Below are 53,007 nucleotides of genomic sequence, written 5' to 3'. Positions count from 1 at the left end.
TGGTATTTAGATAAAAATAGATATTTATACAGGTTAAGCGATGTAAGTTTTAACTTCGAAAAAAATAACTAGGAAACATACAATTAATTAAAACTTAGTGAATTTATTTCATATATTATTCTAATGAGATTAATTTTGATTTTTTTACACCGTTTATACTTGATAATTCACTTACTAGTTGATCGATTTGAGTTGTAATGTTTGAGATATCTACTAGTAATGAACATGAAGCGACATCATTCAGTGGAATAGATTGATTAATGGATAAAACACTACAAGAGTGAATACTAATCATTTTTAATACTTCTGATAAGACACCCGGCTGATGGTTTAAAAGTAAATGTAATTCAGCTTTTCTACCAAACATATTGTTACTTAAATTAAATATATGATCTTTATACTTATAATAAGTACTTCTTGATATACCTATTTTTTTACATGCTTCCCTTATTCCAAGAGAAGGATTAGCTTCTACCATCATTCTGATATCTAAGACTTTTTCAAAATAATCAGGTAATACTTTAGAACTTACAATTAAATATTTTTCCATTTTATTCCTCTATATATGTTCCTTTATGATTAGGAACTAATTCAACTGTTTTCCATTTGTTTTTGCATAAAGATAATTTTGCATTAATTTCGTTAAGTGGAATATCTGATGTGAATAAAGCAATACAAGAAGGACCAGCACCGCTTATGGTGAATCCTACTGCTCCTAAATCGAAAACAATATCACTAAGTATATCAAATTCTTCGATTAATGTCTTTCTATAAGGAACGTGAATATAATCAGTAATACCGACATGTAACATCGCTTCATTACCGGTTTTAAATCCTTCAAGTAATAATAAAGTATTTTGAATATTTTTTATTGCTTTATCACGATCTACTTCATTTTTAAGGATTTCTCTGGCTTTACGTGTTTCAAGTTCGAAATCAGGTATTAATAATAAGAAACGGATTTTCTCATTAATTTCATATGAGATTGTATATAGATGGTTGTCTTCAAATTTTGATGCGATAAGTCCACCAAATAGACAAGGGATAACATTATCAGGATGTCCTTCAATTGTTGTGGCGATCTTTGCGAGTTCGTTATTGCTGTAGGGATGATTCAATACTTCGTTGGCAATTACACAACCTGCAATAATACAAGATGAGCTTGAACCTAAGCCTCTTGCGATAGGTATTGTACAATCAGCAATTAACTTAATTGGTATTACTTCTTTATTTTGCAGTGCAAATAATATTTTGTAGCTTCTAATTACTAAGTTATTATCAAGATTATAAGTGTCTAAAAATCCCATACACTCAAATTCATCTTGAATTGAATATGAAAATTTATTAAACATATTGAAACAAATTCCAAGTACATCAAAGCCTGGTCCTAGATTAGCACTAGTGGCAGGTACATATACAGTAGGCATTATTTTTTCATCCTTTCAGTAATGATATTTCTTAAATCATCTTGCTTAATAATTTTAGGGAATATAGTTGGTAGTGATAATAACTCCTCTAATGGTTTAGGAAGTTTTTCACTTGAGTAATTTTGAATAAATTTAATAGCTTCTTCTTCGCTATGATGACTATCTTCTATTAGTGCATTTACAACGTCAGGTGCAAATTTGAAACATGAAGCAGTACTTAATATTACTGTGTGTGTTTGATCGTTGGTATCGCTTAAATATTGTTGATAACAATCAATCGCAACGGCTGTATGAGTATCTATTATGCGATTGCAATCTTTTAATATTTTTTTAATTGCTTTTTTAGTTGAGTCATCATTTGAAGAGTAGGCAATAAAATCTTTTCTAACTTTTTCTAACTCAGTTTTATTTAGTTCATAAATACCAGTTGTTTGTAAATCAAACATTAATTTATTAACACGATTGGAATCATGATCACTACATTCAAATAAGAAGCGTTCTACATTACTGCTTACAAGGATGTCCATAGAAGGAGAGATAGTTTTGTGGAATTCTCTATTGCGATTGTATATACCTTTATTAATAAAGTCAGTTAAAACATTATTCTGGTTAGATGCACATATTAATTTGTTAATTGGAAGTCCTAATAACTTTGCGTAATATCCTGCAAGAATATTACCAAAATTTCCAGTGGGAACTACAAAGTTAATGGTATCATTCATCTCAATAGTTTTATTTTTGACTAATTGAATGTAGCTATAAAAGTAGTAAACAATTTGAGGGCAAAGTCTTCCAATATTAATACTATTTGCACTTGATAACTGAATATGTGACTCTTTGCAAATGTTATTAAATTTAATGTCGTTAAATACTTCTTTTACCATGCGTTGACAATCATCAAAGTTACCTTTAACTGCATATGTATACGTATTATTTCCATTGGTAGATAACATTTGTTTTTCTTGCATTTGTGATACCAATTGATTTGGATATAAGCATATTACCTTAATGCCGATATGATTTTTGAATCCTTCTAATGCTGCTTTTCCAGTATCACCTGAGGTAGCTGTTAAAATAAAGAAATCGTTCGTATTATTTTGTATTTTTTTTGATGTTAACATAAATAATGGCAGTATTTGTAAAGCCACATCTTTAAATGCTGATGTAGGTCCATGGTATAGTTCAAGTAAGGATGCATTATTTAAAGGATTAACTTTGACTACTTCATCTGTATCAAAGGTTGAAGTATAAGCTAAATTGATACATTTTTTTAACTCTTCTTGACTAAAGTCATCTGCAAATATACTTAAAATAACCAATGCCATTTCTTGATAACTAAGGTTTAATAAGGCATTTAAGTCGATTTTAGACTCATTTAGGGTTTTGGGTACAAATAATCCCCCGTGTTCACTAATACCTTGTAAAACGGCATTAGAAAAGCTACTAACTAGGTTATTATTTCGTGTGCTTGTGTAAAAGTTTGTCATAATTGCTCCTTGTCTTGTTAATAAACCTATGATACAATGTCCACCATATAAATACAAGTGTATTTTAGTGGGAGACATAACGGCTATGAAAATTGGAATACTAGGATATGGCAATGTTGGTAAAGGTGTTTGTGAAATTATTGAAAAGAATTTTGATGATATTGAAATAGTACATATTTGTGATCAAAGTGTAGATATAAGTTTGGATAAACGGTTTACGCAAGATAATAATGTGTTGCTTAATGGTATAGATGTTTTACTTGAAATGATAGTTAATGAAGAACCTGCTCATACAATTATTATGAATGCACTTAATTCGGGAATACATGTTATTACTTCCAATAAAGCAACAGTTGCTAAATATCTTGATGAGTTTATTGAGACTGCTAATAAAAATAATGTCCAGTTTAAATTTGAGGCAAGTGTTGGCGGAGGAATTCCTTGGATACAATCATTAATTAAAGCAAAAAGAATCGATAAGATTACTTCATGTAAAGGAATTCTGAATGGTACTACAAATTATATATTAGATAAAATGAATAAAAATCATTTATCATTTAATGATTGTTTAGCGGATGCACAGAAATTAGGTTATGCAGAAGCAAATCCAACTGCTGATATTGATGGATATGATGTACAACGAAAAATTATGATTTCATCAGCCATTGCATTTAGCGGTATTGTTCCGTATAAAGAATTTGATCGGCTTAGTTTAGCTAATATTCAATTAGAAGATATAGAGTATTTTAATAATAAGGAATTTACTATTAAATATGTTGGTTCGTCATTTATTAAAAATAAGTCAGTTTATGGAAGTGTTGAACCGGTATTGTTTAATAACAATCATATATTTACCAAAGTAGATAAGAATAATAATATAGTTGAACTAGTAGGTGATACGATTGGTACATTATCATTTGTTGGTCAAGGAGCAGGTAGATATCCTACTGCCAATGCAATGATACAAGATTTATTAGATATCAAAAATGGTTGTAATGATAATTTAGCGTTTGAGAATAAAATAGAAATGAACAAAGATGATATCATGTTTGAATATATTATATGTTCATCTCAACTATCATTAAATCAAGATGTGTTTGTCAGTGTTGAAAACTATAAAGGTAGAAACATTGCTTTAACAAAACCTATGACACCACAAGCGAGAAATGAATTAATGAGTATGTTAAAGGAATTAGATCAATACATTTTCTGTATTAGAAAAGAGGATTAATTATGATAGTAACTAAATTTGGGGGATCATCAGTATCATCTGCAGAACAATTTCGCAAGGTAAAAGATATAGTCCTTAGCAATCCTGAAAGATGTGTTGTTGTTACAAGTGCTGCAGGTAAACGTGTAAGTACTGATAATAAAATTACTGATTTACTTTATTTAATACATGCCCATATTCAATATTCAGCATCTTTTAAAGATTTGTTTTCTAGTGTATCTAATCGTTTTTTAAAAATCCAAGAAGAATTAGGATTAAAAACAAACATCGCAGTTGACCTAGAAGCATTGGAATTAGAACTAACTAAAAGTTGTCCGATTGATTATTTAGTATCACGTGGGGAATATTTAACGGGTATCTTACTGGCAGATTATTTGGGATATAAGTTTATTGATGCTAAGGATGTAATACTTTTTAATTATGATGGGACAATTAATTTTGAAAAAACAGAGATGTTGGTTAAAGATGCGTTGGAAGTGCATAAAAGAATTGTAATCCCAGGATTTTACGGTGCGTATTTAGATGGAACAATACATGTAATGAAACGTGGTGGTTCAGATATTACTGGAAGTATTCTTGCTAGAGTAATAAATGCAAGCGCATATGAAAATTGGACAGATGTATCAGGTATATTAATGGCAGATCCACATATCATTAATAATCCAAAACAAATAGAAAAGATTACTTATAGCGAACTTAGAGAATTATCTTATATGGGAGCAAACGTATTGCACGAAGATGCTATTTATCCAGTAAAGGATTCCAATATTCCTATTTTAATTTTGAATACCAACGATACGAGTTTTAAAGGAACAATGATTTGTGAGACAATTGAAAAAGATAACTCTATAAATATGATTACAGGAATAGCTGGTAAAAAAGATTTCACAGTAATAACTTTATATCGTCATAATGCATCAAATGAAGTTGGGTTATTAAGAAAGGCTTTAGAAGTATTTGAAAAGTATAAAGTTAATGTTGAACATGTGCCTAGTGGGATTGATAATTTTTCAATTGTAGTCTCTACAAAAATAATAGAAAAAGTTTTGTATGATATCGTTAGTGAGCTTGGTCAAGTTGTTCAATCAGAGAATATCAAGGTAACTAATAATTTATCTTTAATTGCAATAGTTGGTAGAAACATGGCAAAACATGTTGGGGTTTCTGGAGAATTATTTAAAACGCTTGGGGATAATTCGATTAATATTCGAATGATTGCTCAAGGAAGTGATGAAATTAATATTATTGTAGGTGTTGAAAATGAAGATTTTGAAAAAGCTATTCAAGTTCTTTATAAGACATTTGCATAGGAGGAAAAGAAATGAAAATTGGAATTCTTGGATGCACAGGTGCAGTTGGTCAACAAATGTTGCAATGTTTAAGTGAAAGAAATATTGAAGTTGAAGAATTAAGATTATTTGCAAGTCAAAGAAGTGTGGGAAGAATCTTTGAATTTAAAGATAAAAAGATTGTTGTTGAAGATATGGCTACAAAGCGGTTTGATAATTTGGATTATGTGTTAGGAGCTTTGGAAGCAGATCTATCGAAAGAAATAGCAGATGATGTAGTTAAAGCTGGAGCGATTTATATTGATAATAGTAGTGCGTTTAGACTGGATGACAATGTACCATTGGTTGTTCCAGAAGTTAACGGTAATGATGTATGTAATCATTCTGGCATTATTGCAAACCCAAATTGTTCTACAATCATAACAATGGTAGCGTGTAATGCGATAAACAAATTATCACCAATTAATAAAATGATTGTGTCTACATATCAAGCAGTGTCTGGTGCCGGTGTTAAAGGGATGCAAGAGTTAAATGAACAAATAAGAAGCTTAGGACATGGGCAGCCATGCGTAAATGAAATATTTAGTAAGCAAATTGCGTTTAACTGTATACCACAAATTGGTGCAGAACTTGAAAATGGATTTACGACAGAAGAAATGAAATTACAAAATGAATCTAGAAAAATATTACATAATCCTGAGTTAATTGTTAATTGTACTTGCGTTAGAGTTCCGGTAATGCGTTCTCATTCCATCTCGATTACTTGTAATTTAGATCAAGCAAAAGATTTAGAAGAAATAAAAAAAGCATTGATGAATGCTTGTGGAATTTCGTTAATGGATGTTCCAACGCCTCTTGATAGTAGCAATCAAGATTTAGTTTATGTTGGAAGAATTAGAAAAGATCCAATATTTGAAAATGGATTAACATTATGGTGTGTTGGTGACCAAATAAGAAAAGGTGCCGCAACCAATGCAATACAGATATTAGAGGAATGCGAAAAATTAATTAGTTAATTGTTCAATATCATTTTGTACAAAGCTAAGTAAGTCTTCGTTATCGATAAGACCTTCAATTGTCAATGAATAATTAATGTTATCATAACTCCAAGTTACAGTTTTCTTGTCGGTATCAGTAGTATTTATAAGAACTTCAGTTCCATTGTTAATAAAGAATTGTTCAGATTTATTTACCGCATCATAAATTCCATGCAGTGTATCATTTACTAATTTAGAAGCACGGTAAGTATAATGAATATCATTTAGCTCATATCCAATTTGAGCTATTTTTTTATTTATAATGGAGTAAGTAAGATTAGTAGCATTTTCAGGAGGAATGATAATAATATCTAGTTCATTCTTAAAATCATCCACAGATGTGACTGTAACATATGGATTTGCGATAGATAATTGATCAAAATTCTTTTCTGTTTTCTTTTTACATCCAGTGATGGATGTAAATAAACACATTGTTATTAATAATATGACTATTTTTTTCATGTAATCACCTTAATACAACTATAACTTATTTTTAGATTAGTTCAAGAAATAAGCATATATAAAGGGTTTGGTTACTATTTTTGAAACAAAATTAAAAAGTTTTCATAAAAAATGAAAGAAATTACAAAAATGTGTTGAAAATGTGAAATATATTTCATATAATAAGCGTATCTCATTTATAAGGGAGAGAAAGATCGAGGGAAAAGTTATGAAATTCAAACAACTAGTTAAAAGCGGTCTTGTTCTTGGTTTAGCGGCAACTTTAGTGGCATGCTCATCGGAGCCAGGGAAAGACACAGGCAACACAAACGGTACTACAGCAGATACAGGAGACACAATTGTACTTGGAGCATTAGGTCCATATGATGGTGATTATTCTGTTTATGGAATTGCTGTAAAAAATGGTATTGATTTAGCAATATCTGAGTATAATGAAGCTGGAAAAACGCTGCTGGGAAAAACTATAAAACTAGTTACATATGATACAAAGGGTGACAACACTGAAGCAACAAATGCATACAATAAGTTAATTGATAATGACAAAGCTGTTGCAATTGTTGGTGGTGTATTAAGTGGAGAATCAACTGCTGTTGGTTCAGCATCACAAGGTATTGGAACTCCAATTTTATCGCCTTCAGCAACTGCATTAGCATTTACTGAAACAGGTGATAATGCATTTAGAGGATGTTTCACTGATCCAATTCAAGCGAAAATGATGGCTGAATTTGCTTATGACACTTTAGGACATAAGACAGCAGCTGTAATTTATAACACTGGTTCTGATTATTCTGATGGATTAACAGAAAACTTCAAAGCAGCATTTGAAGCAAAAGGTGGACAAGTATTAGGTGTTGAAGGATACGCTGATGGCGATAAAGATTTCAACAGCCAATTAACAAAGATTAAAGAATTAAATGCTGATGTAATTTATATTCCAAATTACTATCAAGATATCGCATTAATTGCAAAACAAGCTCGTGCATTAGGTATTGAATCACAATTTATCGGTGGCGATGGTTGGGATGGAGTATTATCTGTAACTGATGATGCTTCAGTGTTAGAAGGTGCTGTATTCTGTAATCACTATTCTCCTGATGATGCAAACATTATTGCTTGGGCAGAAAAATATGAAGCTAAATATGGTATTGAACCAGCATCATTCGCATTCTTAGGATATGATTGTGCAAACCTAATGATTCAAGCTATTGAAGAAGCAGGTTCAACTGATTCAGCAGCTATCGTAGAAGCTCTAAAAAATATTAGTTTTGATGGGGTATTAGGACACCTTGAATTTGATGAAAATGGGGATCCAATTAAGGATTTAGCTTATATTACAATTAAAGATGGTAAATACACTTCTTATCAAAAATAAACATTAAATAAGAATGGAGGACCAGTTGGTTCTCCTTTCTTTTCTAACTTAGGGGGTACATAATGAATATTTCTCAATTTATACTACAATTAATAAATGGATTAAATCTTGGTAGTATCTACGCCTTAGTGGCGCTTGGATATACGATGGTATATGGGATTGCTAAATTAATTAACTTTGCTCATGGTGAAATTATCATGGTTGGCTCGTATACTGTTTTTGTTTGTACTACAATGATGGGAATGCCGATTTGGCTTTCGATTCCTATCTCTATAATAGTTTGTGCTTGTTTAGGTATGTTGATTGAAAAGATAGCATATAAACCTTTACGTAGTGCTCAACGTATCTATTTATTGATCACTGCAATTGGTGTGTCTTTCTTTTTACAAAGTGCATTCCAATTGATTTTTACTTCAAATTCAAAATCATTTCCGAATTTAATCACACTTCCACCATTGGTATTTGGTGATTTTTCTATTTCTGCAAATTATTATTTAACATTCTTAATTTCAGTAGGATTAATGATTATTTTAGATCGCTTTGTAAAATTAACAAAAACAGGTCGCGCTATGCGTGCGTGTAGTGAAGATCAAGGTGCTGCCCAATTAATGGGTATCAACATTAATAAAACTATATCCATTACTTTTGCAATTGGCTCGGCTTTAGCGGCAGTTGCAGGGATTTTATATAGTTCATCTTATCCACTTATTAACCCATATATGGGTTCTACTTTAGGAATAAAAGCATTCATTGCTGCTGTAGTAGGCGGTATTGGTATTATTCCAGGAGCTGTTTTAGGTGGTTTTATTTTGGGTATTATTGAAAGTTTAACAAAAGCATATATATCATCACAACTAACTGATGCAATAGTTTTTCTTGTGTTAATCATAGTACTTGTATTTAAACCTGCGGGATTACTTGGTAAAAACCGCAAAGAGAAAGTGTAGGTGATTAACGTGATTAAGAAATTAAAAGAAAATAAAAAATTACTTATTCTTTCTACTATAGTAGCAATCTTTGCAGTGTTTGGAGTAATTACAATTTTAACTAAGCAAGGAATTATTAATCGTTATTATTCAGGTATTTTATTATCTACATGTATAAATGTAATTTTAGTTGTTAGTTTGAATCTTACTACTGGCTTTTTGGGGCAATTGACATTGGGACATGCTGGGTTTATGGCGGTAGGTGCTTATGCATCAGCATATTGCACTAAAGTAGTATTTGCGTCACTTCCTGCTATTGTGAGTTTTCCTTTGTCTTTATTAATTGGAGGATCACTTGCATTAGTATTTGGAATAATTATTGGGTTTCCGACATTAAGATTACGTGGTGACTACTTAGCTATTATTACATTAGCTTTTGGCGAGGTTATTCGTACAATATTATTAAATTTAAATTTTATAGGTGGTGCAAAAGGGTATTCAGGTATACAAAGATATTCAACATTTGCATGGGCTTATTTCTTAGCGGTTGCGACTGTAATTATCATTGTTATGTTAATTAAATCTAGACATGGTCGTGCGATTATCTCTGTTAGAGAAGATGAAATTGCTGCTGAGGCAAGTGGTATTAATACAGCGAATTATAAGATACTAGCGTTTGTATTTGCGGCTTTCTTTGCAGGGATTGCCGGAGGGTTATATGCTCATTACATGGGTATTCTTGAGCCAAAAGCATTTACATTTAACAAATCAATTGAAATATTAGTAATGGTTGTTTTAGGTGGTATGGGTAATATTAAAGGAGCTATTATATCAGCTATTGTATTAACAATTCTTCCAGAATTATTACGTAGTGTTTCTGAATATCGAACAATGATTTATGCACTAGTTTTAATCATCATGATGTTGGCTAAAAATAGTCCATCATTCAAAGCTTTTCTACTTAAAATTAAAAGTTCATTATCTAGAAAGGAGACATCACAATGAGTGCAATTCTTGAGGTCAAAGGTTTAGGCATAAACTTTGGTGGATTACGTGCCGTGGATGACTTTAATTTAACAATTGAAGAAAATCAATTGTACGGATTAATTGGGCCTAATGGTGCGGGGAAAACCACAATCTTTAATTTGTTAACAGGTGTATATATACCAACAGATGGTGTGATTCAACTTGAAGGTACAAAATTAAATCGTAAAGTTCCAAGTAGTATTGCAAAACTAGGTATTGCACGTACATTTCAAAACATTAGATTATTTAGTGATTTAACAGTTTTAGAAAATGTAAAAATTGGGATGCATAATCAAGTAAATTATTCAATTTTCCAAGGTATATTTAGAACTCCAGCTTTTAAACATGATGAAGAATTTATTGAAAAAGAGTCAATGAAATTATTAGAAGTATTTAAATTACATACGTATGCAAACTATAAAGCATCTAATCTTCCTTATGGAAAACAACGTGAGTTAGAAATTGCTAGAGCGCTAGCGACTAATCCAAAGTTATTGTTGTTGGATGAACCAGCTGCTGGTATGAATCCACAAGAAACAAAAGAATTAATGGATACAATTAGACGAGTTCGCGATCAATTTAAAATCTCTATTTTATTAATTGAACATGATATGAAGTTAGTAATGGGTATATGCGAGAAAATTACGGTGTTGAATTATGGTACGGTGTTAGCAACTGGAACACCAACAGAAATTCAAAATAACAAACAAGTAATTAAGGCATATTTAGGTGATTAATATGTTGAAAATTGAAAATTTAAATGTCAAATATGGCATGATTGAAGCAATTAAAAATGTTTCTTTTGAAATTAATCAAGGTGAAATTGTTGCGCTAATCGGTGCGAATGGCGCAGGTAAGACAACAATATTACATGCAATCTCTGGTTTATTAAAGCCTGCAGGTGGTAAGATATGGTTAGAAGATAAAGAAATTAGTAAAGTAGCAGCAGATAAAATAGTGATGTTAGGTTTAGCACAAGTACCTGAAAGACGACGTGTGTTTGCAGAACAAACGGTTGAAGAAAACCTTGAATTGGGTGCTTTTACACGTAAAGATAAAGATGGTGTTGCGAAAGACTTAGAAATGATTTATACACGCTTTCCTAGATTAAGAGAGCGTAAGAAACAACTAGCAGGTACTTTATCGGGTGGTGAACAACAAATGTTAGCGATGGGTAGAGCATTAATGGCGAAACCTAAAATTCTGTTATTGGATGAGCCAAGCATGGGACTTGCACCGTTGCTAGTAAGAGAAATATTTTCAATCATTGAAGATATAAAAAATCAAGGAACTACTGTTCTTTTGGTAGAACAAAATGCTAAAATGGCATTAGGGATTGCTGATCGTGCTTATGTTCTTGAAACTGGCGAAATAGTATTAACAGGTAGTGGTCAAGAATTAGTAAGTAGTGAAGAAATCAAAAAGGCATATCTAGGAGGATAAACGTATGTATGTAAAAGACAGGATGACACAAGATCCATATTGCATTACTCAAGATACGGCAATTAGTAAGGCGTTAGATATCATGTCACAAAATGATTTCCACCGAATACCTGTTGTTGCGGATGGAAAACTTGTTGGTTTAGTTACGGAAGGGACAATCACAGCAAATACTCCAAGCCAAGCTACAAGTCTTTCTATTTACGAATTAAATTATTTACTTTCAAAAACAACTGTAAAAGATGTAATGATTAAGGATGTACAAACAATAGATCCGGATGCATTGCTTGAAGAAGCAGCGGTTAAAATGAGAAAAAATGATATTGGTTGTTTACCAGTAGTAAAAAATGCAAGCGTTGTAGGCATCATTACGCAAAATGATATCTTTGATGCTTTCGTAGATTTATTGGGCTATTACAATGGTGGGGCACGATATGTATTAGAAATATCGGAAGATCATCCAGGTATATTATCAAATATCACAGAGTTATTCTTTAACAAAAACGCAAACATAACAAATTTAGCAGTGTATCGTAAACCTGAACACATTGATGTAGTAATTAGAGCGAATAATGTTGATCATCATGTGATGGGTAAAATATTAAATGATGCAGGTTATAAAGTTGTTTCAACAATTGAAACATCAGAAAATGAATAGAATATAAAGAGGGAATAGTAATTTCCCTCTTTACTTGATATAATTTAGCACGGAGGAACTTGTATGAATTGGTATTTATTTATTTTATTAGTATTATTGGGTTTAGGAAGTTATGTGGGTTATTTCTTATTATTCCGTAGACAAATCATGAAATTAACAGCACTATTGTATCAAGATAATAATCCTGATGGATTTTTAGCAGAATTAGATAGCATTATGAGTAAGTTATTCTTTCCTAAAAAAATGCACGCAATGATGAAAATTGATGCATATTTAATGAAGGGCGATAAAGAAAAACTTAAAGAATTATTTGCTGCTATTAAAAACTATAAAATTCGTCCAGGTGATGAATTCTATGTTGAGCAAAAAGAAGTTGCTTTCTATGTAGAATTACAAGATGTTGATAACGCTACTGCGGCATATAATCGTATGATAGAAATTTATGACACATTTAAAGATAAAACAAATTATGAAGGTGTTATGAAAGAAACAGAATACACTTATGAGATTAACTTAAGACATAGTGGTAAATATGCAAACGAAATGATAGATCTTGCTAAAGCAGCTACATCTGATTTTAGTTCTGGTATTTATTATTATCGTGCAGCAAAATGTTATTATTACAAAAAAGAAAATCGTTTAATGAAAGAAGCATTATTAAAAGCACAACAAAAATTAAAAGGAACTTTCTATGATCAGTTAATAACTGATATTTTAGAAAAAGATGTAACTTTAATCGAAACAAAATAAAAAAAGGTTATTACGTGATAAAGAGTATAAAACTCAATCAAACGTAATAACTTTTTTTCTTTATTAAAATGTATGTCTCATATGAATGTGAGGGCAATATTCATCAAAATAAATATCACCAAATTCTTCATATCCCAATTTTAAGTAAAATTCTTTTGCTTGACATTGGGCACCTAATATAGTGGATGTAGCACCACGTTCTTTAGCTTTTTTTTCTAACTCTTGAATAATTTTAATACCATAACCTTTACCACGATAGGCTTCTAATACACATACTCTTCCAATAATGATGTCACCATCTTCATTGAATATTCTACCAGTAGCAAACGGTTTATTATCATCTAAAAATAATATATGTGTACAGTGATTATCTATTTCATCTTTATCTGTAGAAAATCCTTGTTCGCGAATAAACACGTCTTCTCTAACATACATTACATCATCATAATGATCTTTATTTTCGTAAAATTTAACTTCTATCATAAATTACCTCTCATTATATTTGAATTATATCAAAGTAAACGGTAAAATGATACTAGGTGGTTAACTATGGAAAATTTATTATTATATGTATTTGATATATTGGTTATTGGAATTGTTGCAGGATTATTGAATAATTCAAGCAAAGTGAAAATGAGAACTGATATGGGTTCTGGTAAAATTATTGCTTTAATATTTTCTGTTGTATCGTTATTTATGATGATTAAGGAAAGGTCGAGTTTCTTTTTTTATCAAGGTGCTCTAATATTGCTTATTGGTGTTGCGTATCTATTTATCAAAAGTGGATTTGCTGATGAGGGTATTGTAATAATGGGTAAACTCTATAAAAGAAATTTTATAGAAGAGTTACGATTAGAAACAGAAAATGAAGTGCTTAAAGTAACATTTAAGTATAAACATAGTTACAAAGTATTACTTATTCAAGAGAAAGATAGAAATGACGTTGCAAGGGAAGTAGCAAAACTAAAATAAGTAAGGGAGATGGCGTAAATGTTTGATATGCATAATGAAGAGTGGTTGAAACAGAAATATGATTCTATTGCGGAGAAAGATAGGACTAAGTATGCTTTTATCAGTCTAAAAATCAAACAGTTTCGACGTCTTAATATGAATTATGGAAGACAGTTTGTAGATCAGCTTATATACAAGGTTTACGAAGCGTTAGAGGAACATATCAAAGATACTGGATATGTTGCTCATTTGTCTAAAGGAGCCTTTAATATCATTGCAATAATCCCTCCTGGGGGAAGAGAAGATTTAGATCTATTTCCTTGGATTGTTGATATGGTTCAAGATACTTATAAATTAAAAGATCCTACTTATGCAAAAATTGTTTATTGCGGAGCAGGGGTATATTTATTAGAAGAAGAGCCAATTGATTTTTATATTGCCCAATATTACGCTGATATATGCCGTAGTGAATCAAAAGAAAGAGACTATGTTGTCTCACATGTTGAATTCTATGGAACAAGTTATCATGATTATCGTTTAAATGCTCAGGAATATCGTCAAAGACTTTCAGGGGCTTTAAAAGAGGGTCATATAAAGATGTATCTACAACCTAAAGTGAATTTAGTTACAGGTGAGATAAATCACGCTGAAGCGCTTATGCGATGGTTTGATCCTAATTTGGGGTTATTACCCATAAAAGAATATTTACCAATTTTTGAAGAATGTGGGCAAACCAATTTAGTTGATAATTATATATTTGAAAAAGCTTGTAAAGTTATCGCAAAGTGGAAAAAAGAATATAATACAGATATATGTATATCAGTAAATATATCTCGAAGTACATTTGATTATCCATATTTCTTAGAAGAGTTTGATACTATTTATCAAAAGTATAATTGTGATAAAAACAATCTAGAATTAGAACTTATTGAAAGTATCATTATGAATCAAATGGATAGAATTCAAAGTGTAGTTGAAATGATTAGAGAAGATGGTTATCAAGTATCTCTTGATGATTTCGGTAGTGGTTATTCATCATATAGTGTGGTATGTAATACACCTTTAAATTATTTGAAGATTGATCGCTCTATGTTTAGGGATCAACATAACAAACGTGAACAAATAATGTTACAGAACATTATTAAAACAGCACATGACTTAGATATGAAAGTAATTGCAGAAGGTATAGAATCAAATGATTATGCAGAAGAATTAAGATTAAAAGGATGTGACTATATTCAAGGATTCATATATTGTGAGCCAATACCAGTAGAAGAATTTGAAAATAGGTTTTTAATAAACAAAGAAAAAGTAGAATTTAAAAAAAACTAGTTTAGCAATATCCTAGTTTTTTTCTTGATAAATCTCAATTGTTTTAACAATTCCTTTTTCACGATGGTATTCTTGATTAAGAAAACTTATATAACTTCCAGGGGTAACGATACCACTTATTTTTATTAAGTCTAACTCTGGTGTACGAATAAGATAGTCAGCTATAAGAACGCAATTAGTGCTAAATACAAAATATGTTTTATATTTTCCTTGCGTAAATTTATACATTGTTGAATTACATGATTTATATACTCTTGATGCATAGTCGATACATAATGATTGATCTTCATTGTTCTCTTTTGCTAATTGCGCTTTACATTTCCAAGGAACAGTACGTGTCATTAAGGAATTTAAACGATTCCTGATTATAGCTTTTTGATCATCAGTCAAGCAAATCTTATATCCAATAATTGTTTTTTTATCACCATCAATAGCATTTTGAATAAAACCATTTCGTTCAGCAACGATTAAAACACCATCACCTAATGTTCCAAACAATTCTCTATTCAATGGATCGTGACATCCATATGAATATATTTTATTTTCAAAACATATATCTACATGACCAAGTGACTCGGGACCACTTTCTTTTAAATAAATAAATACTTCTAAGTCAGAAACAGCATCATGAGACGAGTCGGAAGTGACTTGGATTTTATTTTGTTTAATCATTTCTTTAATACTAAAGAAGAATCGTTGGGGAATCATGGCAGCAAGCAAAACAGGTGCAGAAATTGTTAGATGTCTTCTTACTTTATTTTTAGTAGTATCTGGTAACATGTCTTTTATTGTTTCGCTGACGCCTACTAAACTAGTGAAAATAAAATAGCATCCAGCAAATATCGATAAAATCCAAAGTTTCTCTCTAGGGGAAAGAATTAAAGCTAATCCAAAAGCAGTATCAATGCAACTTCTAATAAATATCCATGAAGCACCAGAAAGTGAATCTCTTCGGTAAACAATAAAATTAATAAACCCAATAATTGCATTAATTAATATATACCAACCAATAACAAAGTGGACGAACTTAAAGAAATTCATTGGAAGTACAAAAATGAATATCGCGAATCCAAAGCTAGATAACATAGGGAAATAATCATTAATAGATTTTGTCTTGCGTCCTTTTATAAATGTCCATAATTGAGATAATCCTAATAAAGTTAAACTAATGACTGTTAAAACATATAGAGCAATCCATACTGATTCATATCTAATAAAGAATAAAATACCTATACTTAAAAAGATTAGGTTAGTTATAATAGCTTGAATATGTTGTAATAAATTGCTTTTATTTTTCATAATACCTCACACAAGAGACATTTTAACCTTTTTCTAGATGGAAATAAAGTGTACATGATGATAAAATATAGAAAAGAAATAGGAGAGGTAAAAAAATGGCAGAAGTAAAACCTATTGTAACAATTGATGATATTGAAAAATTAGATGTACGTGTTGGAACAATTATTAATGTTGAGGACGTGCCTCGTTCTACAAGAATGGTAAAATTAACTGTTGATTTTGGTGAATTCACAAGAAATATTTTATGTGGATTTAAAACAGAAAGAGAAGATCCAACAGAAGTAATCGGTAAACAAGCAGTATTTATTGTAAATCTTGGACCAAAGAAAATTAGTGGCGAAGTATCCGAAGGAATGATCTTCGATATTGGATATCAAGATGGTATTAAGCCAGTGCTTGCAGTTCCAGAATTTCCTGTACCAAACGGATCTCGATTAGGTTAATGAAAATGAATGAAGTCAATTTAATTGGCTTCATTCATTTTATTTATTGTTTTGACACAAGTATCAACTAAAGAGCTTGTATATAATCCACCACCCTGTGAAATTGCAGGGTTTCCACCGCCCTTTAATTCATGTAGAATAGAAATCTTTTTAAATTCTTCATTAGCCATAATTGGTAATACTTTATTTTTAGCGACTACAACATGACATTTATCATCAAGTTTTAGAATAAAAATAATGCCTTTTTCATAATGTGCTGTTATTGTTGAACAAAGTTGTTGAAATGATTTAGTATCAATGTTTTCAAATTCTTTAAATATATATGTTTGAGGGGTATTAACGATTTCTTTGGCAAGTAAGTCAAAATATTTTTGCTTGTAATCATTTAATAATGTAGTTAATTCCTTTTTTTCCTGAAATATTTTTTGGATACTATCATTTATTTCTAATTGGCCTACTGCTAAAGAAATGCTAGCGTCATGAAATACATCATAGTGGCGTTGCATATAATCAAATAATTGTGAGCCAGCAACAAATTGTATTTTATAACCACGAGTTGTTTTTTCAAATCCTAAAAATTTAATGCCATGAATATAACGCAAACTTGGTACATGGATACAAGCGCATAAATCATAGTCAATATTTGGAATGATAACTGAACGTAGTTGAATATCCCAATCAAAGTCATCTCCATAATCTTCGATGACGTTTGCTTTAGCTTCTTCTTTAGTTGGATAGTTGATGATAATGGGGATATCCTTGATAATTGCATCGTTACAACGCTTTTCTATTTCATTAAGGATTTCTCGATTTAGAGTTGAAAATCCCATTTCAATTTCACTCTCTAACTCACCTGTTTTAAACATAATTGTTTTAGCATCATAGTCAGTATTCATCATTGTACACATTAAGTGTTGTGCAGAGTGTATTTGCGATTTGAAAAGGCGATAGTCTAAATCAACTCTGATATGGACAGGGTTAATTACTTCATTTGTTGTTACATGCCACACTTCGCCATCTTCTATATAAATATTTAATAGTTCCTGTTCATTAATCCATCCTCTATCACTTTCCATACCGCCAGACTTAACATAAAATAATGTGTCATCAAGTACAGTGTGATAAACTCCGTCAATTATTTTGTTTTTAATCACTGTAGTATCTAATTCAACCTCAAATAAATTATCATAGTGCTTGTTTAACATAAAATCACCTCTATATTCATTATAAAGATTAAGTAGTAAAAAACCAATGTATAAACCCTTAAATATTGATATTTACAATGAATATGTAAGTTTAATGGCGCTAGTATAAAGGATTTTGAATTTTGAGTAACTTTATCTATAGTTTTACTATTAATAAAATATAATAAAAAAATCTACCGCAAATCAAAATTTGAAGAATTAGTAGTACATTGGATTATCATTAGTTTTACTAATTATTAGATCACTAAAACATTTAACAAAGTAGAATCTATTCAAACTGCAATAATATGCTATAATTTGCTTAATAGTAGACGATATTGCGCAAAAGGCGGATAAGTTCAAATGAAAAGTATAGCACAAATAAAAATAGACATGGATGAAATTCTTAAGGTACGTTATAGTGATCCTGAGCAAGAAAAATCATTGTGCCTAGATTTACTAGAATGGGAAAAGAAAAATAATGATAATTATACTAGAGCTTTTGCGTATACGTATTTAGGTGATTATTACCTAAGTTTAAATTCGAGTGATCGAGATGAGTGTGTTTCATATTTAATGAAAGCACGTGAAATATCAAGTGATAATGACTATTATGATCTTTTAGTCCGTATCTATAACTCATTGGGGTTGTATTATAATTCAATTGCAGATGATCAAAGTGCTATAGAATATTATATCGAAGGAATTGCAATCAGTAGAAAAATAGAAGACAAAATAGATGAAGCATTGCTATTAAATAATATTGGATATAATTTAGTGAGACGACATGGATATAAACAAGCGTTGTTTTTTTATCGAATGGCTTATGATCTTTTGTATCCATTTGAAAAACCAAGTAATTTAATTGTTGTTTTGTTGAATAATCTTGCTACAGCATTAATTCTATTAAATGAATTAGAAGAAGCAAAGACACATATTATAACAGCTGAAGAGATGGATTTAGATGGACAAGAGATTTATATGTATTGTTGTCAAAATTGGTGTCAGTACTATGCTGCGAAAAAAGATGAAAAACAAGCGCTCTATTGGGTAGATAAAATGTTTGAACACGAGCAAAAAACAAATAGTAATAATTCAATGTTTGATATATATTTATTTATGTTTGATAGTATTATGCAGTTGCAAAATAAAGAATATGCAAAAAAAATATTGTTGCTTATGGAAAAAAGCACTACAAATCAATCGTTTTTACAACATCAAGAATTAGAAATACGAAGAATGCAATTTAGTATAAATTTTGAAGATAAAGATAAACAAGATATTTCATATAAACATTATGCGAAACATATACAAGAACTAGATGATATCCGAAACACAACAATAACAAAAGGACTAACAGAAGCAATAGATTATTTAAAAGTTAAAAGTGAAAAAGAATATCTAAATAATGAAAATAAATATTTAGATACCCAAATGAATATAGATGAACTAACCAAGGTATTTACGCGACATTATTTGGATGTATTAATGGAAAAATATACCAAAATAAATTTTAACTCAGTAGGCTTTATTATGTTTGATTTAGATTGTTTAAAAGAATATAACGATACTTATGGTCATGTTGATGGGGACTATGTACTACATTATATTGGGTCATTACTTAATCTTTATAAAAGGGAAGGTATCCATCCTTGTCGCTTTGGTGGCGATGAATTTGTTTGTTTGTGTATAAATTGTACAGATGATCAAATCGAAAATTATGTAAAAGAAATACGAAAAGACTTACATGATAGACATCTTCCACATCTAACATCAAGCTGTGCAAAAGAAGTAACTCTTTCCATAGGGTATTGTAATACTCAAAATAACAAAAACATGAATAAAATATTTGAATTAGCAGACCAAGCTCTTTACCAAGCAAAGCAAAAAGGAAGAAATACTTACTGTAAATTATTGGGGTAGGATTATTCTATCTATTTGAAAGGATGAAGTTTGGTGAAAAATACAGAATCGATTAGACAGACATCTTCACTAATGAAGGCGATTTTAATTGAGCGGTTTAATGATATTGATCTTCTTGAACAACTTTGTAAAGAACTACTTAGTATATCTGAAGAAAATCATGATACATATGGTATATCTTTTGCAAATTTGTATCTTTTTGATGCATATTTTACTCGTGATGACCATGAGCAGGCTAAAATTTACTTATTAAAGACACAGTCACTTTGTGAGCAATATCAATACAATGATTTACTTATGGTATTTCATAATCTTGCTGGTTTATACTATCAAGATTTATTTGATGAGCACTCAGCATTACAACACTATTTAGTAGCTTTAGATTTAGCACAAAAACTGGGCAATCCAATTACAGAAAGTAAAATATATAATAATTTGGGAATTTGCTTTCGAAGACGATATGATAATCAGAGAGCTTTATACTATTTTAATGCTGCATATGAAACAATGAAATCTCATTTTTGTGAACAAGAACGAGGAACGATAATTAGCTTTTTATGTAATGCTGCTGAAATTTATCAAACAATGAATATGGTAAAAGAATCGAATGAGGCACTTGAAAAGGGACAGGAACTTTTTGTAGACAATCAATACAGTTATTTTCAATTAAAAAGTACTTGGAGTGGACATTATGCTATTGCAGGTGATAAAGAAAAAAGCATTGCTTATGCAAAGGAACTAATTGATGATGGATTAAGTAAATTTTCACATACTCAATTTGTATCTAGTGCATATTTTGAAGTGTTTGATCATATGCTTCTTATTGACTGTAAAGAAATGGCACATCGATATTTATTATTGTTGGAATCATACTGTACGTTCAAAAAAATAGGTGAATATTATAATTATATTGTTCGTAAAATGAAATATTATGAATGTTATGGAACAATTGAAGAATGCAATTTAGTCTATCGTGAATTTTATAAAACAAGTTTAAAATTAAATGAAGTTGATGATGCATTGCGGATTGAAAACATATTATCCAAAATAGATTTTACGATAGCTTTATTTGATTTGCGTGAAATGCGAAAGGAAAATGAGCAATTAGAAAATGCGAGCTATCTTGATGAATTGACCCAATTATATAATCGCCGATATATATTTAAAATCAAAAAAAAGGTATTAATTGAAAATGAACATGTGCAAATTGGCTATGCAATATTTGATGTTGATTATTTTAAAGAATATAACGATACATATGGTCATTTCAAAGGTGATGAGGCTTTACGATGTGTAGCAAATGTTTTAAAGCAAAATAATAAAGAAAATATTTATGCGTGTCGATATGGAGGAGATGAATTTTTAGTTTTATTTATTGGATATACTAAAGAAGATATTGAAAAATATATACAGAAAGTACAAGAGGAATTAGTTCAATGTAATGTTGAACATAAAACTTCAAAGTCCTCATCTTGTTTATCTTTATCCATTGGATTTAGTGAAGGATTTCCAACTAATGAAACAATGCATAAACAATTGTTAGAATCTGCAGATCAAGCACTTTATAAAGCAAAAGAAGCGGGTAGGAATTGTTATCGTTATACAGCTATTAATAAATAAAACTGATCTCATTAGGTTGCATGAAATCAGTTTTTTTGCTTATAAATATTAATTATCCCACAGGATTATTATACTTATGATTCTTTGATAAGTTCTTTTTTTTCTAGGATTGAAGCTACAGCATTACATGCTGGGCAATCACAGTATATTGCACCTTTTGATTTAATATCTTTAGCATGTTCTAGAACCTCTTTGGCTTTATCAGCACCAAATACTTTGATTCCAAGTTCTGAGTCTGCAAAAATTATCAAATCGTCGATATTTTTCATTGCAGTATTTTCAAGCAAAATCAGATAGCTAATATAATCAGATTTTTTGTTATAGATTCTGTAATCTACTTTGCAGTTCGATTTTTGAGGTTTTTCATCTGCAAAGGTGTAAATACCTAATTCAGAGTAGCTTTTAATACGTGTCCGTTATTTGTCTTTCAGCCAGCTAATTTTCTTCTGCTTGAAAATTGTAAAAAATTTAATTCGGTCTAGAATCGAATTAATACTGACATGACTTGCTTCGATAAGTTAAAAAAAGATGTAAATAGTACAACTTTAAAACTTAGAAGATACTCAAACTTTCAACAATGATAATAAATAAAAAAACGACTTAATTAAAGTCGTTTTATACACATATGGTGCGGGTGACAGGGGTCGAACCTGCATGCCTCGCGGCGTTAGATCCTAAGTCTAGTGCGTCTGCCAATTTCGCCACACCCGCAGTACTATAACAGTGCTTAATTATTATAGCAATCACCAAATGAAAAATCAAGTAATATTTCAGTGAAAATTGGGAGTTCAATTAGCTTGTTTCTTGCAAATATATTTAGTTATAATAGTCATGAGGTAATTAATATGAAAAAAATAAAATTATTATGGAAAATTTTAAGACTTACTGGTACTGATAAGATAGTTTCAGGGTTTATTGTGTTCTACTTTATTGCCACATTTTTGATATTAATCACTGAACCTACAATAACTAATTATGGTGATGCAATGTGGTTTACTTTTGTGTCGTTTACAACAATTGGGTATGGTGAATTATTAGCAACTACGCTATTATCTAGGATAGTTACAGTATTTGTTGCATTGTATGGAATTATAGTAGTAGCTCTTATTCCAGGAGTATTGGTTAGTTATTTTACAGAAATTAAATCTATGAAAGAAAATGATACAGTCATGGAGTTTCTAAATAAGTTAGAGAGATTACCTGAATTAACTAAAGATGAACTTAGTGAAATTGCAGAGAATGTTAAGAAGAAGAAATATAAAATATAGAGGAAATCAAATTGATTTCCTCTATTTAAATATTTTGATTGTTCCATCATCATTAAGATGTTTTAAAAGTGACAATGTGATTGGTAATCCAAATAAACCAAGAACACCAAATAATTTAGTTCCTACAAACATACTTAATAGTGTTACGACAGGGTGTAAGCCAATTTGTTGACCAACGATTTTAGGTTCAATAATGTTTCTGATAATAGTTATAACCATATAAACTGCTAGTAATCCAATAGCTAAAGTATAATTGCCTTGGAATGCGACTAAGATAATCCAAGGAATCATAATTCCTCCAGTACCAAGTACTGGTAAGATATCAAATATAGAAATCATTAACGCAATCACTAGTGAATTTTCAACTCGTATGACTGTTAAACCGATTGCTAATTCTATAAATGTTATAAACATAATAAATGCATAAGAACGGATACAAACAAATAATGTACCTACGATATAGTCTTTTATATGGGTAATAAGGTTAAATGTCTTAGGTGATATTTGACGTTCCATAAATGCGACGATTTGATCATAATCAATAGCAATAAAGAATGTAGAAATGATCGTAAATAATACTTTGATTAATAATTCAGGAACTGAAGATGCAAAGCTTGAAACAGATTGAATAACTGTAACTGATAAACCAGAAAGTAATTCACCAAATGATTTAATTACTTGATTAAACATATCGTTGATAGTTGCTACAAGTGCAGGATCTAATGTATTAAACATTTTTTCAATTGCCCTAAAGAAGTTTTCAAGTAAAGGACTAATCTCTGTAGCATATAAATTTGGTAATAGAGTAAAGGCATAAGCAATAGATGTACCTAAACGTATTGAAACAATGACAATGATGACACCTATTGTTGAAAAGAATAAAATGACCATTAGAATTGAAGCGAGTTTAGTTGGTAACTTGCATTTTGTAGAAATCCACTTAGTAGGTTTTCTCAAACAATATGCAATAAAGAAAGCAATAATAAAAGGTGATAATAGACCTATTCCGTATTTAATTACAAAAAAGACAATTACAATTAATATTGCGATATAAAGTGAGTTAATAATAAAATTTTTCTTTTTTTCGTAATTCACATTTTCCTCCTGCCATCAGTATGGTATGTATGTAATTCTAGGGTAAGGTAAAAAATAAGTCAACATAACTATTTTGCTGACTTATTTGTTTAAATAATTTTAGTTAGGTAATATGGCAATTGTTTGCGCCACCATGGCCAGTCATGATTTACATCTAAACCCCAGTAATCAACACATGCAGGGATATCTTTATATCTAAATAATTCTTCCATTTTCTTAGTATCTTTAATCATTTCGTCTTCCCAAGCACCTTGACCAACACAAAGAATAATTTTACGTTGGCGATATAAATCAACATAGAAGTGATCATAATGCATGTTTTCTATATACTGAATAGGTGAGTTTGCATATACTAAATCATCACTATAATTTTTAAAGAACTGTCTAGCGTGATAAACACCACTTAAAGCTATAACAGAATCGAATAGATCAGGTCTTCTTAAAAAGAAATTAAGGGAATGAGCAGCACCCATACTGCATCCTGTCAATAGGATGCCTAATTCAGCGTGATCATTACAATCAGCACTTATTTGTTTAACGCGAGGTGTAAACTCATCACAGATATAATCATACCAACATTCATGTTGTTCGATTCGTTCACGGGGTTTCTTTTCTTGGTTAGACCAAGATTCTAAGTCAATACTATCAACACAAAAAAACTGTATTAAACCTTGATCAATAAATTTTTGACAAGATTCAATCATCTTAAAATTCTCAAAGTCAAAATATCTACCATCTTGAGCAGGGAATACAATGCAAGGTTTACCAGAATGTCCATAGACTTTATATTCCATATCTCTTTGTAAACAAAAACTGTATTCTTGGAAGTGTTCGATTTTCATTATATCTCCTTTTTATTGTTGTAGTGCACGGATAAATTGTATAGCTTTTTTTGTTGTATCAAAACGAGCTGTATACATTTGATTACCCATTGCATCGGCTAAAATTCCTGGCATTCTCTCACACATACAAAGTTGCTCTTTGTACTTTTTTAAAATATCAGTATGAGATAATTTGTGTTCTATACCATCACGACGACCATAATAAACACATACATATGGACGATTATCTGGGTCAAACAAGCCTTTGTTATAACAAACCATATCAGCCCAAATTTGATATACACTAATATCACTAGCAAAGTTCATCATATCGGGAGTATATCCTCCAGGAGGACGCATATTTACTTCTAAAGCAATATAGTCTCCTTTTTTACCAATGCCAGCTTTATCTTTAAGTAATCTAAAGTATTCACAATGGAAAAATCTACTTTTTACATTAAATGATTTAAGTACACGCTGTCCAATCTCTTTTAATTGTGGTGGAATTTGTTTGTATGAGTAGTAATAGATTTCTTTTTTCTCATTTACTACATCCATAATAGAATTAGGAAATTGATGCGATGTTTCATAGATGATATTGGATTCATTATCACAAATACCATCATACGAAATAATTTCTCCATCTATAAACTCTTCCATGATGAATTGTACTTTAGGTAAGTTTTTATAAAATTGATTTAACTCTGAATTATTTGATAGGCGATATGTTGTTGATGCTCCTACACCGCTATCTGGTTTAACTATGACAGGATATCCCACTTCTTTAATAAATGTCTTAGCATCTTCTATATTAGTTACTAGATGATATCTTGCGGTAACAACTCCTGCATCTCTATAGTATTTCTTCATTTCTGATTTATATTTATATGGACGTATGTCTTGATATTGAACTCCTGTTTGAATATTAAAGTCAGTTCTTAATCTAGCATCTTGGCTAAGCCAGTATTCATTATTTGATTCAAGCCAATCGATTTTGCCATATTTAAAACTAAAGAATGCCACAGCTTTAAAAACTTGATTATAATCTTCAAGTGATTGAACTTGATAGTAATCATCAAGGGCTTCTTTACATTGTAAACTTAACTGTTCGAGTGAATCTTCACCTATCCCAAGGGTTCTAACACCATTATTTTTAAGTGCTGCACAAAATAGATAATAGGACTTAGGAAAGTTTGGTGAAATAAAAATAAAATTCATCAAACCACACCTCTCTTTAAACTATTATACCAAATGAAACTATAAAAAGAACATTGAATTATGGATAATAACAAAAGTAAGAACCCTTTAGGCTCTTACTTAGAGAATTGCATATTGTAAAGGTGTGCATATGTCTTATCGTTTTTGATTAATTCATCATGACTTCCTTCTTCGACGATACCATCTTCTGATAATACAATTATTTTTTTAGCATTTCTAATTGTTGATAAGCGATGGGCAATTACAAATGTAGTTCTATTAATTGCTAAGCTTTCAAGTGAATCTTGTACGACTTTTTCACTTTCATTATCTAAAGCACTAGTAGCTTCATCAAAAATTAGAATTGGAGGATTTTTTAAAAATACTCGGGCAATTGCAAGTCTTTGTTTTTGTCCACCTGATATTTTAACTCCTCGTTGGCCAATGTCTGTATCATATCCATCTGGAAGATCCATGATAAATTCATGTGCGTTAGCATTTTTAGCAGCTTGTACTATTTCTTCATCTGTTGCTTCTGGTTTGCCATAGCGAATATTATCTAAAATAGTTCCTGCAAATAAATAAACATCTTGTTGCACGATACCAATCTTAGAACGTAAAGATTTCATTTTAATATCTCTAATATCGTGACCATCAATAGTTACTTTTCCTTCGCTTACTTCATAAAATCTTGGAATCAATGAACACATGGTAGTTTTACCGGCTCCACTAGATCCTACTAATGCAATATACTCACCAGGTTGAACATCTAGGTTTATATCTTTAAGAACATAATCTGATTTTTCGTTATATCTAAATCCAACGTTTTCAAATTTTACTGCTCCTTGAACATCAACTAGTTCAACAGCATCTTTCTTATCTTTAATATCGGGTTCAATTTCAAGTATTTCCATGAAACGATCGAATCCAGTAATACCTTCTTGAAATTGCTCAGTAAAGTTAATTAATTTTTTTATAGGGTCTGTAAAGTTACCAATATATAGTAAGAATGTTAATAAGTCACCAATAACAATAAAACCATTACCAATGAACAATGAACCTGCAATAATAACAACCACAGTTACTAAAGTAATAAATGCACCTAAACCAGAATGAAACTGAGCCATAGCAAAATAACTCTTCTTTTTGCTAGATACATAGTTATTATTTTCATTGTCAAATTTTTCAATTTCATCAGCTTCATTTGCAAATGATTTAACAACACGAATTCCTGATAAGTTATCTTCTATACGTGCATTAATTTCGCCAACTCGCTTTTTATTTAATTTGAAAGCTTTCTTCATTTTGATATTACAATAATAAGCAAAAAGAATCATTGGTGGAAGAGTAGCAAATACAATAAGTGTTAAATAAGGATTAATGTTAAATAAGATAATAAAAGCACCTACAAACTTAATAATAGAAATTACAATGTCTTCTGGACCGTGATGATATAATTCAGCAAGTGAAAATAAATCATGGGTTAATCTAGACATTAGTATTCCTGTTTTTTGCTCATCATAAAAACTAAATGATAATTTTTGATAATGTGCAAATAAGTCATTTCTTAAGTCATGTTCCATATAAACACCCATAAGGTGTCCCTTATATGTAATAAAGAAATTAGATGCAAATTCGATTAATGCTAAACCAACCATGATTGCACCTATCATAAATATTTGATCATATGGAATAGGCGTTTCAATGAGGATAGTATTTGTTATTTCTCTAGTTAATAGCGGTAAAGTAAGCGATATAGCAGCTACAATTAGAGCACAAAACATATCTGCAAAGAATAGTTTTTTATAAGGTTTGTAGTATGATAAAAATATTTTTAAGCGTTTATTCATGATATCCCCCTTTAAATCTTTATTAAGTTTACGACAGTTTACTAAAAAATGATAGATTTAAGCATTGCAAAAGATATATAAAGTGATATACTATCCATTGTATCACTAAACTAATACAACGATATAACGGAGGAAATATGAAAAAAGTATTTAAGTGGGTTGGAATAGTTGTGGCTATTCTTGTAGTTGGATTTTTTGCTTTAAATTTATTTGCACCTAAACCAGCAAATGTAGAGGACCAAGAAATGGCTAATGCAATGCAAGGGATGTATATGGGTGATTCTACACAAAGTGATTTAGTAGAAACAGAAAAAGGAATTGTTTATAACGGTAAAGTTGTACCAGTTGATACATTTTACTATTCAAAAGATCCTACATTAACATTTAATGATGTTTATGTAAAAGAAGGGGATATTATTGAAAAAGAAACTATACTTTTTGATTACAAAATTGATGACAGTATAGATAGCCAAATACAAGTATTAGAAAAAGATTTTTTAAATATGAAACAAGATTTAGATGATTATTATACACGTGTTGAAAATTTGAAACAAGAAATTGCTCAAGCAGATAAGAGTGATAAAGTATATGTTAATTATTTAGAAGTTGAATTAAATAATGCATCTAAACATATTGATGAAGTTAAAGTAAACTGGATTAATGCTGAAGCAAAAATTGAAAAATTAAAAGAAATGAAAACAGATGGGAAAATTAAATCAGATATAGGTGGTTTAGTATATAAAGTAAATGAATCAACTTCAATAGACCCATCAAGTAAAACGGGAAGTGCTTATATTGTTTTATATTCAACAGCTAAAAAAGTAAGAATTAGTGTATCCGAATATGAATATCAATTAGTATCGCCAGGACAAGATGTTGAAGTAACAATCGAAAGTACAAAAAAGACATATACTTGCAAGGTATTATCTGTTGATTTAATGCCTAACAACTTAGAAACTGAAGACACCTCTTATTACAATGTAGAAATAGAAATTCCAGAAGAAGTACCTTATGGATACAGTGCAATTGTAACGGTGCCAAAGCAATGAGTGAAGTAGTAATTGAATGTAAAAATATTAGGAAAACATACAATCCTGGTGCAAATGAAACACATGCACTTGATGGAGTATCTTTCCAAATACACAAAGGTGAATTCGTTTCTATTATAGGGGCAAGTGGTAGTGGTAAAAGTACACTGCTAAATACATTAGGTTTGTTAGATAAACCAACAAGTGGTGAATACTATTTGAATGGTGAAAATGTAACAAACTATTCAGAAAAACAATTAACGGAATTAAGATTAAAGAAATTTGGGTTTATATTTCAATCATTTAATCTAATGAATAATATTACATGTAGTAAGAATGTTGAGTTACCAATGTTATATGCTGGTATTCCTGCGGCAAAAAGAAAAAAAATTGCCGAAGATAAAATGGAAAGAATGATGATTAAAAATCAAGCAAATAAAAAACCTATGACTTTATCCGGTGGGCAAAGACAAAGAGTTGCAATTGCGAGAGCTTTAGTTAATAATCCAGAGGTTATCTTTGCAGATGAACCTACAGGAGCACTTGATTCTAAAACAACAGTTAGTATCTTGGAATTGTTAAGAGAATTAAATGAACAAGGTAATACTATCGTTGTAGTTACTCATGATATGAATGTAGCTAAATCGGCTAAAAGAATCATTACTATTAAAGATGGAATAATAGAAAGTGATGTGGCTAATGTATGATATTTGAATATGTAAAGTTATCAATACGTGAGTTACTTAATAATAAACTTCGTTCTTTCTTATCGTTAATAGGTATTGTTATTGGAGTTGCAGTAGTATTTATTATTTTTTCAATCTCTGACATCGCAAATGTAGCGATTACAGATCAAATTACAGGAACTAATGGATCAGTTAATATTAACTATGTAAAAGATAAAACTGATAAAATGCAAATATTAAATTCATCAATGAATTCAAGTTTTGGTGGTATGGGTGAAAAGTCATATGTATTTGATATTACGGATTTAGATGAGTTGCGTAAGGTTGAAGGAGTTGAAGATGCTATTCAAGTTGCATCGGCAACAGAGAATGTAAAAGTTAATAGAGAAACATTTGGGGCATCAGTTAGAAGTGCTACTGAGAATTTTATGGATTTTTATGAATTTGAAATGGTAGCAGGGTTACCAATTAGTGCTTACCCTAAAGAGGAGCAATTAAACCTTGCAATAGTTAATGATAAAATTCTTGAATATTATCTAAATATTCCTGCAAGTGAAGCAATTGGTCAAAAAATTAAGATTAGAAATCGTTTATTTACAATTTGTGGTGTGACTAATACACCAAGTCAACAGATGGGTACATTAATTGCAATATCACATGAAGCGTATGATTTAATGTATTCGCAAGGCACAATTCAATATTTTTCAGTAAAAGTAAGTCCAGGAAGTGATTTAGAGACTACTTCACAACTTGCTGTTGATCGTTTAAATGAAATTCATGGTTATACAAATACTAAGAATGGATATGCGCTTGAAGATTTATCATTCTTTGTGCAACAAATAACTCAAGTAACAGGTATTCTTTCTCTTATTATGGGTATCATCGCATCTATTTCATTATTAGTTGCTGGTATTGGTGTAATGAATATTATGCTTGTAAGTGTTGTGGAAAGAACTAGAGAAATTGGTGTAAAGCGTGCAATTGGTGCTAGTAAAGGTGCAATTCGAATCCAGTTCATCGTAGAATCGTGTTTATTGACTTTAATTGGTGGTATAATAGGCGTAGTCATCGGAATAGGTGTAATTCAGATTGCCCTAGTTGTATTAAATATGCAGCTGCCAATAAATATATCGTATGTAATATTCGCGCTAGTATTCTCTATTACTTTAGGTATTTTATTTGGATACTTACCTTCTAAACGTGCTGCAAACCTCAACATAATAGAAGCTATCCAATCTGAGTAATTAAGGAGGAAATTATGACATTTTTAGAAGAATTAAAAAAAGAAAACATGCAAGCAATGAGAGATAAAGATACTCTTAAAAAGGGTGTATATACATTGTTAATATCTGCAATTGGTTTAGCAGAGAAAGAAAAAGGGGAACCTTTATCAAAGGATGAAGCATTAAAATTTGTACAAAGAGAAATTAAACAAGCAAAAGAAACACTTGAACTTACTCCTCTAGATCGTACTGAAATGATTGAAGAGACAAATAAAAAGATTGCTTTACTTGAAAGTTATTTACCAAAACAATTGAATCCAGAAGAACTTGAAAAAGAAATTCAAGTATTCATGGCGGAGCATAGTTTAGAACCAATTAAGAAAAATCAAGGTGAAATTATGAAAGGTTTAATGGCAAGACTTCAAGGTGCAACGGATGGCAAAAGCCTAAATGTTGCATTAGCTAAAATCCTTAAATAACAAATAAGCCACTTACTCTACAAAGAATAAGTGGCTTTTGTTATAAAAAAAAGTGGAGTTGCCCCCAACACTTTAATTATAACACTTAAATAAAATAAGTATAGACTTGGAATATAGTTTACTTAAGGTATTATAAAGGTGTAAAGAGATACTGAAAGGAGGTACTCAATACATATGAAAAAGGTGTTATTAGAATATTAAATCAAGTTTTCAAATTACTTGCAGATAAGTATTTGGAAACGGAAGATAAGTAAGATAGATTTAAAGTGAATAGAAAGTAAAGTCTGCAGAGGGTAGACCAATGGACAGAGATTCATAAAAACTAAATATTAAAATGACTCAAGAAATTGAGTAATAACTTAGATATTAATCTAAAACAACATTAAATAATTAATTGAAAGGTAATTTTGCGATTACCTTTTTATTATGTACAAAAAACAAATTAATAAAACATTTGATTAATACCAAAAGTGGGAATATAATTATAAATGGAAACAATGAGGAGAGGTACTTATGAAAGATATTACTGAAATTATGTTAAATCCTGTTCGAATGAGAATTATCCAAACTTTTGTTGCAAAGGAGAGTATAACAACAAGTGAAATTTGCGAAAAAATTAGTGATATTCCACGAACAACCCTTTATCGTCATATAAATATTCTATTGGATGCTAATGTTTTAATAGTTGTAGCGGAAAAGAAAATTCGAGGTAGTACCGAAAGAACTCTGGCGTTAAACATTGATGAAATTGTTAAGCATAATACCTTAGAAAATGCTCCTCATCAAGCTTTTAGTTTTTTGATGAACATATATTCAAAAATTGAAAAATACTATTCTAGTGAAAAACATAATTTAGAAAATAATAAGATTTTCCTTAATAATACTGTCATGATGATGGATGATCAAGAATTTGATCAGTTTTCATCAGAATTACAAACACTATTTTTGAAACATAGTTATGATGTAGCAAAAGGAAGAAAACCAAGAGATATTTCGATAATATCTTCACCTGTTGATGATGAAAATGAATAACGGGAAAAAGAAAAGAGGCAAAAAGATGTTAGTTATTTTGGGACTAATCATTGGTGTTACTATTTCAATTAATTTGATTAGTTTTATTGTTAATAAGGTATTCTTTTCACATGAGATAGATGGACTTACCCCTTATGGTGAACTAGTAGAAGTCGATGGTAAAAACATGCATGTTTATTCTATGGGTAATGGTGATAAGACGATTGTGCTATTACCAGGATTTGGTGTACCTTTGCCAAGTGCTGACTTTGGACCATTAATGCGTGAACTCTCGAAGGAATATACTGTTGTTTGCATTGAATATTTTGGTGTTGGATTTAGTGATAAAATTGATACACCACGAACTAATGAAAACTATACAAGAGAAATAAGAGAAGCATTATCTAAAGCTGGGTATGAACCTCCTTATGTATTAATGCCTCATTCAGGATCAGGTATTTATAGTGAATATTATGCAACTAAATATCCTGATGAAATAGCTGCATTAATTATGTTAGATACTACATCATCAGCAAAAACAGAAGCAGACATACCACGTTTTGTTTCAAAACTAGGCGAGATACAGCAAGCAATAGGGCTCAGTCGAATTTTTGATTCGCTTGTGGTATCAAATGTGTTGAAGATGACACCAAAGAATGGGTATACAGTTCAAGAAATAAGTGATTACAAGAAATATATGAATCATTACTATAACGATACGATGATAAATCAAATATTTTTACTCAATGACAATATTCGTGAAGTGATGAAATTGCAATTTCCAGAACAAGTGCCAGTTATGAAAATTATTGCATCAGAAACAACAAAGCAGGTTAAAGAACAATACCAGATTGATCATCTTAATAAATTAGGTGCCAATGCACAATCAATAACAGTGGATAGTTCACATTATGTTTATCATGCAAATATAAAAGATATTTGTGAAATAACAAATACCTTTCTTGAAAAAATAAATTGATAATAAGAGTTTATTGAATATGATTTCTATTTACTAGTTTGTTGATATTTTTGTGAAAAAGAAATGATAATAGTGCTAGAACACTCAACACATCCAATACCAAGATTGACGTATTTAATCGCTTTAAAATGATTTCTGAGCTAGCGCGATATGTAACAGTATTTGAGGAATCTTTAAATTCTTTAATACCACAAAAGTCTTTACATGATTTACGTTCGCTAATCATCGTATCAAGGAAAGCAAAGTCACTAGAAGAGGGGTTGTTATCAAAAGGTTCAAGTTCAGGATAAAACTTTTCAAATCCTTTATACACCTCGCTGTAGTTGCTTTTAAATTGTATATATTCATCCTTAGTGAATTTTTTGGTGGATTCAGGGTTATTAATATAGATAATACACGAAACAGTTGAAATAATGAGAATTGATACTACCACTAGCATATGTTTAATAGCACTAGATAAGATTGGTTTATTAAAATATTTTAGTTTTATAAAAGTAAGTACTTTATAAACTAAGGTTGCTAATAATAAGGTAATAGGAAATATAAGTATGTAAGAATCAAATCCAATTGAAGTTAATAGCGTTACTGAATTTAAATTATTCATATTTTCAAAAATAGGAATACTTAATTTTGATAAAAATGTAAATAATTCACTGTTAATATCTACTGTAATTTTATAGTTAATACAGGGAATTATAAAAACTGAAGTTGTTATAAAAGTAATGAACCATTGAATAAGTTTATCATTTTTTTCTTTATTATATTTATTGTACTTTGTAAGACAAATGAGAATAATAGCGAAGGATAGTAGTGCGAATCCTAAGTAAATGAACAACGATGGTACTAGTCTTGATGATAGTTGATAAATGCCCCAATAGATAGCGAAAAAGGTAAGTAAACCAAAAATTAATAATGATATAGAGATGATATTTTTGCGCGAGTATTCATTTTCTATTAAGTCATGAAAATACTCTTCATTATAATTTTGATGAGTATTTTTTCTTTGATTCAATAATTCATCTACTGTCATATTGTATAATTTTGCTAAATCTAAAAGAGATTCTATTTCGGGGATACCGTTATTGCATTCCCATTTACTAACTGTTTTATTAGAAACATTTAATGCATCAGCGACTTGTTGTTGTGTTAATTTTCTTTCTTTTCTGAGTTCTGTTAAAAACTGTCCAAAGTTTTCCATAATTACCACCTTTCATAAGTATAGAATATATAATTCCTGTTACTTATGGGACACATACGTAATTGAATTTAGTCTATTTTGCGTAGAGTTGTGCTTTTTGTAAGGAAATTATAACGTAAAAAGGGTAATTTTACAAAAAATGACTAATCTTAATTAAATCTTAATAAGATATGCAATAACTTTTTACTGTCTTTATAGAGTTCTCATTATACTTTGAGTATAGGAGGACAGATATATGTTCATGAGTGGAAAGGGTCAAGTATTTAGTAATCTATTTGAAGTATGTAAAGAAGTATTTATGTTTTTAGGCCTTTTAGTTGCTTGGCCATTATTATCCATCTTAATTATGTTTTTACTTGCATCATTTATTACACTTCCAATTTCTTTATTTCTAGGTGTTTTCTAGACCTTTATGCAGTCTTTATACAATCTTAATGCAATATTAACTTCCTTAACACTATCTTAAATAAAGCAATGCTAGAATTTGTAAATAAAAGCATTGCTTTGCTTTTGTTAAGGAGGGTATCTTATGGATCTTGCCATGATTGCGATACTTGTTGTATCAATATTGCTAATTGGTTGTCTAGTAACTTGGTGTGATTGCCAAATAAATCGAGAAGAATAAAGAAGAAAGAGGAAATTTATGTCAATAGGCATGGTGGTATTGTGTTTAATATTGGTCGGATTATTAGCATATTTGTTATATGCGTTAATAAATCCTGAAAAATTCTAGTAGGGGAGATAAGATATGTTTCAAATTATAGTTACATTATGTATTTATTTATTATTGGTTATTCCTGTTGGAACTTATTTATATAAAGTTACAACTCGCAAACATACATATCTTGATCCTGTTTTTGATAAAGTGGATAAAGTTATCTATCGTGTATGTGGCATTAACACAGAACAAGAAATGGGATGGAAAAAATATGCCTTCTCATTAGTGTTAACAAATGCAGTACTCTTATTAGTTGGGTACTTGGTATTAAGAATTCAAGCATTACCTTTATTTAATCCAAATGCTATTGTGGGAATGGAACAAACATTATCATTTAATACAATAGTAAGTTTTATGACAAACACTAATTTGCAGCACTATGCAGGTGAAAGTGGGCTATCTTATTTGTCACAAATGGTAGTTATTACATCAATGATGTTTACATCTGCAGCTAGTGGTTATGCTGCTTGTATGGCGTTTATTAGAGGATTAGTTGGTAAAGATAAAACCAATATGGGTAATTTCTACGTAGACTTTACACGTATTATTACAAGAGTATTAATACCTCTATCACTAATAGTTAGTATCTTATTAATTTGGCAAGGAGTTCCTCAAACTCTAGGTGCTAATGTAGTTGCGAGCACGATTGAAGGAAATATGCAAAACATTCAAATGGGTCCTGTTGCTGCTTTAGAATCAATTAAGCATATCGGTACTAATGGTGGTGGATTTTTTGGAGCTAACTCTTCAGTTCCCTTTGAAAATCCTACCGTACTTACTAATTTAATTGAACTATTTTCGATGATGATTCTTCCAGGGGCATGTGTTATCGTTTTTGGAAAAATGATACAAGAACGTAAAGGTGAAAGTAAAAAAAGTTTTTTTGGAAGTGAAGGTCGTACAATCTTCATTGCAATGGGTATTTTATTTGTTATAAGTTTATTTATTTTATATTTCAGTGAAACATCATTTAATCCCGCTTTAAAAGATATTGGATTATCGGGGTTAATTGGAAATATGGAAGGCAAAGAAGTGCGATTTGGAATTAGTCAATCAGTATTGTTTAGTGCGACAACTACATCGTTTACAACAGGTACAGTAAACAACATGCATGATAGCTTAACACCATTAGGTGGAATGGTTACATTACTTAATATGATGTTAAACCTTGTATTTGGTGGCAAGGGTGTTGGATTAATGAATATGGTAATCTATGTAATCATGACAGTGTTTATTTGTGGATTAATGATCGGTAGAACACCTGAGTATCTAGGTAAAAAAATTGGTGGTAAAGAAATGAAACTAGCTGCCATATGTATTATTATTCATCCATTATTAATTCTAGCATTCTCTGCGATTGCGGTTAGTACACAAGCAGGAGTTGCTGGTATTAGTAATCCTGGATTCCATGGATTAACGCAAATTTTGTATGAGTTTGCATCATCAGCAGCAAACAACGGTTCAGGATTTGAAGGTTTAGCTGACAACAGTCCATTCTGGAATATTACAACAGGATTAGTTATGTTCTTTGGAAGATACTTATCAATTGTTATTCAGTTGGCTATTGCAGGATCATTAATGAAGAAACAATTTGTTCAAGAGTCAGTTGGCACATTAAAAACAGATACAATGACATTTGCAATTGCACTTGTAATTATTGTTTATATATTCGCAGCTTTAACATTCTTTCCGGTGATTTCACTTGGACCAGTGGCAGAACACTTAGTATTGTGGGGTTAATATAAAAATGAAACAAAATCAAAAGTTATTAACAAAGAAAATATTTATGGATGCAGTTATAGGGGCATTTACTAAATTAAATCCTAAATATATGATTAAAAATCCAGTTATGTTTGTTGTAGAGGTTGCATGTGTATTAACACTTGTGTTATCGGTATTTCCAAACTTTTTTGAAGCATCCACAAGCAATATGCAAATGTATAATATAATTGTTTGTATTGTTTTATTTATTACAATATTGTTTGCAAACTTTGCTGAATCGGTAGCAGAAGGAAGAGGTAAGGCACAAGCTGCATCACTAAAGAAAACGCAAAAAGATACAAAAGCTCGTTTAATTCAAAGTGATGGTAGTGAAACAATCATAAATTCAAGTGAATTGAAAAAGGGTGATATTGTATTAGTTAATACAGGTGAATTAATACCTAATGATGGAGAAGTAATTGAAGGGGTAGCAAACGTTGATGAGTCAGCAATTACTGGAGAATCTGCGCCAGTAGTTAGAGAAAGTGGTGGAGATTTCTGTAGTGTTACAGGTGGTACAACAGTTGTTAGTGACTATCTTAAAATACGTATTACCTCAGATCCAGGAAATAGTTTCCTTGATCGTATGATTTCATTAGTTGAAGGAGCTTCAAGAAAAAAGACTCCAAATGAAATTGCTTTAAATACATTACTTGTATCACTAACTATTATTTTCTTAATTGTTATTATTACTTTATATCCAATAGGTATTTATAGTGGTGTTACTTTACCAATGTCAATGTTAATAGCATTAACAGTTTGTTTAATACCTACGACGATTGGTGGATTATTATCTGCAATAGGAATTGCTGGTATGGATAGAGTTACACGATTCAATGTTATTGCGATGTCTGGTAAAGCAGTTGAAGCTTGCGGTGATGTTGACACAATGATTCTTGATAAAACAGGAACAATTACATTTGGTAATCGTTTAGCTGCAGAGTTTGTAACGGTAGATGGTATTGATAAAGAAGAACTTATTAAAACAGCAATGATTTCGAGTTTATTTGATGAAACACCAGAAGGTAAATCAACATTAGAATTAGGTAAAAAACTTGGATATGTAGTAGACGATATTAAGGCAGAAAATATATTAGAATTTTCTGCTCAAACAAGAATGAGCGGGGTTGATTTAGTTACTAAAGAAAAGATTAGAAAAGGAGCAAGTGATGCCGTAAGTCAATATGTTCAATCTATTAATGGCAAATTACCAAAAGATTTAAAGAAACATGTTGATGAAATTGCTTCTCTTGGAGGAACACCATTAACGGTATGCAAAGATAATCGTATTCTTGGCGTCATTTATTTAAAAGATACAGTAAAACCGGGAATGAAAGAAAGATTTGAAAGATTACATGCAATTGGAATTAAAACAATTATGTGTACTGGTGATAATCCATTAACTGCAGCTACAATTGCTGAGGAAGCAGGTGTTGATGATTTTGTAGCAGAGTGTAAGCCAGAAGACAAAATAGATGTTATTAAAAAGGAACAAGCTAAAGGTAAGATTGTAGCGATGACAGGTGATGGTACTAACGATGCACCTGCTCTTGCACAAGCTAATGTTGGATTAGCAATGAATAGTGGAACTACTGCTGCAAAAGAAGCGGCAAATATGGTGGATTTAGATTCGGACCCAACTAAGATTCTTGAAGTTGTAGAAATTGGTAAGCAAATGTTAATCACAAGAGGAAGTTTAACTACATTCTCAATTGCAAATGATATTGCTAAATATTTTGCGATATTACCTGCAATGTTCATGGTAGCAATTCCAGAATTACAAATTTTAAATGTTATGTCATTAGAAACACCATTAAGTGCAATATTGTCAGCCTTAATATTTAACGCAATTATTATTCCGTGTTTAATACCTCTAGCTATGAAGGGTGTTAAATACCGACCTATGTCTAGTAATAAAATGTTAATTCGTAACCTTTTGATTTATGGTTTAGGTGGAGTTATTACACCATTCATAGGTATCAAAATTATTGATATGATTATTCATCCATTACTTGCATTATTAGGTTTATAAGAAGGAGAGAAAATGATGAAAGAATTATTTAAAGGTTTAAAAAAAGCATTCATGATTTCAATATCTTTTTTAGTAATATGTGGATTAATATATCCATTAGTGCTAACAGGTATTGGACAAGTTTTCTTTCCTAAACAAGCTAATGGCAGCTTAATTGAGGTCAATGGTGAAGTTGTAGGATCTGCCCTTATTGGACAAGACTTTAATGAAGAATATTTTATGAAAGGTCGTCCATCAGCTGTTAACTACAATACATATACGGAAGAAGAGTACACTACGGCAGTTTCTTCTGGTTCTAGTAACTATGCACCTACTAATCCAGAGTTAGTGAAGCGTGTTAAAGCAGAGATTGAAACATTTTTAAAAGAAAATCCTACTGTTAAAAAAGAAGATATTCCCACAGACTTAATGACAGTTTCAGGTTCTGGTTTGGATCCACATATTTCAGTAGAAGGTGCAATGATTCAAATTGATAGAATAGCGAAAGCATCAAATTTATCTAAAGAAATGTTAGTAGAAATAGTAAATAAGAATACTGAAGGTAAATTGTTAGGTATTTTTGGTGAAGACTACGTTAATGTTTTACAAGTGAATTTAGATATTGCCATGGAAATGGGATTATTAAATAAATAGAATTTAATTGATAAGTGTTTTAAGTAGATTATAATTGTTTTAGATAAACTACAAAGAGTAGTAGTTTTGGGAGTGTAAGAGATGGTAGATGTTAAGCAACCAAAAGACTTATTGGTAGAGTTAACTGGTGAGGAAGGGAATAAGCAGTTAGGACAACTTAAAATATTTTTTGGTTATGCTGCTGGTGTAGGTAAAACCTATGCAATGTTAAAAGAAGCTCACGACTTAAAAAATAAAAATGTAGATGTTGTTATTGGTTATGTTGAACCTCATCAAAGAGTTGAAACTATGGCTTTAGTAAATGGGCTTGAACAGATACCTACCAAAAGGATAGATTATAAAGGAATCATATTAAATGAGTTTGATATAGATGCAGCTATTTTAAGAAAACCTAAGCTTATATTAGTTGATGAGCTAGCGCATACCAATGTAGATGGTTGTAGACATGCAAAGCGATATCAAGATGTTGAGGAATTATTACGTGCTGGTATTGATGTGTATACAACAATCAATGTACAGCATATAGAAAGTCTAAATGATATGGTTGCTTCTATCACTGGAATTGCTGTTAGAGAGCGCATACCCGATAGTATTTTTGATGATGCAGAACAAGTTAAACTTGTTGATATAGAACCCAATGAATTAGTGGAGCGATTAAATGAAGGAAAAATATATCAACTTGAACAAGCAATTAAAGCTCAACAAAATTTCTTTGATACAAAAAACTTAACAGCATTACGTGAAATTGCTCTTCGTCGTTGTGCAGATCGTGTAAATAAGATGAGTGAGAAAGTTAGGTTATATGAAAAGGATACTTATTATACTGATGAACATATTTTAGTATGTTTATCGTCATCACCTACTAACCCTAAAATTATACGAACAGCGGCAAGAATGGCAAATGCTTTTAAAGGAACATTTACAGCACTATTTGTAGAAACATCTGATTTTAGAGAAATGGATGAAGCGGACAAAAAACAACTGCGTAATAATATCCATTTAGCGCAACAGCTTGGTGCAACTATTGAATTAGTTTTCGGAGATGATGTGCCATTGCAAATAGCTGAATTCGCAAGAGTATCAGGAATTTCTAAAATTGTCGTTGGAAGAAACAATGCTAAGAGAAAATATTATTGGAGCAAAGCAACGTTAACAGAACGTTTAACAGAATACGCACCAAATCTAGATATTTATATTATTCCTGATAAAGATACTCAACAGTATATTAAGCGAAAGAATAGGCGTGAATTATCAAGGTTTAATATCAATGATACAGTAATTAGTATTTTGTTGTTGGTAATTGCAACGCTAATTGGTTTTGTATTTTATGATTTAAACTTTTCAGAAGCTAATATAATTACTATTTATATTTTGAGTGTATTATTAACATCAGTAGCTACTTCACATAAGATGTATAGTTTGATTTCATCCGTTGTAAGTGTATTAACATTTAATTACTTTTTTACAGTTCCTCGATATACTTTCTCAGCATATGATTCTGGATATCCTGTTACATTTTTAATTATGTTTGTAGCAGCGTTTGTTACTAGTTCATTGGCGGTTAAATTAAAACAACACGCTAAGCAGTCTGCTGAAACTGCATATCGAACAAAAATATTATTAGAGACAAATCAATTGTTACAAAAGGCAATTAAGTCAGAAGAAATTATATCTGTAACTGCAAATCAGTTGATTAAATTGTTGAGAAAAGATTTGGTTGTTTATCTTGCTAATAAAGATGCTTTGCAAAATCCCTCGGTATTCTCGGTAAGTAATGTTAAGAATGCTGAACTTGTAACGGAAAACGAAACTGCAGTAGCATCATGGGTTTATAAAAATAATAAACATGCAGGTGCTTCTACAAATACATTGGGTAGTGCAAAGTGCTTATATCTTGCAATTCGTGCCAATGATACTGTTTATGGTGTTATTGGTATAGATTTACAAAATACAAATCTAGATTCTTTTGAGAATAGTATTCTACTATCCATTTTAGGAGAATGTGCACTTGCATTAGAAAGTCAACGGGCAATCAAAGAACGTGAAGATGCTGCAGTAATGGCAAAGAACGAACAACTTCGTGCTAATCTATTAAGAGCAATTTCACATGACTTAAGAACACCATTAACTTCAATATCAGGGAATGCTAATATTCTATTAAGTAGCGGGAATAATATGAATGAAGCAACTAAGGAAAAATTAGTTACTGATATTTATGATGATTCATTATGGCTTATCAATTTAGTAGAAAACTTATTGTCAGTTACTCGTATCGAAGATGGAACAATGAATTTAAAATTAACTGCAGAACTGATGGATGAAATAATTCAAGAAGCTTTAAATCATGTAAATCGAAAAAAAGATGAACACAAAATTATTGTCAATCATAGTGAAGAATTCATATTAGCTAAAGTAGATGTGCGATTAATTATTCAAGTTATTATTAACATTGTTGATAATGCAATTAAATATACCAATGCTGGATCAATAATTGAAATTGATGTTAAAAAAGAAGATGAAGAAGTTATTGTCGATATCAAAGATAATGGTGATGGTGTAACAGATGAAGCTAAAGAAAAAATATTTGAAATGTTTTATACTGGAAATAGTAAGATAATAGACAGTAGGCGTAGCATGGGATTAGGACTTGCACTCTGTAAATCGATAATTAATGCGCATGGTGGTGAAATATCAGTAAGAGATAATCTTCCTCATGGAACTATATTTCGATTTACATTGCCTGCTATAAAGGAGATGGTGATAAATGAATAGACATTTTGTATTAGTTGTTGAGGATGATGCGGCAGTGCGTAATCTTATGTCGACAACACTTGAAACACATAACTATAAATATTTGTCAGTTGCTACAGGCGAGTCTGCGATACTTGCGATATCAACACACAATCCAGATATAGTAATTTTAGATTTGGGTTTACCTGATATTGATGGCGTGGATATTATAAAAAAAGTACGAACTTGGTCAAATGTACCAATCATCGTACTTAGTGCAAGAAGTGAAGATACTGATAAAATTTTAGCACTTGATGCAGGAGCTGATGATTATCTTACTAAACCATTCTCTGTTGAAGAATTATTAGCGCGCTTAAGAGTTACATTAAGACGCATTAGTAATATAAAGCAAGAAGATGTAATCTTTGTAAATGGTAATCTAAGAATTGATTATGCTGCCGGGTGTGCATATATTAGTAAAGATGAATTACATTTAACACCAATTGAATATAAACTATTGTGCTTATTATCAAGAAATATCGGTAAAGTCTTAACACATACTTTTATAACAAAGGAAATATGGGGATCAACATTGGAGAATGATGTTTCTTCATTACGTGTATTCATGGCAACACTTCGAAAGAAAATAGAAAAAAATCCTAACGGACCTCAATGTATACAAACACATGTTGGTGTAGGATATAGAATGATAAAAATATAGCACCTGCATACTTGCAGGTGCTGTTTTACTATTTGATTGAAACTACATCATAACCAGCATCTTCGATAGCTTTTTTAAGTATCTCATTTGCTACATCTTTAGTTAATTGTATATTTGCAGATTTAGATGCAAGATCAACAGTAGCGTGAACTCCATCAATAGCATTTAATGCTTTTTCTACTCGTGCTTGGCAATGTCCACATGACATACCTTCGATTAGAATTGTTTTTGTGTTACTTGTTTCCATAGTTGGTTTCTCTCCTTTAAAGTTTTTTAAACGTAGGGCATTTGCTACAACACTTACGGAACTAAAACTCATTGCGAATGCGCCAAACATTGGGTTTAGTTTCCATCCTAATATTCCATAAAACAAGCCAGCTGCTAGTGGAATACCAATTGAATTGTATATTAATGCCCAGAATAAATTTTGTTTAATGTTTCTTAGTGTTGCTTTACTTAATTGAATTGTAGTTATAACATCCCATAGATTAGATCTTGTAAGAACAATATCAGCAGATTCAATGGCTACATCGGTTCCCGCACCTATGGCAATGCCAATATCAGCACTTACTAGCGCAGGGGCATCATTAATGCCATCACCAACCATTGCAACAATCTTGCCTTCAGATTGTAATTGTTTAACGTATTTTTGTTTGTCTTCAGGGAATACTTCAGCAACATAGTTATCTAAATTTAGTTGTTTAAATACTGCTTCCGCTATGATTGAATTATCACCAGTTAACATTAATGTTTCTATACCCATAGATTGAAGCTTGCTAATTGCTTTAATGCTATCTTCTTTAATAACATCTGCTACTGCAATGAGTCCAAGTACCTCTGTTTGGTTTGCAAAACATAGAGTTGTTTTACCTTGATGAGCAAATTTTTCAACAGCTGGTTTTATTTTTGATGTATCAATTCCATTTTCTTCTAGTAAAGCTAAATTACCTGCGAAATATTGTGTATCATTTAATACTGCATTAATTCCTCTTGCTGAAATACTTTTGAAATTATCAAAATCTATTTCTTTAAATTCAGTATCTTTTAGATATTGAATTACTGCTAATGCTAGAGGGTGTTCAGATTTCTTTTCTAAGGAATAAGCGATGTAATAGAATTCACTTTCTTTTATATTTTCATTGACGATAACATCTGTTACTTGTGGTTTTCCTTCTGTTATTGTACCGGTTTTATCTAATACAATTGCTTGAATAGATCCAGCTGTTTCAAGAATTTCAGCTGATTTAATAAGAATACCATTCTCTGCACCTTTTCCAGTTCCTACCATAATTGCAGTAGGAGTTGCTAAGCCTAGTGCGCAAGGACAAGATATTACAAGTACTGCAATTCCGATACTTAATGAGAATTCTAAAGATTTACCTAATAATAGCCAAATGATTGTAGCGACAATAGCGATACCAATAACAATAGGTACAAAGATACTGCTGACTTTATCAGCCATTTTTGATATAGGTGCTTTGGAGTTTGCTGCTTCTTCAACTAGTTTAATAATTTGTGATAATGTGGTATCTTGTCCTACTTTTGTTGCTTTAAATTCAAAGTAGCCAGTCTTGTTAATGGTTGCACCAACTACTTTTGAGTTAATTGATTTTTCAACAGGTATACTTTCACCAGTAATTGCAGATTCATCAATTGTTGTATAGCCTTTAGTAATTATGCCATCAACAGGAATTCTTTGACCTGCTTTAACACAAATGATGTCGCCTAATTGAACTTCTTCAACAGGAATAACTTGTTCCTTATGATTTTTAATAACAGTAGCTGTTTTTGGTGCTAAATCAATTAACTTTGAAATAGCTTCTGATGTTTTTCCTTTAGATTTAGTTTCTAGATATTTTCCTAAAGTAATTAGTGTTAATATCATTGCACTTGTTTCAAAATATAAGTCCATTATAAATTGATGAACAAGGTGGGTATCTCCAGTTTGAACGCCTATTGTGATCTTAAATATAGCGTAAATGCCATAAAGAACAGCGGCAGTTGATCCAATTGCAATTAGTGAGTCCATATTAGGATTAAGCTTGAATAATGCTTTATATCCATGGATAAAGAACTCTTTATTAAGTATAAGTACAGGAATTGTTAATAATAATTGTAACCAAGCATTAACTAATGGTTGATCCATTAAAATACTTGGTAGTGGCCAATTCATCATATGTCCCATGGCAATGTAAAATAATGGAACAGTGAATATAGCGGAATAGATGAATCTTTTTTTGATCCTTGTTGATAGTTCATCATAACTTGGTGTAGCTGTTGTTTTTGATGGTAGTGAAGCATTATAGCCAACATCTTCAACTGCGTGAATAATATCATTTTCATTTAATCCATTGTAATCTACTACCATATTATTACTTAAAAGGTTAACTTGTACGGATTGTACACCTTCCATTTTACTGATTTTTCTTTCGATTGCACTGCTACAAGCGGTGCATGTCATGCCTTGTATATCAAATGTTTGTTTCATTTTACCACCTCAACCCATTAATAGATTAAGTATATTGTACATGAAAGTCAATTTAATTGCTTTAAAAATGCACATGAAACTAGTACAATAATAGAATGAGGTGAAAACAATGACAGTAAAAGAAAATTTAATGAAATTACGTGATTTAATGAAACAAGAAGGTATCGATATTTTTTACATTCCAACAGCAGATTATCACCAAAGTGAATATTTATCAGAATATTTTAAGACTAGAAAATTTATGTCTGGTTTTACTGGTTCAGCAGGGACACTAGTTGTAACTATGAAAGAAGCAGGACTTTGGACAGATGGAAGATATTTTGTTCAAGCAGCAAAACAATTGAAAGGTAGCACAATTGATTTATATAAAATGGGTCAAGAAGGTGTACCTACGTTTGTCGAATTTATTGAAAAGAAAATGCCAATAAAAGGTGTTTTAGGATTTGATGGTCGAGTAGTTAATGCTAAAACAGCTGGAAATTTAGAAAAGTGTTTAAAGGTTAAAGAAGTTACTTTAAAAACGGATAAAGATTTAGTGAATGAAATTTGGACAGATCGTCCATCATTACCAAGTGAACCATGTTTCTTATTGGCTGATAAGTATACAGGTGTTAAAACAGAAGATAAGATTAAACGTTTACAAGCAGATATGAAAGAAAAGAATGCTGATGTATGTGTTCTAGTTTCTTTAGAAGATGTTGCATGGTTATTGAATCTTCGTGGATTTGACATAGAAGATACTCCAGTGGCATTAGCTTTTGCAACTGTAACTAAAAATCGTGTTAATTTATTTATCGATAAGAAAAAATTATCTGCTGATATTTGCAAAAAATTTAGTGGCGCTAAAGTTTCTATTCGTGGATATAACGATTTAGGAGATGAGTTATCTTCATATAAGGATAAGACAATTTTATTATGTTCAAGTACTATTAGTGCTTATCATAAATCACTTATTGATAAATCATGTACTATACTTGATGAAACAAGCCCAGTTGTTATGTATCGTGCATTAAAAAATAAAACAGAAATAAAGAATATTCGTTATGCTCATGTGAAAGATGGAGTGGCAGTAACTAAGTTTATTTACTGGGTTAAAAACAATGTTGGAAATATAGAAATTGATGAATTGAGTGCAACTAAAAAACTTCATGAGTTAAGAGAAGCACAAGAAAATTATATTGAAGATAGTTTTGGTGCTATTGTTGCCTATGGACCAAATGCTGCAATGATGCATTATTCAGCAACAGAAAAGAGTTATTCTGTATTGAAAAATGAAGGATTCTTACTCGTTGATTCTGGTGGACAATATTATGAAGGAACAACAGATATTACAAGAACAATTACTTTAGGAAAATTAACACAAGAAGAAAAGGTATACTATACAGCGACTTTAAGAAGTATGATTCGTTTAGCTAAAGCTAATTTCTTATATGGTTGTACAGGTGCATCATTGGATATTTTATCTCGTGGTCCTATTTGGGATATGGATATTGATTATCAATGCGGTACAGGTCATGGTGTTGGTCATGTTCTTGGTGTACATGAAGGACCTCAAGGATTTCGTTGGTCAAATAGTGCTACAGGATATGGAATTGTACCAATTGAAGAAGGTATGATTATCACTGATGAGCCAGGAGTATATATTCCAAATAAACTAGGTATACGTATAGAAAATGAATTACTTGCGCAAAAGGGTAAGAAGAACACATATGGTCAATTTATGCATTTTGATACTGTTACACTGGCTCCTATTGATTTAGATCCAGTATTGCCAGAATTGATGAGCGAAGATGAGATTGAATTCTTAAATAATTATCATGCAGAAGTATTTGCGAAAATTAGCCCATTCTGTACGCAAAAAGAAAAAACTTGGTTAAAGATTCAAACAAGAAAAATTAAAAAAGCATGAAACTAATATCTTGGAATGTAAATGGGCTAAGAGCGTGTATAACAAAAGGATTTCTTGATTTCTTTTATCAAGAAGATGCGGATATTTTTTGTCTACAAGAAACAAAACTACAACCACATCAAATTGAATTAGATTTAGAAGGGTATCATCAATATTGGCATAGCGCATTGCGCAAAGGGTATTCAGGTACTGCAGTGTTTACTAAGAAAGAACCTTTATCAATACAAACGGATTTTGGTAAAGATATATTTAATGATGAAGGTCGTGTAATGACACTTGAGTTTGATAATTTCTATCTAGTAAATGCATATGTACCTAACTCTAAAGAAGAGTTAGCTCGCTTAGAATATCGTATGCAATGGGAAGATGAATTGAGAAATCACTTAATTCAACTTGAAAAAACAAAACCAGTTGTATATTGTGGTGATTTGAATGTTGCACATCAAGAAATTGATTTAAAAAATCCTAAAACTAATCGTAAAAATCCAGGATTTTCGGATGAGGAACGTGAAAAAATGACTACTTTACTTGAGGCAGGATTTATTGATACATATCGTACATTATATCCTGATGCAATTGAGTATTCTTGGTGGTCATATCGTTTTAATTCAAGAGAAAAAAATGCTGGGTGGAGAATTGATTACTTTGTAACGTCTGGATCTCTAAGAGATAAAGTAGAAGAAGCTAAAATATATGGTGATATTCTTGGTTCTGATCATTGTCCGGTTGGGCTAAAGATTAATTTATAGATGTCTTAAGGGAAATGTGGTAAACTAATAAAAATTAGTTGGAGGAATAGAATATGAATGTAAGAGAAAGAGTAGAGAATCATTTAGATGAGCTATTACAACATTTAAAGACTTTAGTTAGTTATAATTCTGTTGAAGGAGTTGCTGAAGATGGATATCCTTTTGGAAGAGTACCAGCAGCTTGTTTAAATAAAGCGCTTGAAATTGCAGCATCTTATGGATTTAAAACTGTTAATTTAGATAACTATGCAGGTTATGCTGAAATGGGTGAAGGTGAACAAGTAATAGGTATCTTAGGACATCTTGATGTAGTACCTGCAGGAGAAGGATGGAATACAGATCCATTCGATATGGTGATTAAAGACGGAATGGCTTTTGGTAGAGGAACTACTGATGACAAAGGTGCAGTAATTGCCTCAATGATTGCCATGGAAATAGTAAAAGAATTAAATGTGCCTCTTACAAAAAGAGTTCGCTTAATCATGGGAACAAATGAAGAAAGTGGATCAAAATGTTTAGCACACTATGTTGAAAAAGAAGGTCATATTGATATGGGCTTTACTCCAGATGGATGTTTCCCTGGGGTACATGGTGAAAAAGGAATGTTAGGTGGATTATTCCATAGTAAAAATACAAAGATTCATGATATTTATGGTGGTGTAGCGTCCAATGTAGTTTGTAATAAATGTACAATTGTAATTGATAAGAATACATTTAGTTCTAAAGTATTAGATGATTATTTCAATGATAACGATATTGAATATACAATTACAGATAATGATGCGACAGTTACTATTGAAGCTCGTGGAGTAGCGGCACATGCAAGTATGCCAACACTTGGTAAAAATGCAATAAGTCATTTATTAGTTGGATTGAAACAAGCAGGGTTCCAAGATGATTTTGTGGAATTCTATAATGATAGACTAGGCATTACAACAGATGGGTCATTACTTGGAGTAGCGTGTAATGATGAATATGGAGATTTAACTCTTAATGTTGGTGTAATTGGCATGAAAGATGGTTTAATATCAGGTACTATTGATATTCGATTCCCAGTTACAATGACAGTAAAACAGATACTAGATAAAATGAATCCAAATCTTGATACAAAAGGTGGATTTGTTGAAATCGTAAAAACAAATGAACCTCTTTATTTCCCTATTGATAGCCCACTAGTAAGTAAATTACTTGAAGCATATCAAGAAGTAACAGGTGACTATGAATCTAAGCCTGTTACAATGGGTGGTGGTACATATGCTAAAGGTATTAACAATTGCATAGCTTTTGGATGTGAAATGCAAGATGTAGATAATCATATTCATGATGCAAATGAATTTATTACAATTGAAGCGTTAATAGTACAAACAGAGATTTATGTAAAAGCAATCATAAAATTATTAGAAAATTAGCTATCAAATTTGATAGCTTTTCTTTTTGTATATTAAAAAAATTATTAAATCTTGATGTTTGAAACAGTATGGAGTACAAGGTATAATACTAGTAAAGTAGTAAGTAGAAATGTGGTGAAACAATGAAAAAAACAAGAATTGCAATTATGTATGATTTTGATAAGACTTTATCTCCTAAAGATATGCAAGAGTTTACTTTTATTCCTTCTCTTGGTTATAAAAGTACGGATGTCTTTTGGAAGGATGTTACAAAACTTGCTAAAGCAAATAAAATGGATGCAATATTAGCTTATATGTATATGATGCTTAAAAAGTCGCAAGATAATAGTAAACCAATTCGTAAACAAGATTTTATGGATTTAGGAAAAGATATCGAATATTACCCGGGTGTTTTAACTTGGTTTGATCGAATTAATAAAATTGGAAGTGAATTGGGATTAGATGTTGAGCACTATATTATATCTTCTGGTTTAACTGAGGTTATTGAAGGGACATCTATTGCAAAAAAATTCAAGAAAATTTATGCGTGTAAATATTATTATGATGAAAATGGTGTTGCTAAATGGCCTTCATTGGTAGTGAATTATACGACTAAAACACAGTATATCTTTAGAATTAACAAGCAAATTTTGGATGAGAATGAAGATCGGGCATTAAATGAATATACAAAGGAACAAGACCGACCAATACCATTTAAGCGTATGATTTATGTTGGAGATGGGTTAACAGATGTACCATGTATGAAATTAGTTAAAGAGAATGGTGGTAAATCAATAGTTGTTTACAATGCTAAGAAAAGAGCGACAAAGGATTTAGCTAAGTCACTTATAGAACAAAACCGTGCTAATTATATGTCTTCTTCAGATTATTCAGCACATAAAGAAATGGAAAAACTAGTAGAAAAGATATTAGTTAGTATGAAGGCTGAAGTTGAATTAGAAAAAGTTGAAGGAATAAAATAATGGATAATGCACAAAGATTTCTTTCCGCTTATGTATCTATTGAAAAAAGTTTAAGACAAATAGTTGGAACAACACGATATAGTAAGTTTTATTTATTACTTCAAGAAGCAGCTAAAAAAAATAAGTTTGCACAAAAGTATGAAATCGAATTACAAGAATATGCTGATTTGAGAAATGCTATTGTTCATCAAAGAGATGGAATGGGTAAAATAATTGCACAACCTACAGATGATGCGGTTGAGGATATTGAAAAGATAAGAGATTTATTAAGCGAGAACCCATCCGTTTCTAAATATTTCTTAAAACATGTTTCTGTTTGTCATTTAGACGATGATATTCTTGATATTGAAAAAAGAATGCGTGAACATAATATATCTAAGATACCTGTCTATAGTGAACAAGGAATCGTTGGGTTATTAACACTAGATGTAATTGCTAAATGGGCGTGTGCTGAATTAATAACACCTTCGCAAAGAAAGCAAGTAAGAGATATATATGAAGAGATAAATGATAATGACAAAGTTTATTTTCTAAGCAAAAATGCAAATGTATACGAAGTCGTACAAATATACAATAACAGTATGAGAAAAGGTAAATCAGTATTGGCTATAATAATTACGGAAGATGGAATAAAGTCACAAAAACCAATTGGGATAATAACTGTAAGTGATTTGCCATATATTTTAGAGTATTTCTAACAAATCTATCTAATCTATGTTAAAATATTTAAGCGTAAAGTTAGGTGGATATGAATGATTATTAATATATGTTTATTACTTGTAGGTTTTTTAGCTTTAATTAAGGGTGCGGATTTCTTCGTTGATGGGGCAGCATCAGTAGCTTCATTACTTAAAATTCCTACCATTGTAGTTGGATTAACAATAGTTGCTTTTGGAACAAGTGCTCCTGAGGCTGCGGTGTCAATAACAGCAGCATTGAACAATTCTAATGCAATTGCCATTAGTAATGTAATTGGTTCAAATATATTTAATTTATTAGCGGTATTAGGAGTAACTGCATTGCTTGCAAAAGTACCAGTACCGCATTCAATAATTCGTAAAGAATTTCCATTTTTATTAATTATTTCTTTATTGTTTGTAGGCTTTAGTTTAACGGGATTTAAAATTGGACGTTTTGAAGGAATCATATTTTTAGCATTAATTATTTTTTATGTTGTTTGGTTAATCAATAACGCTATAGAAAATCGTGCTAAAATAGAAGTAGCAAAACCAGCATTTAATTTACCAATGAGTTTGTTATTAATTGTAGTTGGAATAGTTGGTGTTATTATCGGTGGCGATTTAGTTGTTAATAATGCAAAAGAAATTGCATTATCATTAGGTTTATCTGAGAAACTAGTAGGATTGACAATTGTATCAATTGGAACATCATTACCAGAGCTTGTAACATCAATAGTTGCAGCTAGAAAAGGAAATGTTGATATTGCAATTGGAAATGTAGTTGGTTCTAATATTTTTAATATTTTATTTATATTAGGTTTAAGTGCAACAATTACACCAATTCCTGTAGAAATGGCATTAATTGTAGATTTAGTTGTTATGGTATTCGCAACGGGGTTATGTTATTTCGTTGCTAAACAAAATTATCGTTTGGATAAGAAGGATGGTTATTTATTTTTAGCAGTGTTTATTACATATATGGCATATATAATTATTAGAAATTAGGTGACTCTATGAAGGAACATGCTTTTCGATTAGTAAAAGACCAAGATTTAAAATTATCTTTACAACAGTATTGTAAAGATAATCACATTGAGTCGGGTGCTCTATGTACATGTGTTGGTTGTGTTTATCAGTTACGACTAAGACTTGCTGATGGACGCTCTGTTCGTCAATGGAATAAACAATATGAAATTGTTTCATTGGTGGGTACAATAGCAAATGGAGAAGCTCATATACATTTTTCAGGTAGTGATATTGAAGGGAAATGTATTGGTGGTCATCTAATGGATGGAACCTTAGTAAATACCACTGCAGAAATTGTTTTATTGGAGCTTGAGAGTGTTAGCTTTAAACGTGAGTTTGATGATAACACGGGATATGATGAATTAGTAATTACAAAACGGTAATTGAAATATAAATTAAATAGGCATAAAATAATGATATGCCGATTTAGCACAGCTGGTAGTTGCAACTCATTCGTAATGAGTAGGTCGTTGGTTCAAATCCAATAATCGGCACCA

The 53,007-nt window shown here is 30.7% G+C and carries 50 protein-coding genes and 2 tRNA genes; 37 read left to right on the top strand and 15 right to left on the bottom strand.

All coding sequences use genetic code 11. The features are described 5' to 3' along the window. Window positions 1-115: 115 nt before the first annotated feature. The 3 genes from RR430_RS01690 to thrC are packed head-to-tail and all read right to left on the bottom strand — an operon-like array spanning window position 116 to window position 2,914. Complete coding sequence (locus tag RR430_RS01690) at window positions 116-550, bottom strand: ACT domain-containing protein (protein ID WP_332486433.1); 435 nt, start codon at window positions 548-550, stop codon at window positions 116-118. 1 nt (window position 551) lies between these two features. Further along, window positions 552-1,427, bottom strand: a complete 876-nt coding sequence (thrB, locus tag RR430_RS01685) for a homoserine kinase (protein WP_332486435.1) — start codon at window positions 1,425-1,427, stop codon at window positions 552-554. Next, the gene (gene thrC / locus RR430_RS01680) at window positions 1,427-2,914 is read right to left on the bottom strand and encodes a threonine synthase (protein WP_332486436.1); all 1,488 of its coding nucleotides are present in this window, start codon (window positions 2,912-2,914) and stop codon (window positions 1,427-1,429) included. Before thrC ends, thrB begins: the two co-directional genes overlap by 1 nt. Before the next feature lie 85 nt (window positions 2,915-2,999). Here thrC and RR430_RS01675 point away from each other — a divergent pair, with 85 nt between their 5' ends. Genes RR430_RS01675 through RR430_RS01665 form a run of 3 tightly spaced genes read left to right on the top strand, consistent with a single transcriptional unit; the run spans window position 3,000 to window position 6,450 of the window. Next, window positions 3,000-4,145, top strand: a complete 1,146-nt coding sequence (locus tag RR430_RS01675) for a homoserine dehydrogenase (protein WP_332486437.1) — start codon at window positions 3,000-3,002, stop codon at window positions 4,143-4,145. A 2-nt stretch (window positions 4,146-4,147) separates the two neighbouring features. Beyond that, window positions 4,148-5,455 (top strand): aspartate kinase, encoded by a 1,308-nt coding sequence (locus tag RR430_RS01670; RefSeq protein ID WP_332486438.1) that lies wholly within the window; start codon window positions 4,148-4,150, stop codon window positions 5,453-5,455. 11 nt (window positions 5,456-5,466) lie between these two features. Next, window positions 5,467-6,450: an aspartate-semialdehyde dehydrogenase gene (locus RR430_RS01665; RefSeq protein WP_332486439.1), complete on the top strand. Its 984-nt coding sequence runs from the start codon at window positions 5,467-5,469 to the stop codon at window positions 6,448-6,450. Here RR430_RS01665 and RR430_RS01660 read toward each other — a convergent pair. Then, the gene (locus RR430_RS01660; protein ID WP_332486441.1) at window positions 6,439-6,933 is read right to left on the bottom strand and encodes a hypothetical protein; all 495 of its coding nucleotides are present in this window, start codon (window positions 6,931-6,933) and stop codon (window positions 6,439-6,441) included. The two genes, RR430_RS01665 and RR430_RS01660, sit on opposite strands and share 12 nt — an antisense overlap. A gap of 208 nt (window positions 6,934-7,141) precedes the next feature. On the opposite strand from RR430_RS01660, the gene RR430_RS01655 reads away from it, so the two are divergent. The 7 genes from RR430_RS01655 to RR430_RS01625 all read left to right on the top strand — a co-directional run bounded on the left by RR430_RS01655 (window position 7,142) and on the right by RR430_RS01625 (window position 13,105). Next, complete coding sequence (locus tag RR430_RS01655) at window positions 7,142-8,305, top strand: ABC transporter substrate-binding protein (RefSeq protein ID WP_332486443.1); 1,164 nt, start codon at window positions 7,142-7,144, stop codon at window positions 8,303-8,305. A 68-nt stretch (window positions 8,306-8,373) separates the two neighbouring features. Further along, window positions 8,374-9,252, top strand: coding sequence for a branched-chain amino acid ABC transporter permease (locus RR430_RS01650; protein ID WP_442878258.1), 879 nt, complete (start codon window positions 8,374-8,376; stop codon window positions 9,250-9,252). 9 nt (window positions 9,253-9,261) lie between these two features. Then, complete coding sequence (locus RR430_RS01645) at window positions 9,262-10,236, top strand: branched-chain amino acid ABC transporter permease (RefSeq protein WP_332486446.1); 975 nt, start codon at window positions 9,262-9,264, stop codon at window positions 10,234-10,236. Beyond that, entirely contained in the window at window positions 10,233-10,994 is a 762-nt protein-coding gene (locus RR430_RS01640) for an ABC transporter ATP-binding protein (protein WP_332486447.1), read from the top strand. Before RR430_RS01645 ends, RR430_RS01640 begins: the two co-directional genes overlap by 4 nt. 1 nt (window position 10,995) lies before the next feature. Continuing rightward, on the top strand, window positions 10,996-11,700 hold the full coding sequence (locus tag RR430_RS01635) for an ABC transporter ATP-binding protein (protein WP_332486449.1): 705 nt from the start codon (window positions 10,996-10,998) through the stop codon (window positions 11,698-11,700). 4 nt (window positions 11,701-11,704) lie between these two features. After that, window positions 11,705-12,355 carry a CBS domain-containing protein gene (locus RR430_RS01630; RefSeq protein ID WP_332486451.1) on the top strand — a complete coding sequence of 217 codons (651 nt, stop codon included), beginning with the start codon at window positions 11,705-11,707 and terminating at the stop codon, window positions 12,353-12,355. Window positions 12,356-12,418: 63 nt separating this feature from the next. Then, window positions 12,419-13,105, top strand: coding sequence for a hypothetical protein (locus tag RR430_RS01625; protein WP_332486453.1), 687 nt, complete (start codon window positions 12,419-12,421; stop codon window positions 13,103-13,105). A gap of 63 nt (window positions 13,106-13,168) precedes the next feature. Here the strand turns inward: RR430_RS01625 and RR430_RS01620 are convergent, their stop codons facing one another. Beyond that, a complete protein-coding gene (locus RR430_RS01620) occupies window positions 13,169-13,588 on the bottom strand; it encodes a GNAT family N-acetyltransferase (protein WP_332486454.1) in 420 nt (139 codons plus the stop codon). A 66-nt stretch (window positions 13,589-13,654) separates the two neighbouring features. Here RR430_RS01620 and RR430_RS01615 point away from each other — a divergent pair, with 66 nt between their 5' ends. Both RR430_RS01615 and RR430_RS01610 read left to right on the top strand, forming a co-directional pair. Continuing rightward, window positions 13,655-14,077: a hypothetical protein gene (locus RR430_RS01615; protein WP_332486456.1), complete on the top strand. Its 423-nt coding sequence runs from the start codon at window positions 13,655-13,657 to the stop codon at window positions 14,075-14,077. A gap of 18 nt (window positions 14,078-14,095) precedes the next feature. Beyond that, a complete protein-coding gene (locus tag RR430_RS01610; RefSeq protein ID WP_332486458.1) occupies window positions 14,096-15,388 on the top strand; it encodes an EAL domain-containing protein in 1,293 nt (430 codons plus the stop codon). 12 nt (window positions 15,389-15,400) lie between these two features. Here RR430_RS01610 and RR430_RS01605 read toward each other — a convergent pair whose 3' ends face one another. After that, window positions 15,401-16,687: a DUF308 domain-containing protein gene (locus RR430_RS01605; RefSeq protein ID WP_332486460.1), complete on the bottom strand. Its 1,287-nt coding sequence runs from the start codon at window positions 16,685-16,687 to the stop codon at window positions 15,401-15,403. Window positions 16,688-16,782: 95 nt separating this feature from the next. Between RR430_RS01605 and RR430_RS01600 the strand changes: the two genes are divergently transcribed. Further along, a complete protein-coding gene (locus RR430_RS01600; RefSeq protein ID WP_332486462.1) occupies window positions 16,783-17,130 on the top strand; it encodes a tRNA-binding protein in 348 nt (115 codons plus the stop codon). 20 nt (window positions 17,131-17,150) lie between these two features. Here the strand turns inward: RR430_RS01600 and RR430_RS01595 are convergent, their stop codons facing one another. Then, window positions 17,151-18,335, bottom strand: coding sequence for an alanyl-tRNA editing protein (locus tag RR430_RS01595; protein ID WP_332486464.1), 1,185 nt, complete (start codon window positions 18,333-18,335; stop codon window positions 17,151-17,153). Window positions 18,336-18,677: 342 nt separating this feature from the next. Between RR430_RS01595 and RR430_RS01590 the strand changes: the two genes are divergently transcribed. Both RR430_RS01590 and RR430_RS01585 read left to right on the top strand, forming a co-directional pair. After that, window positions 18,678-20,237 carry a GGDEF domain-containing protein gene (locus tag RR430_RS01590; RefSeq protein ID WP_332486466.1) on the top strand — a complete coding sequence of 520 codons (1,560 nt, stop codon included), beginning with the start codon at window positions 18,678-18,680 and terminating at the stop codon, window positions 20,235-20,237. A 33-nt stretch (window positions 20,238-20,270) separates the two neighbouring features. Then, window positions 20,271-21,857, top strand: a complete 1,587-nt coding sequence (locus tag RR430_RS01585) for a tetratricopeptide repeat-containing diguanylate cyclase (protein ID WP_332486467.1) — start codon at window positions 20,271-20,273, stop codon at window positions 21,855-21,857. 74 nt (window positions 21,858-21,931) lie between these two features. Here RR430_RS01585 and RR430_RS01580 read toward each other — a convergent pair whose 3' ends face one another. Together RR430_RS01580 and RR430_RS01575 are read right to left on the bottom strand one after the other, a co-directional pair. After that, a complete protein-coding gene (locus RR430_RS01580; protein ID WP_332486469.1) occupies window positions 21,932-22,126 on the bottom strand; it encodes a hypothetical protein in 195 nt (64 codons plus the stop codon). 357 nt (window positions 22,127-22,483) lie between these two features. Then, window positions 22,484-22,568, bottom strand: a tRNA-Leu gene (locus RR430_RS01575). Window positions 22,569-22,702: 134 nt separating this feature from the next. On the opposite strand from RR430_RS01575, the gene RR430_RS01570 reads away from it, so the two are divergent. Next, window positions 22,703-23,125: a potassium channel family protein gene (locus RR430_RS01570; protein ID WP_332486470.1), complete on the top strand. Its 423-nt coding sequence runs from the start codon at window positions 22,703-22,705 to the stop codon at window positions 23,123-23,125. Between the two features lie 21 nt (window positions 23,126-23,146). On the opposite strand, the gene ytvI is transcribed toward RR430_RS01570, so the two are convergent. The 4 genes from ytvI to RR430_RS01550 all read right to left on the bottom strand — a co-directional run bounded on the left by ytvI (window position 23,147) and on the right by RR430_RS01550 (window position 28,088). Further along, entirely contained in the window at window positions 23,147-24,220 is a 1,074-nt protein-coding gene (gene ytvI, locus RR430_RS01565; protein ID WP_332486471.1) for a sporulation integral membrane protein YtvI, read from the bottom strand. A gap of 89 nt (window positions 24,221-24,309) precedes the next feature. Continuing rightward, window positions 24,310-25,062, bottom strand: coding sequence for an esterase family protein (locus tag RR430_RS01560; RefSeq protein WP_332486472.1), 753 nt, complete (start codon window positions 25,060-25,062; stop codon window positions 24,310-24,312). Window positions 25,063-25,074: 12 nt separating this feature from the next. After that, complete coding sequence (locus tag RR430_RS01555; protein ID WP_332486474.1) at window positions 25,075-26,259, bottom strand: ATP-grasp domain-containing protein; 1,185 nt, start codon at window positions 26,257-26,259, stop codon at window positions 25,075-25,077. Window positions 26,260-26,354: 95 nt separating this feature from the next. Further along, entirely contained in the window at window positions 26,355-28,088 is a 1,734-nt protein-coding gene (locus RR430_RS01550; protein ID WP_332486476.1) for an ABC transporter ATP-binding protein, read from the bottom strand. A gap of 137 nt (window positions 28,089-28,225) precedes the next feature. On the opposite strand from RR430_RS01550, the gene RR430_RS01545 reads away from it, so the two are divergent. The 6 genes from RR430_RS01545 to RR430_RS01520 all read left to right on the top strand — a co-directional run bounded on the left by RR430_RS01545 (window position 28,226) and on the right by RR430_RS01520 (window position 33,494). Next, on the top strand, window positions 28,226-29,137 hold the full coding sequence (locus RR430_RS01545; protein ID WP_332486478.1) for a hypothetical protein: 912 nt from the start codon (window positions 28,226-28,228) through the stop codon (window positions 29,135-29,137). After that, window positions 29,134-29,823 (top strand): ABC transporter ATP-binding protein, encoded by a 690-nt coding sequence (locus tag RR430_RS01540; protein ID WP_332486479.1) that lies wholly within the window; start codon window positions 29,134-29,136, stop codon window positions 29,821-29,823. The genes RR430_RS01545 and RR430_RS01540 overlap by 4 nt, the downstream gene beginning before the upstream one ends. Beyond that, on the top strand, window positions 29,820-31,046 hold the full coding sequence (locus RR430_RS01535; protein ID WP_332486480.1) for an ABC transporter permease: 1,227 nt from the start codon (window positions 29,820-29,822) through the stop codon (window positions 31,044-31,046). Before RR430_RS01540 ends, RR430_RS01535 begins: the two co-directional genes overlap by 4 nt. Window positions 31,047-31,060: 14 nt before the next feature. Then, window positions 31,061-31,504, top strand: coding sequence for a GatB/YqeY domain-containing protein (locus RR430_RS01530; RefSeq protein WP_332486481.1), 444 nt, complete (start codon window positions 31,061-31,063; stop codon window positions 31,502-31,504). A gap of 513 nt (window positions 31,505-32,017) precedes the next feature. After that, window positions 32,018-32,536: a helix-turn-helix domain-containing protein gene (locus RR430_RS01525; protein ID WP_332486483.1), complete on the top strand. Its 519-nt coding sequence runs from the start codon at window positions 32,018-32,020 to the stop codon at window positions 32,534-32,536. 25 nt (window positions 32,537-32,561) lie between these two features. Beyond that, on the top strand, window positions 32,562-33,494 hold the full coding sequence (locus RR430_RS01520) for an alpha/beta fold hydrolase (protein ID WP_332486485.1): 933 nt from the start codon (window positions 32,562-32,564) through the stop codon (window positions 33,492-33,494). A 10-nt stretch (window positions 33,495-33,504) separates the two neighbouring features. Here RR430_RS01520 and RR430_RS01515 read toward each other — a convergent pair whose 3' ends face one another. Further along, window positions 33,505-34,692 carry a helix-turn-helix domain-containing protein gene (locus tag RR430_RS01515; protein WP_332486487.1) on the bottom strand — a complete coding sequence of 396 codons (1,188 nt, stop codon included), beginning with the start codon at window positions 34,690-34,692 and terminating at the stop codon, window positions 33,505-33,507. A 235-nt stretch (window positions 34,693-34,927) separates the two neighbouring features. Between RR430_RS01515 and RR430_RS01510 the strand changes: the two genes are divergently transcribed. From RR430_RS01510 to RR430_RS01485, 7 genes are all read left to right on the top strand, one after another. Further along, window positions 34,928-35,098, top strand: coding sequence for a hypothetical protein (locus RR430_RS01510; protein ID WP_332486488.1), 171 nt, complete (start codon window positions 34,928-34,930; stop codon window positions 35,096-35,098). A gap of 237 nt (window positions 35,099-35,335) precedes the next feature. Further along, window positions 35,336-35,425, top strand: a complete 90-nt coding sequence (kdpF, locus tag RR430_RS09290; RefSeq protein ID WP_442879631.1) for a K(+)-transporting ATPase subunit F — start codon at window positions 35,336-35,338, stop codon at window positions 35,423-35,425. Between the two features lie 15 nt (window positions 35,426-35,440). Continuing rightward, entirely contained in the window at window positions 35,441-37,150 is a 1,710-nt protein-coding gene (kdpA, locus tag RR430_RS01505; RefSeq protein ID WP_332486490.1) for a potassium-transporting ATPase subunit KdpA, read from the top strand. 7 nt (window positions 37,151-37,157) lie between these two features. Further along, the gene (gene kdpB / locus RR430_RS01500) at window positions 37,158-39,203 is read left to right on the top strand and encodes a potassium-transporting ATPase subunit KdpB (protein WP_332486492.1); all 2,046 of its coding nucleotides are present in this window, start codon (window positions 37,158-37,160) and stop codon (window positions 39,201-39,203) included. 15 nt (window positions 39,204-39,218) lie between these two features. Further along, on the top strand, window positions 39,219-39,836 hold the full coding sequence (locus tag RR430_RS01495; RefSeq protein ID WP_332486493.1) for a K(+)-transporting ATPase subunit C: 618 nt from the start codon (window positions 39,219-39,221) through the stop codon (window positions 39,834-39,836). A gap of 81 nt (window positions 39,837-39,917) precedes the next feature. Further along, a complete protein-coding gene (locus RR430_RS01490; protein WP_332486494.1) occupies window positions 39,918-42,608 on the top strand; it encodes a sensor histidine kinase KdpD in 2,691 nt (896 codons plus the stop codon). Further along, window positions 42,601-43,287 (top strand): response regulator transcription factor, encoded by a 687-nt coding sequence (locus RR430_RS01485; RefSeq protein ID WP_332508577.1) that lies wholly within the window; start codon window positions 42,601-42,603, stop codon window positions 43,285-43,287. Before RR430_RS01490 ends, RR430_RS01485 begins: the two co-directional genes overlap by 8 nt. 28 nt (window positions 43,288-43,315) lie before the next feature. Here RR430_RS01485 and RR430_RS01480 read toward each other — a convergent pair whose 3' ends face one another. After that, window positions 43,316-45,775: a heavy metal translocating P-type ATPase gene (locus tag RR430_RS01480; RefSeq protein ID WP_332486497.1), complete on the bottom strand. Its 2,460-nt coding sequence runs from the start codon at window positions 45,773-45,775 to the stop codon at window positions 43,316-43,318. Window positions 45,776-45,884: 109 nt separating this feature from the next. On the opposite strand from RR430_RS01480, the gene RR430_RS01475 reads away from it, so the two are divergent. The 8 genes from RR430_RS01475 to RR430_RS01440 all read left to right on the top strand — a co-directional run bounded on the left by RR430_RS01475 (window position 45,885) and on the right by RR430_RS01440 (window position 53,007). Next, entirely contained in the window at window positions 45,885-47,684 is a 1,800-nt protein-coding gene (locus RR430_RS01475) for an aminopeptidase P family protein (protein WP_332486499.1), read from the top strand. Further along, window positions 47,681-48,433 carry an exodeoxyribonuclease III gene (locus RR430_RS01470; RefSeq protein ID WP_332486500.1) on the top strand — a complete coding sequence of 251 codons (753 nt, stop codon included), beginning with the start codon at window positions 47,681-47,683 and terminating at the stop codon, window positions 48,431-48,433. Before RR430_RS01475 ends, RR430_RS01470 begins: the two co-directional genes overlap by 4 nt. A 53-nt stretch (window positions 48,434-48,486) precedes the next feature. Continuing rightward, entirely contained in the window at window positions 48,487-49,842 is a 1,356-nt protein-coding gene (gene pepV / locus RR430_RS01465; RefSeq protein ID WP_332486501.1) for a dipeptidase PepV, read from the top strand. 122 nt (window positions 49,843-49,964) lie between these two features. After that, entirely contained in the window at window positions 49,965-50,804 is an 840-nt protein-coding gene (locus RR430_RS01460; protein ID WP_332486502.1) for an HAD family hydrolase, read from the top strand. Next, window positions 50,804-51,502, top strand: coding sequence for a CBS domain-containing protein (locus RR430_RS01455; RefSeq protein ID WP_332486503.1), 699 nt, complete (start codon window positions 50,804-50,806; stop codon window positions 51,500-51,502). The genes RR430_RS01460 and RR430_RS01455 overlap by 1 nt, the downstream gene beginning before the upstream one ends. Before the next feature lie 54 nt (window positions 51,503-51,556). Then, window positions 51,557-52,489, top strand: coding sequence for a calcium/sodium antiporter (locus RR430_RS01450; protein ID WP_332486504.1), 933 nt, complete (start codon window positions 51,557-51,559; stop codon window positions 52,487-52,489). An 8-nt stretch (window positions 52,490-52,497) separates the two neighbouring features. Then, window positions 52,498-52,893 carry a PPC domain-containing DNA-binding protein gene (locus RR430_RS01445; RefSeq protein WP_332486505.1) on the top strand — a complete coding sequence of 132 codons (396 nt, stop codon included), beginning with the start codon at window positions 52,498-52,500 and terminating at the stop codon, window positions 52,891-52,893. Between the two features lie 37 nt (window positions 52,894-52,930). Next, window positions 52,931-53,007 (top strand) — tRNA-Thr (locus tag RR430_RS01440).

The sequence above is a fragment of the Anaerorhabdus sp. genome (genome assembly GCF_036641015.1).
Classification (GTDB): Bacteria; Bacillota_I; Bacilli_A; order Erysipelotrichales; family Erysipelotrichaceae; genus Anaerorhabdus.
Note: the sequence above shows the minus strand (reverse complement) of the source record. Positions and strands in the feature narration are given on the sequence as shown.

Excerpts from the sequence above, each read along its gene's own strand:
- RR430_RS01515 (WP_332486487.1), bottom strand. The coding sequence starts at position 34,692 with ATGGAAAACTTTGGACAGTTTTTAACAGAACTCAGAAAAGAAAGAAAA.
- RR430_RS01490 (WP_332486494.1), top strand. The coding sequence starts at position 39,918 with ATGGTAGATGTTAAGCAACCAAAAGACTTATTGGTAGAGTTAACTGGT.
- RR430_RS01595 (WP_332486464.1), bottom strand. The coding sequence starts at position 18,335 with ATGTTAAACAAGCACTATGATAATTTATTTGAGGTTGAATTAGATACT.
- RR430_RS01630 (WP_332486451.1), top strand. The coding sequence starts at position 11,705 with ATGTATGTAAAAGACAGGATGACACAAGATCCATATTGCATTACTCAA.
- RR430_RS01545 (WP_332486478.1), top strand. The coding sequence starts at position 28,226 with ATGAAAAAAGTATTTAAGTGGGTTGGAATAGTTGTGGCTATTCTTGTA.
- thrC (WP_332486436.1), bottom strand. The coding sequence starts at position 2,914 with ATGACAAACTTTTACACAAGCACACGAAATAATAACCTAGTTAGTAGC.
- RR430_RS01570 (WP_332486470.1), top strand. The coding sequence starts at position 22,703 with ATGAAAAAAATAAAATTATTATGGAAAATTTTAAGACTTACTGGTACT.
- RR430_RS01495 (WP_332486493.1), top strand. The coding sequence starts at position 39,219 with ATGAAAGAATTATTTAAAGGTTTAAAAAAAGCATTCATGATTTCAATA.
- RR430_RS01480 (WP_332486497.1), bottom strand. The coding sequence starts at position 45,775 with ATGAAACAAACATTTGATATACAAGGCATGACATGCACCGCTTGTAGC.
- RR430_RS01475 (WP_332486499.1), top strand. The coding sequence starts at position 45,885 with ATGACAGTAAAAGAAAATTTAATGAAATTACGTGATTTAATGAAACAA.
- RR430_RS01525 (WP_332486483.1), top strand. The coding sequence starts at position 32,018 with ATGAAAGATATTACTGAAATTATGTTAAATCCTGTTCGAATGAGAATT.
- RR430_RS01640 (WP_332486447.1), top strand. The coding sequence starts at position 10,233 with ATGAGTGCAATTCTTGAGGTCAAAGGTTTAGGCATAAACTTTGGTGGA.
- RR430_RS01450 (WP_332486504.1), top strand. The coding sequence starts at position 51,557 with ATGATTATTAATATATGTTTATTACTTGTAGGTTTTTTAGCTTTAATT.
- thrB (WP_332486435.1), bottom strand. The coding sequence starts at position 1,427 with ATGCCTACTGTATATGTACCTGCCACTAGTGCTAATCTAGGACCAGGC.
- RR430_RS01620 (WP_332486454.1), bottom strand. The coding sequence starts at position 13,588 with ATGATAGAAGTTAAATTTTACGAAAATAAAGATCATTATGATGATGTA.
- RR430_RS01600 (WP_332486462.1), top strand. The coding sequence starts at position 16,783 with ATGGCAGAAGTAAAACCTATTGTAACAATTGATGATATTGAAAAATTA.
- RR430_RS01605 (WP_332486460.1), bottom strand. The coding sequence starts at position 16,687 with ATGAAAAATAAAAGCAATTTATTACAACATATTCAAGCTATTATAACT.
- RR430_RS01445 (WP_332486505.1), top strand. The coding sequence starts at position 52,498 with ATGAAGGAACATGCTTTTCGATTAGTAAAAGACCAAGATTTAAAATTA.
- RR430_RS01655 (WP_332486443.1), top strand. The coding sequence starts at position 7,142 with ATGAAATTCAAACAACTAGTTAAAAGCGGTCTTGTTCTTGGTTTAGCG.
- RR430_RS01470 (WP_332486500.1), top strand. The coding sequence starts at position 47,681 with ATGAAACTAATATCTTGGAATGTAAATGGGCTAAGAGCGTGTATAACA.
- RR430_RS01590 (WP_332486466.1), top strand. The coding sequence starts at position 18,678 with ATGAAAAGTATAGCACAAATAAAAATAGACATGGATGAAATTCTTAAG.
- RR430_RS01615 (WP_332486456.1), top strand. The coding sequence starts at position 13,655 with ATGGAAAATTTATTATTATATGTATTTGATATATTGGTTATTGGAATT.
- RR430_RS01580 (WP_332486469.1), bottom strand. The coding sequence starts at position 22,126 with ATGAAAAATATCGACGATTTGATAATTTTTGCAGACTCAGAACTTGGA.
- RR430_RS01675 (WP_332486437.1), top strand. The coding sequence starts at position 3,000 with ATGAAAATTGGAATACTAGGATATGGCAATGTTGGTAAAGGTGTTTGT.
- kdpB (WP_332486492.1), top strand. The coding sequence starts at position 37,158 with ATGAAACAAAATCAAAAGTTATTAACAAAGAAAATATTTATGGATGCA.
- RR430_RS01560 (WP_332486472.1), bottom strand. The coding sequence starts at position 25,062 with ATGAAAATCGAACACTTCCAAGAATACAGTTTTTGTTTACAAAGAGAT.
- RR430_RS01550 (WP_332486476.1), bottom strand. The coding sequence starts at position 28,088 with ATGAATAAACGCTTAAAAATATTTTTATCATACTACAAACCTTATAAA.
- RR430_RS01530 (WP_332486481.1), top strand. The coding sequence starts at position 31,061 with ATGACATTTTTAGAAGAATTAAAAAAAGAAAACATGCAAGCAATGAGA.
- pepV (WP_332486501.1), top strand. The coding sequence starts at position 48,487 with ATGAATGTAAGAGAAAGAGTAGAGAATCATTTAGATGAGCTATTACAA.
- RR430_RS01660 (WP_332486441.1), bottom strand. The coding sequence starts at position 6,933 with ATGAAAAAAATAGTCATATTATTAATAACAATGTGTTTATTTACATCC.
- RR430_RS01555 (WP_332486474.1), bottom strand. The coding sequence starts at position 26,259 with ATGAATTTTATTTTTATTTCACCAAACTTTCCTAAGTCCTATTATCTA.
- RR430_RS01520 (WP_332486485.1), top strand. The coding sequence starts at position 32,562 with ATGTTAGTTATTTTGGGACTAATCATTGGTGTTACTATTTCAATTAAT.
- RR430_RS01510 (WP_332486488.1), top strand. The coding sequence starts at position 34,928 with ATGTTCATGAGTGGAAAGGGTCAAGTATTTAGTAATCTATTTGAAGTA.
- RR430_RS01455 (WP_332486503.1), top strand. The coding sequence starts at position 50,804 with ATGGATAATGCACAAAGATTTCTTTCCGCTTATGTATCTATTGAAAAA.
- RR430_RS01540 (WP_332486479.1), top strand. The coding sequence starts at position 29,134 with ATGAGTGAAGTAGTAATTGAATGTAAAAATATTAGGAAAACATACAAT.
- RR430_RS01460 (WP_332486502.1), top strand. The coding sequence starts at position 49,965 with ATGAAAAAAACAAGAATTGCAATTATGTATGATTTTGATAAGACTTTA.
- RR430_RS01625 (WP_332486453.1), top strand. The coding sequence starts at position 12,419 with ATGAATTGGTATTTATTTATTTTATTAGTATTATTGGGTTTAGGAAGT.
- RR430_RS01635 (WP_332486449.1), top strand. The coding sequence starts at position 10,996 with ATGTTGAAAATTGAAAATTTAAATGTCAAATATGGCATGATTGAAGCA.
- RR430_RS01670 (WP_332486438.1), top strand. The coding sequence starts at position 4,148 with ATGATAGTAACTAAATTTGGGGGATCATCAGTATCATCTGCAGAACAA.
- RR430_RS01610 (WP_332486458.1), top strand. The coding sequence starts at position 14,096 with ATGTTTGATATGCATAATGAAGAGTGGTTGAAACAGAAATATGATTCT.
- RR430_RS01665 (WP_332486439.1), top strand. The coding sequence starts at position 5,467 with ATGAAAATTGGAATTCTTGGATGCACAGGTGCAGTTGGTCAACAAATG.
- RR430_RS01535 (WP_332486480.1), top strand. The coding sequence starts at position 29,820 with ATGATATTTGAATATGTAAAGTTATCAATACGTGAGTTACTTAATAAT.
- RR430_RS01690 (WP_332486433.1), bottom strand. The coding sequence starts at position 550 with ATGGAAAAATATTTAATTGTAAGTTCTAAAGTATTACCTGATTATTTT.
- kdpF (WP_442879631.1), top strand. The coding sequence starts at position 35,336 with ATGTCAATAGGCATGGTGGTATTGTGTTTAATATTGGTCGGATTATTA.
- kdpA (WP_332486490.1), top strand. The coding sequence starts at position 35,441 with ATGTTTCAAATTATAGTTACATTATGTATTTATTTATTATTGGTTATT.
- RR430_RS01485 (WP_332508577.1), top strand. The coding sequence starts at position 42,601 with ATGAATAGACATTTTGTATTAGTTGTTGAGGATGATGCGGCAGTGCGT.